38 protein-coding genes are annotated in these 42,744 nt (G+C 59.9%); 33 read left to right on the top strand and 5 right to left on the bottom strand.

Features of this window, described 5'->3' with window-relative positions; translation table 11 throughout:
- Positions 1-121: 121 nt before the first annotated feature.
- On the top strand, positions 122-1,123 hold the full coding sequence (gene glsB, locus ADIMK_RS09580; protein ID WP_368085828.1) for a glutaminase B: 1,002 nt from the start codon (positions 122-124) through the stop codon (positions 1,121-1,123).
- A 21-nt stretch (positions 1,124-1,144) separates the two neighbouring features.
- Here the strand turns inward: glsB and hpaR are convergent, their stop codons facing one another.
- Positions 1,145-1,567 carry a homoprotocatechuate degradation operon regulator HpaR gene (hpaR, locus tag ADIMK_RS09575; RefSeq protein ID WP_036186920.1) on the bottom strand — a complete coding sequence of 141 codons (423 nt, stop codon included), beginning with the start codon at positions 1,565-1,567 and terminating at the stop codon, positions 1,145-1,147.
- Positions 1,568-1,737: 170 nt separating this feature from the next.
- On the bottom strand, positions 1,738-2,661 hold the full coding sequence (locus ADIMK_RS09570; protein WP_036186918.1) for a LysR family transcriptional regulator: 924 nt from the start codon (positions 2,659-2,661) through the stop codon (positions 1,738-1,740).
- 106 nt (positions 2,662-2,767) lie between these two features.
- On the opposite strand from ADIMK_RS09570, the gene ADIMK_RS09565 reads away from it, so the two are divergent.
- From ADIMK_RS09565 to rarD, 3 genes are all read left to right on the top strand, one after another.
- Entirely contained in the window at positions 2,768-3,652 is an 885-nt protein-coding gene (locus ADIMK_RS09565) for an MBL fold metallo-hydrolase (protein ID WP_036186916.1), read from the top strand.
- 9 nt (positions 3,653-3,661) lie between these two features.
- Positions 3,662-4,294, top strand: a complete 633-nt coding sequence (locus tag ADIMK_RS09560) for a DsbA family protein (protein ID WP_036186914.1) — start codon at positions 3,662-3,664, stop codon at positions 4,292-4,294.
- Between the two features lie 114 nt (positions 4,295-4,408).
- Entirely contained in the window at positions 4,409-5,341 is a 933-nt protein-coding gene (gene rarD / locus ADIMK_RS09555; RefSeq protein WP_036186912.1) for an EamA family transporter RarD, read from the top strand.
- On the opposite strand, the gene ADIMK_RS09550 is transcribed toward rarD, so the two are convergent.
- Entirely contained in the window at positions 5,327-5,806 is a 480-nt protein-coding gene (locus tag ADIMK_RS09550; protein WP_036186910.1) for a MarR family winged helix-turn-helix transcriptional regulator, read from the bottom strand. The genes rarD and ADIMK_RS09550 overlap by 15 nt on opposite strands.
- A gap of 663 nt (positions 5,807-6,469) precedes the next feature.
- On the opposite strand from ADIMK_RS09550, the gene ADIMK_RS09540 reads away from it, so the two are divergent.
- The 13 genes from ADIMK_RS09540 to ADIMK_RS09480 all read left to right on the top strand — a co-directional run bounded on the left by ADIMK_RS09540 (position 6,470) and on the right by ADIMK_RS09480 (position 18,440).
- A complete protein-coding gene (locus tag ADIMK_RS09540; protein WP_051692814.1) occupies positions 6,470-7,621 on the top strand; it encodes an acyl-CoA dehydrogenase family protein in 1,152 nt (383 codons plus the stop codon).
- A gap of 23 nt (positions 7,622-7,644) precedes the next feature.
- Entirely contained in the window at positions 7,645-8,007 is a 363-nt protein-coding gene (locus ADIMK_RS09535; protein ID WP_036186906.1) for a hypothetical protein, read from the top strand.
- 10 nt (positions 8,008-8,017) lie between these two features.
- Positions 8,018-8,569, top strand: coding sequence for a nuclear transport factor 2 family protein (locus ADIMK_RS09530; protein WP_051692812.1), 552 nt, complete (start codon positions 8,018-8,020; stop codon positions 8,567-8,569).
- A gap of 12 nt (positions 8,570-8,581) precedes the next feature.
- Positions 8,582-9,877, top strand: a complete 1,296-nt coding sequence (locus ADIMK_RS09525) for an aromatic ring-hydroxylating oxygenase subunit alpha (RefSeq protein ID WP_036186904.1) — start codon at positions 8,582-8,584, stop codon at positions 9,875-9,877.
- Positions 9,878-9,880: 3 nt separating this feature from the next.
- The gene (locus tag ADIMK_RS09520; RefSeq protein ID WP_036186902.1) at positions 9,881-10,363 is read left to right on the top strand and encodes an aromatic-ring-hydroxylating dioxygenase subunit beta; all 483 of its coding nucleotides are present in this window, start codon (positions 9,881-9,883) and stop codon (positions 10,361-10,363) included.
- A gap of 12 nt (positions 10,364-10,375) precedes the next feature.
- Positions 10,376-11,131, top strand: coding sequence for an SDR family NAD(P)-dependent oxidoreductase (locus ADIMK_RS09515; RefSeq protein ID WP_036186901.1), 756 nt, complete (start codon positions 10,376-10,378; stop codon positions 11,129-11,131).
- Positions 11,132-11,141: 10 nt separating this feature from the next.
- On the top strand, positions 11,142-12,107 hold the full coding sequence (locus ADIMK_RS09510) for a PDR/VanB family oxidoreductase (protein WP_051692810.1): 966 nt from the start codon (positions 11,142-11,144) through the stop codon (positions 12,105-12,107).
- Between the two features lie 65 nt (positions 12,108-12,172).
- Positions 12,173-13,201 carry a TRAP transporter substrate-binding protein gene (locus ADIMK_RS09505; RefSeq protein WP_036186899.1) on the top strand — a complete coding sequence of 343 codons (1,029 nt, stop codon included), beginning with the start codon at positions 12,173-12,175 and terminating at the stop codon, positions 13,199-13,201.
- Between the two features lie 10 nt (positions 13,202-13,211).
- The gene (locus ADIMK_RS09500) at positions 13,212-13,733 is read left to right on the top strand and encodes a TRAP transporter small permease (protein ID WP_051692808.1); all 522 of its coding nucleotides are present in this window, start codon (positions 13,212-13,214) and stop codon (positions 13,731-13,733) included.
- Entirely contained in the window at positions 13,733-15,049 is a 1,317-nt protein-coding gene (locus ADIMK_RS09495; RefSeq protein WP_036186898.1) for a TRAP transporter large permease, read from the top strand. Before ADIMK_RS09500 ends, ADIMK_RS09495 begins: the two co-directional genes overlap by 1 nt.
- A gap of 70 nt (positions 15,050-15,119) precedes the next feature.
- On the top strand, positions 15,120-16,043 hold the full coding sequence (locus tag ADIMK_RS09490; protein ID WP_036186897.1) for a catechol 2,3-dioxygenase: 924 nt from the start codon (positions 15,120-15,122) through the stop codon (positions 16,041-16,043).
- 87 nt (positions 16,044-16,130) lie between these two features.
- Positions 16,131-17,042, top strand: a complete 912-nt coding sequence (locus ADIMK_RS09485; RefSeq protein WP_036186896.1) for a flavin reductase — start codon at positions 16,131-16,133, stop codon at positions 17,040-17,042.
- Between the two features lie 102 nt (positions 17,043-17,144).
- Positions 17,145-18,440: an amidase gene (locus ADIMK_RS09480; protein ID WP_036186895.1), complete on the top strand. Its 1,296-nt coding sequence runs from the start codon at positions 17,145-17,147 to the stop codon at positions 18,438-18,440.
- Between the two features lie 5 nt (positions 18,441-18,445).
- Here ADIMK_RS09480 and ADIMK_RS09475 read toward each other — a convergent pair whose 3' ends face one another.
- Positions 18,446-24,790 carry an AAA family ATPase gene (locus ADIMK_RS09475; RefSeq protein WP_036186893.1) on the bottom strand — a complete coding sequence of 2,115 codons (6,345 nt, stop codon included), beginning with the start codon at positions 24,788-24,790 and terminating at the stop codon, positions 18,446-18,448.
- Positions 24,787-25,521 carry a two-component system response regulator TorR gene (torR, locus tag ADIMK_RS09470; RefSeq protein ID WP_036186891.1) on the bottom strand — a complete coding sequence of 245 codons (735 nt, stop codon included), beginning with the start codon at positions 25,519-25,521 and terminating at the stop codon, positions 24,787-24,789. Before torR ends, ADIMK_RS09475 begins: the two co-directional genes overlap by 4 nt.
- Positions 25,522-25,766: 245 nt before the next feature.
- Between torR and peaA the strand changes: the two genes are divergently transcribed.
- From peaA to ADIMK_RS21960, 16 genes are all read left to right on the top strand, one after another.
- Positions 25,767-27,368 carry a quinohemoprotein amine dehydrogenase subunit alpha gene (gene peaA / locus ADIMK_RS09465; protein ID WP_051692806.1) on the top strand — a complete coding sequence of 534 codons (1,602 nt, stop codon included), beginning with the start codon at positions 25,767-25,769 and terminating at the stop codon, positions 27,366-27,368.
- Between the two features lie 77 nt (positions 27,369-27,445).
- Complete coding sequence (gene peaB, locus ADIMK_RS09460) at positions 27,446-28,867, top strand: quinohemoprotein amine dehydrogenase maturation protein (protein ID WP_036186889.1); 1,422 nt, start codon at positions 27,446-27,448, stop codon at positions 28,865-28,867.
- 2 nt (positions 28,868-28,869) lie between these two features.
- A complete protein-coding gene (gene qhpC, locus ADIMK_RS09455; protein ID WP_036186887.1) occupies positions 28,870-29,193 on the top strand; it encodes a quinohemoprotein amine dehydrogenase subunit gamma in 324 nt (107 codons plus the stop codon).
- Positions 29,194-29,207: 14 nt separating this feature from the next.
- Positions 29,208-30,314: a quinohemoprotein amine dehydrogenase subunit beta gene (gene peaD, locus ADIMK_RS09450; RefSeq protein ID WP_036186885.1), complete on the top strand. Its 1,107-nt coding sequence runs from the start codon at positions 29,208-29,210 to the stop codon at positions 30,312-30,314.
- Between the two features lie 82 nt (positions 30,315-30,396).
- On the top strand, positions 30,397-32,121 hold the full coding sequence (locus tag ADIMK_RS09445; protein WP_036186883.1) for an ABC transporter ATP-binding protein: 1,725 nt from the start codon (positions 30,397-30,399) through the stop codon (positions 32,119-32,121).
- Complete coding sequence (gene qhpE, locus ADIMK_RS09440; protein WP_036186880.1) at positions 32,114-32,803, top strand: subtilisin-like serine protease QhpE; 690 nt, start codon at positions 32,114-32,116, stop codon at positions 32,801-32,803. The genes ADIMK_RS09445 and qhpE overlap by 8 nt, the downstream gene beginning before the upstream one ends.
- Complete coding sequence (qhpG, locus tag ADIMK_RS09435; RefSeq protein WP_036186877.1) at positions 32,796-34,133, top strand: flavin-dependent monooxygenase QhpG; 1,338 nt, start codon at positions 32,796-32,798, stop codon at positions 34,131-34,133. The genes qhpE and qhpG overlap by 8 nt, the downstream gene beginning before the upstream one ends.
- A gap of 493 nt (positions 34,134-34,626) precedes the next feature.
- The gene (locus tag ADIMK_RS09430; RefSeq protein WP_036186874.1) at positions 34,627-35,484 is read left to right on the top strand and encodes a fumarylacetoacetate hydrolase family protein; all 858 of its coding nucleotides are present in this window, start codon (positions 34,627-34,629) and stop codon (positions 35,482-35,484) included.
- 5 nt (positions 35,485-35,489) lie between these two features.
- Positions 35,490-36,296, top strand: a complete 807-nt coding sequence (locus ADIMK_RS09425) for an IclR family transcriptional regulator (protein ID WP_036186871.1) — start codon at positions 35,490-35,492, stop codon at positions 36,294-36,296.
- A 68-nt stretch (positions 36,297-36,364) separates the two neighbouring features.
- Positions 36,365-37,183, top strand: a complete 819-nt coding sequence (locus ADIMK_RS09420) for a VOC family protein (protein ID WP_036186868.1) — start codon at positions 36,365-36,367, stop codon at positions 37,181-37,183.
- Between the two features lie 131 nt (positions 37,184-37,314).
- Entirely contained in the window at positions 37,315-38,982 is a 1,668-nt protein-coding gene (locus ADIMK_RS09415) for a bifunctional 3-(3-hydroxy-phenyl)propionate/3-hydroxycinnamic acid hydroxylase (protein ID WP_051692804.1), read from the top strand.
- 48 nt (positions 38,983-39,030) lie between these two features.
- Positions 39,031-40,023: a TRAP transporter substrate-binding protein gene (locus tag ADIMK_RS09410; protein ID WP_036186866.1), complete on the top strand. Its 993-nt coding sequence runs from the start codon at positions 39,031-39,033 to the stop codon at positions 40,021-40,023.
- 57 nt (positions 40,024-40,080) lie between these two features.
- The gene (locus ADIMK_RS09405) at positions 40,081-40,581 is read left to right on the top strand and encodes a TRAP transporter small permease (RefSeq protein ID WP_036186862.1); all 501 of its coding nucleotides are present in this window, start codon (positions 40,081-40,083) and stop codon (positions 40,579-40,581) included.
- Complete coding sequence (locus ADIMK_RS09400) at positions 40,578-41,858, top strand: TRAP transporter large permease (protein ID WP_036186859.1); 1,281 nt, start codon at positions 40,578-40,580, stop codon at positions 41,856-41,858. The genes ADIMK_RS09405 and ADIMK_RS09400 overlap by 4 nt, the downstream gene beginning before the upstream one ends.
- 31 nt (positions 41,859-41,889) lie before the next feature.
- Positions 41,890-42,279 carry a nuclear transport factor 2 family protein gene (locus ADIMK_RS09395; RefSeq protein ID WP_036186856.1) on the top strand — a complete coding sequence of 130 codons (390 nt, stop codon included), beginning with the start codon at positions 41,890-41,892 and terminating at the stop codon, positions 42,277-42,279.
- Between the two features lie 3 nt (positions 42,280-42,282).
- Positions 42,283-42,456 carry a hypothetical protein gene (locus ADIMK_RS21960; protein WP_156042868.1) on the top strand — a complete coding sequence of 58 codons (174 nt, stop codon included), beginning with the start codon at positions 42,283-42,285 and terminating at the stop codon, positions 42,454-42,456.
- The last annotated feature ends 288 nt before the right edge of the window (positions 42,457-42,744 follow it).

Below are 42,744 nucleotides of genomic sequence, written 5' to 3'. Positions count from 1 at the left end.
CAGCCAGATCCTCAATCACTGATCCCACCGGCAAGCGCCTGCCTTGTGCAGGCGCTTGCTCCATCTATCAGCTGTCAACCTCCAACCGTGCTTCCTGAGCGAATGAAGTACAGAGTGTCCCATGCCTTTCATGATGTACGAGAACCTGAGTGGCGCACAGCGTGTTGCTGCGCGGCCGATAGCCGATGCCCGTGCCCTGCAGGACTGGGTCGAATCCATTGATACGCGCGCCCGTGAGCGCTTGGGGCAAGGGCGGGTGGCGGACTATATTCCGGCACTGGCCGAACAGGACCCAAGCCGTTTCGGTATCGCCATCTGCACCACGGATGGCGAGGTTTATGCCGCTGGGGATGCCCAGGACAGTTTTTCCATCCAGAGTATCTCCAAGGTGTTTCTGCTGACCCTGTCGCTGCGCATCTTCGGTAACGATCTGTGGGAGCGTGTAGGTCTCAACCCCTCGGGGATGCCGTTCAACTCGCTAAGCCAGCTTGAGGTGGAGCGGGGCAAGCCGCGTAACCCCTTTATCAATGCCGGTGCCATCGTGGTGACCGATCATCTCGTGAGCGCCTACGCGGCTCCCTCTCAGTACCTGCAGGATGTGGTCAGGCGCCTTAGCGGCAACAACAGCGTGCTGATCGACCGGCGGGTACTCGATTCTGAGTGGCAGCACCGCTCGCGCAATGCCGCCATGGCCTATCTGATGAAGTCGTTCGGCAACATCGGCAACGAGGTGGATGATGTGTTGTACGCTTACTTTGCTTGCTGTGCGTTAGGCATGAGCTGCGTGGACCTGGCGGTTGCGTTCAACTATCTGGCGGCGTCGGGCTATTCACGCATGGCCGATGAGCGGATTATCGAGCCTGAGCTTTCGCGCAAGATCAACTCGATCATGTTTACATCGGGCATGTATGACGCGGCGGGAGAGTTTGCTTACCGTGTGGGGCTGCCAGCCAAAAGCGGCGTCGGAGGCGGCATTCTGGCCGTGGTGCCGGGGCGGCTGTCGGTATGCGTCTGGTCGCCGGCACTGGACGGTAACGGCAACTCTGTAGCGGGACAATATGCGCTGGAACTGCTCTCGGATGAGCTCGACCGGATGCTGCCTGCCCGGGTCAGTACTGACTGAGCAGGCCCAGTGGATGGGGCGTCAGGGCTTGATCTTGCACAGTTTGCTGAGTAGATCGTGCAGCTGCTCCATGTTCTCTTCCGAGAACTGCTCGGCCATCGCCTTGTAGCGCGCCTCCAGCGTGGGGCTGACCCGCTCGAACATATCCTTGGCCTGATCGGTCAGGCTGATCAGCACCCGGCGCTGGTCTTCAGTGGATTTGCGGCGCTGGATATAACCCTGCTGCTCCAATCGACTGATAATACCGGTCAGGCTCGGGCTCAGGATGCAGCACAGGTCTGCCAGCTGTTTCGATTCCAGTTCCTTGTACTCGTTCAACGCACGTATAACGCGCCATTGCTGCTCGGTCAGCGGAATCTCCTGCAGCGTCGGGCGGAAAAAGCTCATGGTCACTTCGCGTGCTTTCAGGAGTTTGAGGGGGATGGAGTCGTCAAATTTACGCATAGTGTCGGTACCGTGCCGATGGACGCATCTGCGGGCAGGTGGGTCAAATAGCTGAGTATGATATGGGTTTTAATTGTCGTTAATATATTAAATAAGGTCCAGTTAATCTTACGGATAATAAGCGGCACACGGGGCGTTGGCTAGGGGCAGCTGTCTGCCTCTAGCCCTGGTCATATTCGGTTCTTGTGTATTGAGTCTTCCCAGCACTGGGCATCGCGAAAACGCTCGGCCAGAAAGTCGAGCATGGTGCGCACCGTGGCGGGTAGGTGGCGGCGCGATAGATAGACACCCCAGATCACCAACTCGGGCGGGCTCCATTGCGGCAACAGTTCGACCAGTTCGCCGCGCTCGATCAGCGGGTTGGCAAGATAGGTGGGCAACTGCGCCACACCGGCGCCGGCAAGCGCGGCCTCCATCAGAATGGAGGCTTCGTTGGCGGTCAGGTTGCCCCTGATCTCCACCTGGATCTCCTCTCCCTGCCTGTTGCTGAAGCGCCACTCGCTGCGACCGAAATTGGTGTAGGTAAGGCAGTTGTGTTCCCTTAGTGCCTGCGGGTGGTCGGGAGTGCCCCGGGCCTTGAGGTAGTCCGGCGAGGCACAGATCACCGAGCGACAGGGGGCGATACGTCGGGCCACCAGGTTCGGGTCCAGTTCGCCGGTGGTGCGGATCGCCAGGTCCACTCGATCCTCGATCAGGTTGACGGCACGGTCGATCACCATCAGATCCACCGTCACATCGGGGTACTGCTGCAGATACTCGGCCACGGCGCCGGCCAGATGGGCCTGACCGAACGAGATGCTGGTGGTCATGCGCAACTGTCCGCGCGGCGAACTGTCGCGTCTTCCCACCGTTGACTGCAGATCCTGAGTCAGGGCCAGCATCTGCTCGCACTGGCGCAGACAGGCCTCGCCCGCTTCGGTCAACGACACCCGGCGTGTGGAGCGTTGCAGCAGGCGCGTTCCGAGCCAGCTTTCCAGCTCGCTGACATAGCGTGTGGCCTTGACGCGGCTGATATCGAGATGCTCGGCGGCGGCGGTGAAACCGCCCCGTTTGGCGACTTCGGCGAACACCTGCATGGCGGTCAAACGATCCATATCTGCTCACTTATTGAAATAATAAGTAACATTTTTAGGCGTATTTCATATCCAATCAAGAGGGTAGAGTGGCGTCATCTATTCGATATCAGAAAAGGAGCGTGAGATGACCGCATTCAAAACCCAAATCGTAGGAGCAGCAGCGACCCTGGCGCTGTCGATCTCGGCCATCACCGCCGTTCAGGCTGCGGAGCCGTTGTCTCTGCAGGTATTCAACGCTGACGCTAACAGTTTCCATGCCAATTCGGTGCTGATCAGCGGCGAGACGGAAGCGGTGCTGGTCGACACCCAGTTCACCCGCGCAGATGCGCACAGGCTGGTGGCCAATATCCTCAGCAGCGGCAAGACGCTGAAAGCGATCTATATCAGCCACGGCGATCCCGATTACTACTTCGGCGCCGAGGTGATTCGCGAAGAGTTCCCGGACGTGCCGGTGTACGCGAGCGCTCCCACCATTGAGTGGATTCGCAACACGGTCGAGAAAAAGGTCGGCTTCTGGGGGCCAAAATTGGGGGCCAACGCACCGCACTCGCCTGTGATCCCAGAGCCGTTGCCGGCCGAGGGGTTGAGCATCGAAGGCCATAAGCTGGTCGTCAGCGGTCCGAACGGTGACCAGTCACCCCGAGGCTACCTGTGGATTCCCGATATCAAAGCGGTGGTCGGTGGCGTCAATGTGTTCAGTGGATTGCACCTGTGGACGGCGGATACCCAGAGCAAGGAGGCGCGCCAGGACTGGGGGCGGACGCTCGAAGGTATCGAGGCACTGCAGCCGACGACCGTGATCCCCGGCCATATGGCAGAGGGCGCGCCGACCGGACTGGAGGCGGTGGAGTATACCAAGACCTACCTGAACACCTTCGAACAGGAGCTGGCGAAAGCCCAGGGGTCCGCCGACCTGATCGAGGCGATGAAGCAGCACTACCCGAACGCGGGCCTGGGGATCGCGCTCGATATCGGCGCCAAGGTCAGCACCGGCGAGATGAAGTGGTAAGGAGGTGGTGTGAGTAAACCGATACTGCACTACATCTATGACCCGCTGTGTGGCTGGTGCTACGCAGCGGAGCCCCTTATCCAGGCCGTTCAGGCACTGGAGAGGTTCGCACTGGTACTGCATGGCGGTGGATTGATGCGGGGGCAGCGGTTCGCACCGGCGATGCGTCAGCATATCGTCGCCAGCGACCGTCGCATTGGGCAACTCACCGGGCAGCTGTTTGGCGAGGCGTATCTGAAGGGACTGATACAGGATCCGGAGACGGTGATGGATTCACTGCCGCCGATCACGGCGATTCGGGCCGTCGAGGCGCTGGCCGGAGACGGTCTGGCGATGCAGGTGGCGATCCAGCATGCGCACTATGTCGACGGGCGCAGCGTGTCCGAACTCGATACCCTGGTCGAACTGGCCGTTGGCCTGGACGTGGAAGCCGAGGCGTTCCGCCGTGTTTTTGCGCAGCAGAGCGAATCGGTCATGGGTCATATCGATGACACCCGGCGGATGCTGGATGCCAACGGTGGCGGTGGTTTCCCCACCCTGTTACTGGAGACGGAAGGCGGCCTGCGTCGGCTCGAGGTCTCCAACTACTACGGTCAGCCGCAGCGCTGGACCGAGTTCCTGCATACGTTGCTTCCCCGCTGAGTTGACAGGGCTGGCGCTGTCCAGCCCTTATCTCGTCTATCTTTTCTTGGCTTGTCGGACAGGAAAGCAGGTATCCTTGCTCCACTTTCCCACTGACACAGCTCAAGATCAGCTATGGACCAAAACACCAAAAGCGGCGTTTTCTACGCCCTGACCGCCTATATTCTGTGGGCGATCGCGCCGGTTTACTTCAAGGTGATGAAGGATATCCCTGCCCTCGAGATACTGGCTCACCGTATCATCTGGTCCTGCATCATTACGCTTGGTCTGATCCTGCTGCTCAAGAAGCGCCACATGTTGATCGCCGCGCTACGCTCGAACCGTGCGCGTTGGGCGCTGCTCGCCTCCACGGTGTTGATCGGATTGAACTGGGGTGTCTTTATCTGGGCGGTTAATGCCAACCTGATGCTGAGCGCCAGTCTGGGCTATTACATCAATCCTTTGATCAATATCCTGCTGGGCATGCTGTTCTTTCGTGAACGCTTGGATCGAGTGCGTGCGCTCGCTGTCGGACTATGCGTTGTCGCCGTGCTGTTCGAGTTGATCCAGTTCGGGCGTCTGCCCTGGGTTGCCCTTGTTTTGGCGTCCACCTTCGGATTGTACGGCCTGGTGCGCAAGAAGCTCGGTGTCGACAGCTTTACCGGCATGGCGCTGGAAACCGGCCTGTTGTTACCGGTTGCAGCGGGCTATCTGTTGTTCAGTAGCGGTACGGGCAGCGAGCCGGTTCAGCATACGGCCGTGACCTATCTGCTGCTGTTTGCTGCCGGTCCGATCACCATGGTGCCGCTGATGTGTTTCGCGGCGGCGGCGAACCGCATCAGTCTGACCGCGCTGGGGTTCTTTCAGTACATCTCACCGAGCGGCATCTTCTTGCTGGCGGTGTTTGTCTACGACGAACCGATGAGCCCGAGTAAGCTGATCACCTTTGGGCTGATCTGGAGCGCGCTTGCGATCATGACGCTCGACTCTCTGCACAAATGGCGCAAGGCAAAGCGGCTGCTGCGATCTGGCGGTAGTACCTTGTCTGGCCGTTCAGTCCCGAAGTGAGCGCAGGTTATTAAACAGCTTTTCCAGCAGTGCATTGGTGCGGTGGATCTGTGAGTTGCTAAAGCCTTTGAAACTGCGTTTGAAGATGCTGCTGACCGAATCCCTGACCTCGTTCAGGTTGCCATAGCCTTTTTCGGTCAGGGTGACCAGTGTGACGCGACCATCGCTGGCAGAGGTTGTCAGCTCTACCAGCCCCTGATCCTGCATGCGATAGAGAATCTTGGTGATGGTCGGCAGCTTGGCGACGGCGTGTTGGGCGATCTCTGAGACGCTCAGCGGCTGATGTTCGTTCAGGATCAGCAGAATACGCCATCGCGGCAGATCCATGTCGATCTTCTTCAGTACCCTTTCCATCTCTTGGGTGTATAACGCATTCACCTGTGCCACCCAGTAGAACGGAAACTCCCGCCGTCTGAAATTATCGCCCAGCGGATCGTACATATCGGATTTGCTGCTCTTGCTCATGCCTGCCTTCTCGTCGTTTTCCGCACGGGGCTCAGTTCAAAAATAGTTGATTGGTCAAGTATACAGTGTCTTGTCTCTACCGTGCAGAGGCTGCATGGATTTTTGCTCAAGCTGGGGGCGCCATGTCCCGTAACAGTGCATGGGACTGCACGTTTTTGATGCCAATAAGCATAGTTTTGTGCACTTTTTTATAGCCTGTTTTGAGTCGTTATTTATGGGAATCGAACATCTCATAAATGGAAATTTATTTTTTTTCAGCAGCGAAATGACGAGGTTTTTGCGATGGCGGATAAGGGGGTTGTTTGTTTTTAAGTATATGAAAAATAATCAAATATTTGTGGAGATCAAGGCCTTTTTACTGGTTTCTAGATGTTTGTAAAAATAGTCTGCGTCAATTTGTATTGACCTCTGTCATAGGAAATTTGTCTCGCATATTAGTTGACGATTCAAGTGAATGGTGAAATTCTCAAGGCGTCTTCGGACGAACTGTTCAAGCGGTTGCATCCCTTGGCGAACACCTGAGATAGGCGAGTCTGATCATGTGTGTTTCTACAGAACCGAGCTGCCGAAAAATGTTGAAAAAACGAGCGTCCAAGACACAAAACTTCCTCGCCGGAAACAGCTCCGGCATGACAATAAATACGATTAAGGGAGCGGTGTACGATGCCAGCCCATCAGATCGATAAATCCCTTTGGGGCGGAGAGAAAGTCTTCGATGCCCTCTTGGCCGAGGTGCGCGAGCGCCGCGACGAATTCGAGAAACAGAAGCATATCTCGCAGGACATTATCGAGTCCTTCAAGGAGATAGGTGTCTATCGCTCCATGGTGCCCAAGACACTTGGCGGTGATGAACGCTCCCCGAAAGAGTTCCTGCAGATGGTCGAGGCGATCTCGGCAGCCGACGGTTCTGCCGGCTGGATCGCAAGCTTCGGCATGAACCCCGCCTACCTGGCATCGCTGCCGCCGCAGACCATCGACAAGGTTTGGGCACAGGGCCCCAACGTCGTGTTTGCCGCCGGTATCTTCCCGATCCAGCCGGCCAAACGTGTCGAGGGTGGTTACATCCTCAACGGACGCTGGAGATTCAGCAGCGGTTGCATGGGGGCGGATCTTCTCGCGGTTGGCATCCAGCCGGATGGCGGCGAACAGAAGCTGCCACTGCTGGCGGTGATGCCTGCCAAACAGGTCAAGATAGAGCCGAACTGGGATGTGATCGGCATGGTCGGGACAGGCTCTCACGATCTGGTTGTCGAGGATGTGTTTGTGCCCGACGAGTGGACATTCGTCCGTGGCAGCGCACCGAACATGGATGCACCGTTCTTCCGCTATCCCTCGCTCTCTTTTGCCTCCCAGGTGCTCTCTGTTACCACGGCGGGTCTGGCACGCGAAGCGCTGGATGTGATTCAGGGCATGGCCGCCGGTCGCAAGTCGGTGACCGGTGCCCCCAACCTCGGTGAGCGTGAGTACGTGCAGATCGAGGTGGGCAAGGCGGAAGCGCGCTACCGCTCCGCGCGTGCGTTCTTCTACGACGCCACCGACGAGGCCTGGAATGCCGTATTGGCCGGTGGCGAGCCAAGCCGCGAGCAGACCAATCTGCTGCGCCTCTCCACCAGCCACCTGACCCATGAGTGTGCCGCCGTGGTGCGCACCGCATATGAGTTGGCGGGTATGACCAGTGCTTACACCGACCACCCGCTATGCCGTGTAGCGCGGGATGCCATGCTGGCGACCCAGCATGCCTTCATGGGCGCGATCACCTTCAAGAATGCCGGCGCCATGTTCTTCGGTCATGAGCCGCTGCCCGGCTATCTGTAACTGAATCCACGGAGATAAACAGCATGAGCAATAACAAACCACTGCGCGTCCTGTTCTGCATGGGCATCAACCAGAACTTCATGGATGCACCGCGTGACGAACAGCTCGATGTATGGGCCGCATTTGGCCAGATGTGGAACGGCATCCACGACATGGAAGGGGTCGAGGTGATCGGCAATATGGACGACGACCAGAGCATGGTCGGCCCCTCCAGCGGCTACCCCTGGACCACCTATCTGCTCGCCGACGTGGCGGACTACGACCGGGTCACCGCCTGCTGCAACCTGTTCCGCACCACCGAAGTGGGCGCGGGACCCTACAAGCTGTGGCGCTACGCCAAGGTGGAAGCGCGCATCGGCCGCGAACTGATCGTGCAGCGTGCCTGAGGCCGTTTCCATGAGCGAACTGGAACAGTTGAAGCTGCGGGTATTCAGGCTTGAGGCGGCGCGCGAGGTCAGTGCCTGTCTGCATCAGTACATGCAGCTGTGCGACTACCTCGACGAGGGTTTCGACCTGGGGCCGCTCATGGCGCTGTTTACTGAAGACGCGATCTGGGAGGGCAAGGGCAAGCGCTATGCCGCGACGTTCGGTCGGCGCGAGGGGCGCGAGGCGGTGCGGGCGATGTTCGAGAAGTACACCCTGCCACCTGCGCATTTCGCCCTCAATGTGCACTTCCTGACCTCCGAACGGGTGCAGGTGCAGAGCGATACCGAGGCTGAGGGCAGCTGGGTGCTGTTGCAAACCGCCACCTTCGCCGACGGCCGCTCACAGCTGAGCAGTGCACTGCTGGATGTGCGGTTCAGGTGTGAGCAGGGGCGCTGGAAGATCGCCCACTTCTGCACCACCAGCCGCTTCAATCGCCCTGTGCAGAGCCCCTGGGACAACCCGCAGCCGCTGCCGGTGCCCGAAGAACAGATGACCGGCCTCGGCGCCGGAGAGAACGAATAAGAGAGAACGACAATGAGCCAGTTGATCGATATGAAAAACATCGGCCTGCAGGCCGCCGATATGGTGGATGTGGAGAAGGGCCGGGTGAAGAAAGAGCTGTACTCCAACCCCGAGATCTTCGAGGAGGAGCTGGATCTGGTGTTCAACAACACCTGGGTGTTTGTCGGCCACGAGAGTGAAGTACCGGAAGCGGGCAGCTTCAAGACCGCCTACATCGGTCGCCAGCCGGTGATCCTCAGCCGTGATCGCAAGATGAATCTGCACGTGCTGCAGAACCGCTGTCGCCACCGTGGCGCCACCGTCTGCGAGGCGCGCAAGGGCAAGACCAAGGCGTTCACCTGCCCCTACCACGGTTGGGGGTATGGTCTGGACGGCAGTCTGCGTGCACTGCCCAAGCCTGAAGAGTACGACGGCGTTTTCGACAAGAGCGAGATGCCGCTGGAAAGCCTGAGGGCCGAGAGTTATCAGGGCATGGTGTTCGCCACCTTCAATAACGATATCGAACCGCTGGAAGATTTCCTGGGCGGGGCGAAAAAGTGGATCGACCTGTTCATGAAACAGGGTGGCGGTTACCCGGTAAAAGTACTGGGCGAGCACCGCTTCAATTTCCCCGGTAACTGGAAGATCCAGCTCGAGAACACTACCGACGCCTACCACTTCCCGATTGTGCACAAGTCGTTCGTCTCCTCGCTGGACGAGGCCACCGCCGACATCTTCGACTTCCTCGACGGCGAGGGCTTCGTAGAAGACCTGGGCAACGGTCACAGCGTGATGGTGATGATTCCGCAACTGGTGGATCTGGAAGCCGATCTCGACCAGCCGATCCCGGAGCGTTTCTCGGCGCTGGCGCAGGCACTGCGCGACGAAGGCAAATCAGAAAACGAGGTGAAAAAACTGGTGCGTGCCGCGCACGGTACCGGCTTCAACCTCAACCTGTTCCCCAACGTTTCCTGCTCCATGGCGTTCTTCCGTGTGCTGCGCCCGGTCTCCGTCGGTGAAACCGAAATTCAGCACGTGGCCCTTGGCGGTGACGGCGCACCGGATGCGTTCAACCACAAGCGGATGCGTCTGCACGAACATTTTCAGGGCCCGATGGGCTTCGGTACCCCGGATGACGGCGAGGCCTGGGAGCGCGTGCAGAAGGGTTCCATGGCCGGCACCGATGGCTGGATTCTGGTCAATCGCGGCATGAGCAAGCTGCGCACCTCAGAAGATGGCAACCCGCAGGGCGCTGTGTGCTCGGAAACCGGCATGCGCGGTGCCTACCAGCAGTACAAAAAGATGATGGCCGCGGCAGAGGAGAAATAAGCGATGAAATCCAATACCCAACTGCTGGCGCAGGTCACCGAGTTCATCGGCTATGAAGCGGACCTGCTCGATCACAAGGCGTACCAGGAGTGGCTTTCGCTGTGGACCGACAGCGGTCTCTACATCGTGCCGACGGACCTCAACGAGACCGACTACCTGAATACCCTGAACCTGGCGCTGGACGACGCCGACATGCGCCGCATGCGTGTCGCCCGGCTGGAAAACGGTGAGTCGGTATCGGCCATCTCCGTCGGATCCACGGTGCGCATGGTATCCCGAGTGCGCATCCTCGAAGCCGGTGACGACCTGGTGATCGCACGCTGTGCGATGACCCTGAACGAGCTGCGCCACGGCAAGCTGGTGACCTATCCGGCCAATGTGGAGTACACCCTGAAGCCGACCGCCGAGGGCCTCAAGCTGGAACAGAAGGTGGTCAAACTGCTCCACGCCGACGGCTTCCTGCGCACCGTCAGCTTCATCTTCTAAGGAGCGACGGCCATGGGTAACCCAACACACACACAGATTGCGCTGGTCACCGGCGCGGCCCAGGGACTGGGCCAACATATCGCCCAGCGTCTGCATGCGGCGGGTTTCAAGGTTGCGATCAGCGATATCGACGGCGAGGCGGCGCAACGCGCTGCCCGTGCGCTGGACGCCAGCGGCGGCACTGCCATGGCGGTGTCGCTTGATGTGGCCCACCGGACGGACTTTGAGGCGGCACTGGCTGCCGTGGTCGATCGCTGGGGTGAGCTTCAAGTGCTGGTGAACAACGCTGCCGTGACCCGTGCAACACCGGTGATGGAGATCGACCTGCAGGAGTTCAACGAGGTGGTCGGCATCAATCTGGGCGGCACCTTCGCCGGCTGTCAGGTGATCGGCGGGTACATGGCCGGACAGGGCTACGGCCGCATTATCAACATGGCCTCGCTGGCCGGGCAGAACGGGGGCACCTCCACCGGTGCCCACTATGCCGCGTCCAAGGGCGGGATCCTGACCCTGACCAAGGTATTTGCCAAGGAGCTGGCGTCACGGGGCGTAACCGTTAACGCCATCGCCCCCGGCCCGATCGATTCCCCGATGGTCAAGGCGCTGGTTCCCGAGGAGCGTCTGCCGACGCTGCTGTCTGCAATTCCGGCGGGGCAGCTCGGCGATGCCGACTTTATCGGCGACATGGTGGTTCAGCTGGCTCGGCCCGAAGCCTACTTCGCGACCGGTACCACCTGGGACATCAACGGCGGCCTATTCATGCGCTGAGGTAATGCCAATGACTAGCAGTATCAATGAAACCCTGATCCGCGCGACGGTGACCCGCCGTGAGAATCAGACCGACGACATCGCGTTGTTTGAGCTGTCCGCTGCGGATGGTTCTGCGCTGCCCCCCTTCCAGGCGGGTGCGCACATCGACGTGATTCTGGATGACGACACCATTCGTCAGTACTCCCTGAGCAATGCGCCGGGGGAGGGCGTGTATCGGTTGGGAATTCTCAACGACCCCAATTCCCGCGGCGGCTCGAAACGGATCCACGCAGAACTTGAAACCGGTGCCGAACTGACCATCAGCGCACCGCGCAACCATTTCCCACTGGAATTGGCGGCCTCGCACAGCCTGCTGATCGGCGGCGGTATCGGCATCACGCCGATGATCGCCATGGCCTATGCGCTGAAGGCAGCCGGGCGCTCGTTCGAGCTGCACTACTGTAGCCGCAGCGAGAGCAAGGCGGCGTTTCTCGCTGAGCTCAAGCGTGAGTTCGGCGAGCAACTGGTGCTGCACTTTGACGATGCCGGCGATGCCGCACGCATCGACCCGAAAGCCCTGTGCCAAGACGCAGTGCAGGGTAGCCACGTGTACGTGTGTGGCCCCGGCGGCTTCATGGACTGGGTGATCGAGCAGAGCAAGGCTGCGGGCCTGCCGGATGCGCAGATCCACTTCGAATACTTCAGCGCCGAGGTCGATATCAGCGGCGAGGCGTTTGAGGTGTTTGCTGAAACCAGTGGCGTGACCGTGCAGGTCGGCCCGAATGAAAGCATCGCGACGGCGCTGAAAGCGGCGGGGGTGAAGGTGCAGATGTCGTGCGAGGAAGGCGTGTGCGGCACCTGTATCTGCGATGTGCTCGAGGGTACGCCGGATCACCGTGACCACTTCCTGACCGAGGAGGAGAAAGAGGACAACGACCAGATCGCACTGTGTTGCTCACGGGCAAAAAGTGCGCGTCTGGTTATCGATATCTGAAGCCAGCCGTCGCCGACGTGGGCGCTTCATAGCACTGCATAACGACAATAAACGGGAGAGTGAAAATGAACAAGCTGATCTCACTGACATGTTCTGCTGTACTGGCGCTGCTGGCGATGGGCGCTCAGGCTGAAACGCGTTTGACAATGTCGTCCTGGCTGCCGGCGGGGCATCCGCTGGTCAAGGATGTAATGCAGCCCTGGGCTGCCAATGTGGAGCGCGCCACCGAAGGCCGGGTCAAGATCGTGATTCTGCCCTCTGCACTGGGCCATCCCAAGATGCACTACGATATCGCCCGCGACGGTCAGGCCGATATCACCTATGGAGCACAGGGCTACACGCCGGGCCGCTTCGCGCTGTACAAGATGGTCGAGTTTCCCTTCGCCGGTGACAGCGCCGAGCGTACCTCGGTCGCGTACTGGAAGGTCTACAACGACTATCTGGCCAAGGCCGGTGAGCACAAGGATGTCAAACTGCTCGGCCTGTTTACCCATGGTCCGGGCCAGATTCACAACAGCAAGCACAGCGTGAACTCGGCGGCCGATCTCAAGGGGCTCAAGATGCGTGTCGGTGGCGGCATCATGAATGACCTGGCCTCGGCACTGGGTGCCGTTACGCTGCAAAAACCCTCTTCGAGCATCTATGAACTAGTCTCCAGCGGCGTGGCCGACGGCACGCTGTTCCCGTTGGAATCGGTCGCTGCCTTCCATATCGAGGACAAGACCCGCTACACCACGCTGGTGCCCGGTGGTTTGTATAACTTCAGCTTCTTCGTGGTGATGAACCGTGACCGCTTTGCCAGCCTCTCGAAACAGGATCAGGAGGCGATCGACAGCGTGTCTGGCGAAGCGCTGGCACGGCTGGCCGGTCGTGTATGGGATCAGGTGGATGCCGATGGCCTGAACCAGCTCAAGGCCAATGGCAACGAGATCATTACGGCTGACGATGCCTTCATTGCTGAGATCCGCGAGAAGAGCGCACCGATGGAGGCCGAGTGGCTCAAGGAGGCTCAGGCCAAGGGTATCGACGGTAAGGTCGCTCTGGATGCGTTCCGCACGCTGAGCCACGCGCCGGTGCAGACCGCCGCGAACTGAGGAGGTCGAGATGAAACTCACGCTCAGTGGTGGTCCGGATGACACAAGCCGGGTTGAGCGGGTTCTGCGTCTGACGCTGGATTCCGTTGCGGTGATCATGATGTTCCTGCTGATGGCGGTGACGCTGGTCGATGTACTGGGACGTTATCTGTTTTCCGCGCCACTGGTCGGTGCCTTTGAATTGACCGAGTTGATGCTGGCAGCGGTGATTTTTCTGGGATTGCCGCTGGTCACCGCCGATCAGGGACACATCGAGGTGGACCTGATCGACTCGGCTGTGCGTGGCTGGCTCAGACCGGTTCAGCGGGTGCTGATCGATCTGGTCACTCTGCTCGCCTTCGGCGTGTTTGCCTGGATGCTCTGGCGTCATGCGATGAAGGTGCAGGCCTACGAAGACACCACCGCGGTGTTGGAAATTCCCTATGCGTGGCTTGCGTATCTGATGGCGGTGACCGCATCGCTGTCGGTACTGGCTCAACTGACGATCATGCTGCGTCGCCTGCGCGCGATGCTCGCCGGAGGTGAGGCGTAATGGAAGCGAGTCTGATTGGTTTTGTGCTGCTGATGGTGCTGATCCTGATCCGACTGCCACTGGCCATCGCCATGGGCATGGTCGGGGTCGGCGGGTTCGCCTGGATGCAGATGGTGGGATACGGCAACCCGCGCGGGCTGGATGCGGCGCTCAACATGATCGCCTCGGTGGCGTTCGATACAGGTCTTGCCTATGGCCTGTCGGTGGTGCCGCTGTTCCTGTTGATGGGCAACCTGATTACCGAGTCGGGTATGTCGAAGGAGTTGTACCGAGCCGCCAACGCGTTTCTGGGACACTTCAAGGGCGGCCTGGCATTGGCGACCGTGGTCTCCTGCGGTGCGTTCTCGGCTGTCTGCGGCAGCTCCATGGCGACGGCGGCGACCATGTCCAAGGTGGCGCTGCCCTCCATGCGTGAATACCGCTACTCCGATGGCCTGGCCACGGGGGCGATCGCGGCCGGTGGCACTCTGGGCATTTTGATTCCGCCGAGCGTGATTCTGGTGATCTACGGCCTGATGACCGAGAGCGATATCGGCAAGCTGTTCATCGCCGGGCTGATTCCGGGGCTGATCGGTGTGCTGATGTATATGGCGGCGGTGGCCTTTGCGGTGCGTATCAATCCGCAGAGCGGCCCGGCAGGTCCCCGCTCGAGCTGGCGTGAGCGCCTGCAGGCGATGAAGGGTGTCTGGGGTATCAACCTGATATTCATCATCGTCATGGGCGGTATCTATGCCGGCATATTCACGCCCACCGAGGCGGCCGGGATCGGTGCATCCGGTGCCTTCCTGATCGCACTGTTCTCCGGTCGCTTGAATTTCATGATGGCGCGACGGGCGCTGAGCAATGCGGCGCGTACCACCGCCATGCTGTTCTTCCTGGTGATTGGTGCGGTGATCTTCTCCAACTTCATCAACCTGACAGGGCTGCCGGTGATCATGCGTGACTGGGTACTGGCGCAGGGCGTAAGCCCGATGCTGGTGATCCTGATGCTGATCGGGGTGTATCTGCTGCTGGGCTGTGTGCTGGAGAGCATGTCGATGATCCTGCTCACGGTGCCGGTGTTCTACCCCATGGTTGAGGCGCTGGGCTTTGATCTGATCTGGTTCGGCATCCTCGTGGTGGTGGTCACCGAGATCAGCCTTATCACCCCGCCGGTGGGCATGAACGTCTTCGTGCTCAGAGGTGTGGTGCCCGACGTGAAGCTGTCCACGATCTTCAAGGGCGTTACACCGTTCTGGTGTGCCGACATCCTGCGCCTGTTGCTGATCGCTACCGTACCCTCGCTCTCCCTGATGCTGCCCCGCGCCATTGGCTAAGGCAGGACGAGGTGCGCCCGAACAGGCGCTAAACGAATGCAAACCGATAAAAACAAGAGAGGACACTCCAATGAAAAAAGGCATTATGCGTCCCGGCCATGTGCAGATCCGGGTGCTGGACCTTGATGAAGCGATCAAGCATTACGTCGATCTGCTCGGCCTGATCGAAACCGACCGTGACGCCCAGGGGCGTGTCTACCTCAAGGGCTGGACCGAGGTGGACAAGTTCTCCGTGGTGCTGCGCGAAGCCGACACCGCAGGCATGGACTTCATGGGCTTTAAGTGCATCAGCGAGGATGTGGTGAATGCCCGCCGCGAAGAGCTGCAGGCGTTTGGCTGCGAAGTGGAGAATATCCCCGAGGGTGAACTCAGCGGCTGTGGCCGTCGTGTCCGTTTCACCGCGCCGAGCGGTCATGCCTTTGAGCTGTTCGCGACCAAGGAACAGCCAGGCAAGTGGGGCGTGGGCGAGAAGAATCCGGAAGCCTGGCCGCGTGGTATCAAGGGGATGCAGGCGCAGCGTTTTGACCACTGCCTGCTCTACGGTACGAACCTGGACAAGACGCTCGATCTGTTCCGCGACGTGCTGGGCTTCGATCTTGCCGAGCAGGTGGTGACGCCGGACGGTTCACGCGTGGCGCAGTTCCTCACTGCGAGCATGAAGGCGCATGATGTGGCGTTCATCGATCATCCGGAACCCGGCAAGTTCCACCACGCTTCATTCTTTCTGGAAACCTGGGAGAGCGTGCTGCGCGCGGCGGACCTGATCTCGATGACCGATACCTCCATCGACATCGGCCCCACACGTCACGGCCTTACCCACGGCTCGACCATCTACTTCTTCGACCCCTCAGGTAACCGCAACGAGGTGTTCTGCGGCGGCGACTATCACTATCCCGACCATCCGCCGGTGACCTGGGATGTGGATCAGCTGGGCAAGGCGATCTTCTACCACGATCGGGTATTGAACGAGCGCTTCCTGTCCGTACTGACCTGAGGCCTGAGGCGGGACGACCGGGCCGTGGGCTGTCCCGCCGTTTTCTCCAGCGGCCATCACCATCAAGCAGTTCAAGCGGGGTTCCCCATGTCTATCGATGCTAAAGATTTCCGCCGTGCGTTGGGCAAGTTTCCCACCGGCGTGACCGTTATCACTACTACCGACGACCGGGGTGAGCGTATCGGCGTGACTGCCAGCAGTTTCAACTCCGTCTCCATCGAACCGGCACTCGTGCTCTGGAGTATCGACAAGGGCGCCTACAGCCTGCAGGCCTTTACTGAGGGCCGTTACTTCACCATCAACGTGTTGCGTGACGATCAGGTCGAGATCTCCAACCGTTTTGCCCGACGCGGCGACGACAAGTTTGCCGGACTCGAGATGCTCGAAGATGCCAACGGTTGCCCTCGCGTACCGGGCGCGGCGGCCTGGTTTGCCTGCCGCACCTGGAGCGTTTACGACGGCGGCGATCACTTCATCATCGTCGGTGAAGTCACCGACTACGGCTATGAAGACAACGTCGGCTCGCTGGTTTTCCACAACGGCCGTTACGCCGTGCCCGAGGTTCACCCCGGTGTTCGCGACATGCCAACCCCGCCGGTAACCGGCGGCTTTCTCAATGATTACCTGCTCTACCAGATGCATCAGGCGCTCTCGGCCTGTCGGGAGAGCTTTTATCCGACCCTGACCCGTCTGGGGATAACCGCCGAGGAGTGGCGCGTGCTGTCGGTGCTGGCCGATGCGCCGGACACGCCGGTCGAAGCGATCGCTCAGCAGGTGTCGCAGCCGGTGGCGAGCCTTCGCGAGACGCTGGAGTGGCTGCGGGACAAGGGGCTGATCGACAGCGAATCCACGCTCAGCGACAACGGGCGTGCACTGATCGACCGCGTACGCAGCCTTGCAATCGAGCATGAGCAGCAGGTGCTCGGACGGTTGAGCGAATCGCAACGTGACGTACTGAAAGAGTGTTTGCGCATACTGGCAGCGCCGGTGGCGCACTGATCTGAGTCGTTACAGTCGGTATGTTGTTGGTGCCATTCGCCGCTGGCGACCTGGATGATCCAGTGAGCGTTTTCAATAACGATTTGAGATGGAAAAGTGACAATGGCTGAGGCTGAAGCGTTGAACATACTGGGGCTGCGTCAGGCGCTGCTGGCGATCGAGCGCGGCGAGTGTACGGCGCTCGATATTATCGAGGCCTGTTTCGACCGTATCGAGGCGCGTGAGCCCGAGGTGGGTGCCTGGCAGCTCAGGCTGAGCCGTGAGGCCTATCTACAGCAGTACCGCCAGCAGCAGGCCGCCTACGAGGCCAGTCCGCTCAAGGGGCTGCCGGTGGGTATCAAGGACATCATCGACACTGCCGCTATGCCCACTGAGATGGGCTCGTCCATCCACACCGGGCGGCAACCGGTGGACGACGCCAGCTGTGTCGCGATGCTGCATGACGCCGGTGCCATCACGCTGGGCAAGACGGTGACCACCGAGTTTGCCTACTTCAAGCCGGGGAAAACGGCTAATCCGCGCGATCTGACACGCACGCCGGGCGGCTCCTCCAGCGGCTCTGCCGCTGCGGTGGCCGACGGTATGGTGCCGATAGCGTTGGGCTCCCAGACCGCGGCTTCGGTGATTCGACCGGCCGCCTATTGCGGTGCCGTGGGCTTTGTCGCAAGCCGTGGCGAGCTCTCGCTGCGTGGCGTCCAGCCTCTGGCCCAATCGCTTGATTCTCTCGGCCTGTTCGCGCGTCGGGTCGAAGATATCCAGTTGCTGCACGCACTGCTGTTACGACAGGCGCAACCGCTCTCGTTTGAGGCCGAGATCAAGCCCCGACGCATCGCGCTGTGTCCCGGGCAGCGGATAGGGGAGAGCAGTGCCGAGATGAACGATGCACTTAATCAGCTGGCCGAGCGCCTTCAAGCGGCCGGTGTCGACTGTGTTCAGGTTGCCGAAGATGGTCTGCTTGAGCAGATGGTGGAGCATCATCAGCGGATCATGGCCTATGAGGTTGCACGCAATTTGGCTTATGAATCACGCTTCCCCGATCAGCTGAGTGAACCGCTCTCTCAGCTGATCGATTCCGGCCTTGGGCTTGAGCATCGACACTATCTGGACTCGTTGCTTGCCGCCCAAAGCGGTTGCGAGCAGCTCTGGTCGCAACTCGGTGAGGTGGATGCCATTCTGGCGCCTGCCGCGCCGAGCGTGGCACCGCTTGGGCAGGGCAAAACTGGTGCGCCGCACATGAGCCGACCCTGGCAGGCGATGGGCCTGCCGGTGATTACCGTGCCGGGGATGCAGGATGATGCCGGGCTGCCGCTGGGTGTGCAGCTGATAGGGCGCGCCCGCAATGATGCCCTGCTGTTGCAACAGGCGCTCTGGCTTGAGTCACTGATCGCGGCGCGCTAGCCGCGTTATTCGGCCTGTGTGCAGGGTGTTGTGTTGAGCGCCGAGAGTGCTTGAAGGCTGTCGGCCCACAGCGCCTTGAGCGCGGCCTGCTGTTCGTCCGTCACCCCGCCTTCGACTTCCAGCTGTCGGCACATCTCGGCCATCTGTTGCAGCCCGAAGTTGGCGCTGGCGCCTGCCAGCTTGTGCAGCAGCGCCGGCTGCTGCGCACGATTCGCCTGCTCCAGTTCATCCAACAGTGCTTCGCACTGTGTCCGCATGGTATCGAGCAGCTCCAGCATCCGCTTGTCGCCGAGCATGCGCCGGTGCTGGTTGAGCAGGGCGAGATTGAGGGTGCCGTCGGCGTCGGCGGTACTGCTCGATGGGCGTGGCGGAGACTCAATCTGACCCACGGTGCGCACCACCTGTTCAAGCTCTTCGAACTGCAGGGGTTTGCTCAGTAAGGTTTCAATACCGGCCTCCTTGCAGCGGCGGATCTCCGGGCGGGTAACCGCAGCCGTCAGCGCAACGACCGGCACGTTCGCCTTGGCAGCATCTCGGTGGGCGCGCATGCGGCGGGTGGTTTCCAGACCGTCCATATCGGGCAGGTGGATATCCATCAGCACCAGGTCGTAATCGTTGTCGTTGTGCATCGACAGCGCCGTGTAGCCATCGTCCGCGATGCTGACATGGTGACCTTCGGCGCGCAGCAGACTGGCGGTGACCTCCTGATTGATGGGCGTGTCTTCCACCAGCAGTATATCCAGCGCCTGCTTGGGCACGCTCGGTGTGGCTGACGTCGCTGCCTGTTCAGGCGCAGTGGACTGATCAGCGATCCGGTAGGGCAGTTCAACCCAGAACAGTGAGCCGTGTCCAGCCTGGCTGTCGAATCCGATCCGGCCATGCTGCTGTTCCACCAGCTTGCGGCAGATCGACAGGCCAAGGCCTGTGCCGCCGTAGCGTCGGGTGATCGAGCTGTCGGCCTGACTGAAGTGCTGGAATATGCGATCGTGCGCCTCGGGCGGGATGCCGATGCCGCTGTCTTCAACCTCGAAACGGATCAGATGGCCGTCGGGGTGACTGGCCACAGGGCGGGCCTTGAGCACCACATACCCCTGGTCTGTGAACTTCAGCGCGTTGCTGCACAGGTTCATCAGCACCTGGTTCAGCGCCCGGGCATCGCCCTGTACCCGAGAGGGTAACGCCGGGTCGAGTCGCAGAATCAGGTCGATCTTCTTCTCCTGTGCCATCGGGGTGAGCAGGGTCTTGAGCTGCTCAAGCAGTTGGCGCAGCTCGAAATCCTCCGCCTCGAAGGTCATCTGGCCCGCTTCAATCTTGGTGAAATCCAGCACGTCGTTGAGGATGGCCAGCAGGGATTGCCCCGACTGGTAGATTGACTCGACCTGTTCGCGCTGGGCCGGATTCATCGCCGAGCGCTTGAGCAGCTGCGCCATTCCGAGAATGCCGTTCATCGGCGTGCGTATCTCGTGACTCATGGTGGCCAGGAACTGGCTCTTGGCCTCGCTGGCCGCTTCCGCCTTCTGGCGCGCGAGATCAGCGAGCTCTTTCGCCTTGCGCTCGCCGATATCGGTGAGCGAGCCCTCGTAATAACGAATCGCGTTATGCTCATCGGCAATGCGGTGTGCCGATATGGACACATGCAGATCGCTGCCATCCTGCCGCTGCCAGCGTGTTTCAAGATCGTTGACGCGGTTGCCATCTGTCAGTGTGGCGAGGAACAGCTGCCCCTCGTCGGGGTCGCTAAAGCAATCCATCACCAGATCGGTCACCTCATGCAGGAACTGCTCGGAGCTGTCATAGCCAAGCAGCGAGATCAGCGCCGGGTTGGCGGAGATCAGGCGGCCGTCGGGCGCGATGCGGAAGATCCCTTCACTGGCGTTCTCAAACAGGGAGCGGTATTCACGCTCGGATTGTTCAAGGCTTTTATACAGCTTGGCGTTTTCGATGGAGATCGCCGCCTGTGACGCCAATATTTGTAAGGTTTTTAGGCGTTCGCGGCTGAACACATCCCGGCTTTCACGGTGCTCAAGATAGAGAATGCCGGTCAGTTCGCTGTGGTAGAGAATGGGTATGGTGAGCAGCGAACGGGGCTGCTGCTGACGGATATAACTGTCGGACTGGAACATCTGGTGCTCAACGGCGTTGCCCAGCACCACCGGATCTTTGGTACGTGCAACAAAGTTGATGATGCTCAGCGGCAGCATATCCGCGCCTTCGGTCAACGGTATGGCGGTAAACAGGGCCGGTGTCTCGTCGATGCGGGTTTCCGCTTCGATGAACAACTGCTGCTGGCGGTACATCACCAGTATCGCCCGTTGTGCACCGGCGTTCTGAATCGCCAGGCGCATCAGGCGACTGAGCAGTTTCTCCAATACGATCTCGTCGGAAATCGCCTGTGAGGCGTTAATGACCGAGCTGATATCCAGTGTCTGGTTGTTGAGCTCGCGGCGGCCATCCGCGCTTGCGGTACGCGACTCCACTGCGACCGGGCGCGGGGGTTCCAGATCAATCTCGTACTGAGACTTCATCTGTTGCAACTTGGCCCGGGCCCCGAGTTCGGCATAGAGCCGGTAGGCGTCCTGCAGGTAGGTGCGTGCAATTCCCGGCTTTTGCCACTCCTGATAGAAGCGTCCAGCCAGCTCGCAGGCCATCGCTTGATCGAGCTTAAGCCCGTGTTGTTGAGCATGTTCGATCGCTTTTTCGTACAGGTTCATGGCGCTGGTGTAATGCCGCCTGCTGCGCAGCAACTCGGCGCTGAGCAGTTCGTAGTGGTGCAGCCGGTTATCCGGTGCAAAACGGGCGAGCCTGCGTATGTAACGTTGGGCGTGGCGTACGGTCTTAAGCCGGGCCGGTTGCGTCAGAATACTGGTGGTGGGCAGTAACTGGATAATGCTCAGGGCGTTGATCATCATCAGCCAGAGTACGGTAAAGGTGCCGGATACGGAATCGCGCAGCTCAAGACCGATCTCGCTGTGATGATAGGCTGCTTCCATGTCGCCGAAGATAAAACTGAGCAGCGCCTTGTAGAAATGGTGCAGACAGATGGCGGTGCGGTGATTCTCGCGGGTGAGTTCGGCGAGATCGCGATCCTCGCGATAAAAGCGGCCATCGAGGCGGGTCGGATTGCTGTTCTGCCCGCGCATGTTTTCCATGGTTTGCAGGATGAACAGCGAATATTGCAACGACTGCTTCTGACCGGACTGGCGCAGAAGCTCGGTATCTTTTTCAAGCCGCGGTTGCAGTTGATCGAGATTCTGACACAGGGGGAAGGCGTACTGTATGTACGCGGCCAGCGCGTAGGCGCCCCACTCCATGTCGCCGCAATCCAGCGCCTGCTGATGGGCATCGAGCAGCGAGTCGCGGCAGACCGCTAGCGGCTCACGATAGTGGCGGATATAGCTGTTGAACAGCGACAGGGTGCGGTGATGCTTGGCCGTGGCGGGCATCCGCTTGTCGAGTTCCAGTGCCAGCAGGCCGAGCCGGTAGCCCTGATCGATATCTGCCATCTTGCCGCACAGCACACCGCCGTATCCGGCGAAGGCCAGCGCAGAAGAGTCGGATAACCCGCGGGTCAGCGTCAGCTCGACCTGCTTGGCCATCAGCATCGGGCGCAGCCCCGAACTTGAGAACTTGACGATGCCGAACATGCCGGTAAGCAGGGGCATTGCTGCCAGCAGCGTAGGCTCGTGCATCGATTTCAGGTAGGGCACGCGCTCGGGCGGCGTGCGTTTAAGCAACCATTTGACGCGGTTGGCGATCCAGGCGTTTTGAAACGGTGTCGGGTGCTCAGGCAGCTCGACGCCGAGTTGGTGGAGCAGCGTCAGCGCGGTACTCAGTGCTTCACTGAACTGGTTGTTGGCCACCTGAGACTGGATCCTGACCTCGTGTACACGCACGCGATCGAGCAGGTTCTGGGCATGCTGCTCCACGGTGAGAATCAGATTGTCCATCAGCGTCTGTTCGCCGCGAATGTTGGCCACTTCGGCAGCCAGCGTGTGAAGACCCAGGGTCAAGGAGTACTGGTTCTGCCAGCTATCCTGCGGCAGCAGTGACAGGCCGCGCTTGAGGTAATCCATCGCCACGTCGAAGGCGGCGGATTCTCGTGCCCGGGTGCCGGCGCGCAGGTTGAGTCTGGCAAGCTCCACGCACTCATGTGTCTCGTCGATCAGCGCCGAGGCCAGATTCAGGTGGTTGGTGATCTCGAAGATGCGGTTGTCGATCTCATCCAAACTTAGGCTGCGCCAGAGTTGGCGCCCTACCTCCAGATGCAGGGATTCACGTGCCTGTTCCGGAATCAGCGAATAGGCGGCCTGCTGAACGCGGTCGTGGATAAAGCGGTAGCGGGTGTTGATCTGGTCAGTCTTTTCAAACACACGGTACTGATCGTCCAGCGGTACGATCAGGCCTTCGGTTATCGCCGGCCAGAGCGCGTCCACCGCCTCTGATGGCAGCAGCTTGCTGACCACCGACAGCGTGCGCAGGTTGAAACTGCCGCCGATACTGGCGGCCAGCGGCAGCGTGCGCTGGGTGGCGGAGGGCAGCCGCTGGATCTTACTGACCATCAACGACACCACGTTGTCCGTCATCTCGCGCGCCTGAATAGCGTTCTCATCCCACTGCCAGCGCTGCTCGCGGAAGCTGATCAGCCCCTCCTCATGCAACGCGTAGAGGAACTGGCTGAGAAAAAACGGGTTGCCCTGGGTTTTGCGTATGCAGATGCGGGCCAGATTCTGGCAGGACTGTGCGTCACGGCGCAGGGTGTCGGCCAGCAGCTGGGACACCTGTTGCAGGTCCAGCGGCCCCAGCTGCAGCTCGATCACCGGTTTTTGCAGCCGGCGCAGCCGCTCCAGCGTTTTTTGTGGTGCAGGTTCTAGCTCCTGATCGCGAAAGCTGCCCATCAATAGCAGATGAGCGCTCTCGCCGCTCTCCACCAGCGTTTCGATCAGTTGCAGCGAGGCGTGGTCGGCCCAGTGCAGATCGTCTAGAAACAGCAGCATCGGGCGCTCAGGTGTGGCCAGCACATCGAGCACGCGGATAAACAGACGCGAAAAGCGGCGCTGCTCTTCGGCGGGAGTGGCAGTGGGCAGGCTCGGCTGGGGGCCGATGATCAGCTCAAGCTCCGGTATCAGTTTCAGCAGCATCTGGCCCTGACCGCGCATGCTGGTATTGAGCTCGGTACGCAGCTGCTGGATCGCCTCTTCCGGCTCGGTCAGCAGTTGTCTGACCAGCGATTGCAGCGCCTGAACGATGGCGAAGTAGGGGCGGTTGCGACGGTATTGATCGAACTTGCCGCTGCTGAAGTGACCGCCGAGTTCGTTTACATATTGCCGCAGCTCATGCACCAGACTCGATTTGCCGACACCGGCATAGCCGCTGATCAGTACCAGCGTCTGTTTACCCTCCACGGCCCGGTCCATCAGCCCGCGTAGCTGTTGCAACACTGCTTCGCGCCCATAGAGGCGCTGCGGGATCTGGAACTGGGCGGCAATATCCTGTTCGGCCAGCTCGAAGGTGGAGATGCGGCCATGCTGGTTATGCTCTTTCTGACAGCGGCGCAGATCGTGGATAAGCCCCACGGTGGATTGATAGCGCTGGGCGGCATCCTTGGCGAGCAGTTTCAGAATGATGCGCGAGACCATCTCCGGCAGGCGCGGGTTGATGCGGCTGGGCGAATCCGGCGCACGGGCGATCTGGTTATGGACCAGCTCTATATCCTGACCGCCGAAGAAGGGCGGCCGACCGGTCATCAGCTCGTACAGGGTGGCGCCCAGGCTGTAGTAGTCGGTGCGATAGTCGATGGTGCGGTTGATTCGCCCGGTCTGCTCCGGCGCTATGTAGGCAAGTGTAGAGCTGCGCAGCGCCTGGGCATGCCAGTTGGGCTGCTCCCGGCTTAAGCGCGTGCAGTAGTCGAAACCGATCAATACCGGCTGCAGGGTGGTTGGATGCAGTAGCAGGTGGTCCGGGCTGATCTGTTTGTGGATAACCCGCGCCTCGTGCAGGCGGCCCACCAGTTCGCTAAGACGGATAGCGACCGGAATCCACTGGTGCCACGCCATCTGACGCTCGGAGATAAACTGGCGCAGCGGGATCGCCCCTGAATCTTCGAACACACCCACAAGTGAGGTATCGGTGGAGATCAGCTCCAAAGGGCGCAGAATGCCGGTGATCTTGAGTGAGGTGAGCAGCTCGTATTCATGTTGCAGCCGCCCCAGATCCTCGCGGCTGCACTGGGCAGGGTCCAGTTGTTTGAGGATGACCCGATGGTTGTCTTGCACGCGCACGGCGCGGCTGATCAGCACACCCTTGCGTCGGTGCAGGTGGCGGACCACCTGATACCCCTGTGGCGTGTTCATCTCTTCACATCGCCAGCGAACATGTAGCCGGCGCCGTGGGCGGTGAGTATCAGCTGGGGATCGGAGGGGTTGTCACCGAGTTTGCGTCGCAGCCGACCGATCAGTACATCCACCGAACGGTCATTCGGCGTCCACTCCCGGTCGTGGATCGCATCCATCAGCTGGTCGCGGGACATCACCTGGCCGGGATGGGTGACCAGTGTCTTGAGCAGCTTGAACTCGCCCTCGGGCAGGCGTTCGTTCTGGCCGTCGGCATGTCTGAGCTGGCGTTTGTAGGCGTCCAGCTCCCAGCCTTCGAAATACCAGCAGGCCCGTGAGGGCGACCCCGGTGCGCTCTGTACGGTATCCGCCGGTAGCATACGCCAGAGCAGATTTTTCGCCCGGACCAGCAACTCTCTCGGGTTGAACGGTTTGGTCACGTAATCGTCCGCGCCCATCTCGAGTCCGACGATGCGGTCGATATCATCCCCCTTGCTGGTGACCAGAATGATACCAACGCGCGAGGCGGCTCTCAGTTCCCGTGTCAGTGTGAGGCCGTCGCGCCCGGGAAGATTGATATCGAGCAGTACCAGATCGATCTGTTCGGTTTTCACCCGTGAACACAGGTCGTCGGCCTGATCGGTTTCGCTGACGCGATACCCCTCCTTCTCCAGATAGCTGACCAGCAGGGAGCGGGAGGCGAAATCGTCTTCGACGACCAGAATATGTGCGGCGTTCTGTGTCTGGGTCATGGTCTCTCTTCAGCGGCGCTTAATCGGAGCCAGCAGGCGTAACGGCAATATATCGGACGTCACTCGGGTTCACCAACTGCCCAGATACAATCTGTTACATATCCGAACAAAATGCCAAGAATCACCGGAAATTCATTTACATCCCGGCAGTAGCTTAGGAAACCTGCTCGGTAGTTTTGTAGAGGTCTAAACTGATCGGACAGGGCAATAATAAGTTCAAACTTATCCAGAGTAGTGAGGGAGTGATGGCACCCACTAACAAATCAACCAGACGGACACTGATCGGCAGCGGTGTGCTGTTACTCGCTGGACTGGCGAGTGCTTCGGTACAGGCGGATGATGCAAAGCAGATTATTCGCGATCGCTGTCTGGCTTGTCACACCGAGTCCGGGGACGCGTCTGCCCCGAACTTTTCCCGTATCAGTGAACAGCGCAAGACCCCCGAGGGCTGGCTGTTCACGATCAACCGTATGATCAATCTGCGCGGTCTTCAGATCTCTGACGACGAAAAGCGCGAGGTGGTGCGCTATCTGGCCGATACTCAGGGGCTGGCGCCGTCAGAGGCGGCACCGTTCCGGTATCTGCTTGAGCAGGACACCAACCTTGTCGAGGAAGGTGTCGATCCGGCGCTGGCGGAAACCTGCGCCCGCTGTCACTCGGCGGCACGGTTCGGTCTGCAGCGCCGTACCACTGAGGAGTGGCAGCTGCTGGTCAACTTTCACATGGGCCAGTTCCCGACCACCGAATTCCACTCGTTGGCGCGTGACCGTAAATGGTACGAGATCGCCCATGACGAGGTGGCCGTTCAGCTCGGCGAGCAGTATCCGCTGCTTACATCGGCCTGGGACAACTGGAAGCAGGCGGTTAAATCCGATCTGGATGGTCGCTGGCGCGTCACCGGCTTTGTGCCGGGCAAGGGCGAATACGATGCCTGGATGACCGCAAGCAAGGCCGAAGGCGGACGCTATAACCTGAGTCTGGAAGGTCAGTACGCCGATGGATCACCGCTGTCCGGCAGTGGCAAGGCGACGGTATACACCGGCTATGAATGGCGCGCCTCGATTACCATCGACGGTGTGAAGATGCGTCAGGTCTTGGCGGCGGATGCCAAGGGCACGAGCATGAACGGTCGCATGTTCCTGGCCGCCGAGCGTGAAATAGGCGGTGTGATGAGTGCGCTCAAGGATGCCCAGGCGCCGGCCGTGGTTGCGGTCATGCCCTCGTATCTTCGCAAGGGTGAATCCACCGAGCTGACCATCGTCGGTCAGAATCTCAATGGCGCTATCGATCTGGGCCCGGGCGTCAAGGTCGAGAAGGTGCTCGATCGCAGCGATGACCGCATCCACCTGATGGCCAGGGCTACAGGCGAAGAAGGCGTCCAGAGCGTTCAGGTTGGCGCGGCCGAGCTTGCATCGGGTCTGGCGGTGTACGGCGAGTTGGCGCGTGTTGAAGTGACACCGCAAAACGCAGTGGCGCGTATCGGCGGATTGAGCAAGATGCCGAAAGTGCGTGTTGCCTACCGTGCGGTTGGCTACAGCGCCGGTGCCGATGGCAAGCCGGGTACCGAGGATGACCTGCGTCTGGGTTATATGCCCGCCAAGTGGTCGATTAAACCCGCAGACGAGATGGCCGCCGAAGAGAAAGATGCCGAGTTTGCAGGCACGATCGATGCGGCCGGTATCTTCACACCGGGCGATGACGGCCCCAATCCCAAGCGCAAGATGACGGCCAATAACGTCGGTCGTCTGGCTGTTGTAGCCAGCGTCAAGGACGCCGGTGAGGCGGTCGAGGGGGATGGCAGTCTGCTCGTATCCGTGCCGGACTTCGTGCGCCGCGTGCTCGACTGATAAACCGGATAGCAAGTCACTGAAACAGAGCGCAATACGCGCAACGTGAGGTAACTCAAGTGGAAAACACGGGTACCATGACGCTGGTGAAACCGAATCTGCACAGGGTGGATGTCGATGCCCGCCAGATGCTGTTTCACATTCCCAGTAGCGGAATCTTCGAGCTGGATGGACTCAGCCGTGAACTGCTGGCGCTGTTCGATGCAAAGGCGCAGGTGACGGAGTCGGACCTTGAGCCGCTGAACCGTCGCTTCGGTCATGCCGAGGTCGATGAGGTGCTTTCGGAGTTGCGTACGCTGGAGATCATCTCCGGCGATGGCAGGGTGGCGCGGATCAATCCCGATCCGCAGAAAGTGGAGAAGTTTCCGCTCACCACGGTGGTGCTGAACGTCAACACCGGCTGCAACCTGAGCTGTACCTACTGCTATAAGGAGGATCTGACCACCCCGTCCAAGGGTGAGAAGATGGCCTACGACACCGCGATCAAGTCGGTAGAGATGTTGCTGCGCGAGTCACCGGATCAGCCCCACTACAACGTGGTGTTCTTCGGCGGCGAACCGCTCTCCAACATGCCGTTGATCCGCGAGGTGGTGGCCTACTGTGAAGAGCGCTTTGCCAAGCTCGAAGCCAGCGTCGACTTCACCCTGACCACCAACGCGACACTGCTCACCGAGGAACTGGTGGATTGGTTCAACGCCCACCGCTTCGGCCTGACCATCTCTATGGATGGTCCCAAGGCGATGCACGACAAGAACCGCATTACCGTGGGCGGGCAGGGCACCTACGACGTGGTCAAGCGCAAGGTGGATATGCTGCTCAAGCGCTACACCGCGCGTCCGGTGGGCTGCCGGGTCACGCTGACCCGAGGCGTCACGGATGTGGAGACGATCTTCGATCATCTCTACAGCGAGCTGGGCTTTTTCGAGGTCGGCTTCGGCCCTGTCACCTCCGGCGATATTGCCGAGTTCAACCTGACCGGCGAGGAGCTGGTCGAGGTGTTCGCGGGCATGAAACGCTTAGGTGCCCGTTACCTGGAATCCGCGCTGCGCAACGAAAACTTCGGCTACGGCAACATGCACCAGCTGATCACCGACATGTACGAGGGCAACAAGAAACTGGTGCCCTGCGGTGCCGGTGTCGGTTTGCTGGCGGTGGACAAGGATGGCGGACTTAACCTCTGCCATCGCTTTACCGGCTCCGACCTGCCCACCTTCGGCACGGTGGAGTCCGGTATCGACAAGGCCAGTCTTGGCGCCTTTGTCGAGAAGCGTCTCGATCGCAGCAATACCGGCTGTGAGACCTGCCGCATCCGCAACCTCTGTTCCGGTGGCTGCTATCACGAAAGTTACGCCAAATATGGAGATCCGACACACCCCTCCTACCACTACTGCGACCTGATGCGCGATTGGGTCGATTTCGGCGTGGAGGTGTATTCACGGATCATGCTTGAGAACCCCGGGTTCTTCGAAGCACATGTCTCTCCCAGGAGGAGTGCCTAACAATGAAACATCTGAAGTCTCTGAATAAGAAAGCACAGCTGATCAACCAGGCGGTGAGCCCGGAAGAGGTTGAAGACGTTGTCGCCATGCAAACCGTCGTCGGTTGCACCGCCACCACCGATCCGGGCTGGGAGCTCGATCCCTTCGGCGGTCTGGGTTCTTTGTGCCAGCCGATGGAATCCGACCTGTACGGCTGCGCCGATGCCTGCTGGTGGCCGGCGCAGGTGCCCGACACCATGCATACCTACCCGGACTGGGGTAAGGATGTGGCCAAGGCCAACGAGGACTGGCGCAAGCTGGACGGTATTTTCGAGGACGGCGAGTAACGGGAGCTGTGCAGATGAAACTGAAAAACGTATTGAAATCCGCCGGCGTGCTGGGGGCGGTTGGCCTCGGTTCGCTGGCCTCTCAGGCGGTGGCCGATCAGGAGTTCCTGTTGACGATTACCCGTCCGAACCAACTGCACGTGATCGACATGAGCAGCAACACGATTGCGCGCACCTGCGATATTCCGGGCCCCTTCGGCACCGGCTCCATCGCGCTGTCGCCGGACAACACCCATGCCTATGTGCTCAGTAACGGCACCAAGGATGTGTACGGCTTCGATATCCGTAACTGCGATATCACCTTCAAGGCCGAGCAGTCCTCGCCTACCGAGCAGGTGATCTCCATGCAGTCGATTGCGGTCAGTGCCGATGGCAAGGAGCTGTACACGGTGCAGAACCCGATCAAGAAGCTGAGCGATCGCTTCGAGGTTGAGCAGCCGCGTCTGGCCGTGTTCAACATCAAGGATGGTATGGATGCGAAGGTGGTGCGCACCTTCCCGGTGGACCGTCGTATCACCAAGATCGCGGTCACCGACCAGAATGAAGTGATCCTCGGCGGTGCCGATCTTAAGGGTATCAACCCGAAGACCGGGGAAGTCCGCATGGTCAGCAAGTTGGCCAGCTGGGAGAAGGGGCCGCTCTGGTTGCCGCCGGATGCATTTGCGATGCACTCCCAGGGTGAACAGATGCACGAATACATCATGCCCTACGTGACGGCCAAGTTCGATTCAGAGGAGTGGAACTTCGAAACCGCCGAATGGTGGTGGGGTATCAGCCGCGTGGATCTGAAAACCGGTAAAGCGACACGGGATGAGGTGCTGCCGTTCCAGTTCATCATCTTCAACTTTGTTGCCGACCCGCGTAACCCCGACATTCTCTACGGTTCGTTCAATACGCTGTCCAAGCACGATATCAGCAAAAAAGAGACGCTGATCGTGCATGAGATGCCGCACACCTACTACGACCTGAACATCTCGGGTGATGGCAAAACCCTCTACGTAGGCGGTACCAGCAGCGATATTTCGATCCACGACAGCGATACGCTGGAGAAGATCGGTTCCATCCAGCTGACCGGCGACATGTCCACCTCCGATCTGAGGGTGGCGACTATCCGCAATTGATGGGATAGGTTGTGTGAGCGATTGGACAACGGGGACTGTCACATGGCGGTTCCCGTTTTGCCGTTTTTAACGAGGAGAGATGATGCTGAACTGGCTGGTACGTGCAATCCATGCCCCTGACCGAACCCGGCTGGAGCAGGGCTTTCACTGGTTGTACAGCTTTGTCAGACCGCAGAAACGGGCGATTGGCGGTTTGCTGGCGCTCTCCTTGTTGGGCTCTTCTCTGGTGCTACTTCAGCCCTGGCTGACCAAGCTGCTGATCGACAACGGCCTGTTGGCGAAAGATTACGGTACGCTGGTGCAGATCGCCGTGGCGATGATCCTTGTCGGCCTGTTCGGCACCGTGCTTTCCGGGCTTAATCGCTATCTGCACACCCGTTTGTCAGGGCGCATCCTGTTTGCCCTGCGCACCGACCTCTACGGCCACCTGCAAAAACTCTCGCCGACCTTTTTTGGTCAGCGCCGCATCGGAGATCTGCTCTCGCGTATCGACGGTGATGTGGCCGAGATCCAGCGCTTTGCCGTCGACAGTCTGTTCTCGGCGGTGAGCAGTATCATCGGTCTGGTCGGCGCCTTGGTACTGCTGGTGGCACTCTCCTGGCAACTCTCGCTGCTGGTGCTGGTGCTGATTCCGCTGGAGGTGCTCTGGCTGCGCTGGATGCGGCGCAAGGTGGAGCTGCGCACACGCGAGATGCGCGAACGCTCGGCGGACCTCTCTAGTTTTCTGGTGGAGACACTGCCGGCGATCAAGTTTATTCAGTCCACCGGACAGGAGCGCCGTGAACGTGAGCGTCTCCAGGGCCTCAACGACAACTACCTGGGCCAGCTGCTGCGCCTGCAGGTCACCGAATTCTTCACCCATGCGATCCCCGGTACGCTGACCTCGCTGACCCGCGCCAGCGCCTTTCTGATCGGCGGCTGGTGGGTGATTCAGGGGCAGTGGCAGCTGGGCTCGCTGATTGCGTTTTCCACCTATCTGGGTATGGCGACAGGCCCCGTCAACAGCCTGCTTGGGCTCTATGTGGCGATCCAGCGCATGAGCGTCAGCCTCAACCGGGTCAGCGAGCTGCGCCTGAGCGCAGTGGAAATCGAAACACCCGACGCACCTCAGCCGCTGCCCAGCCCCCTGTTCGGTGAGCTGAAACTGGAGAATGTGCACTTTGCCTACGGCGAGCGCGAATCGATTCTCAACGGTGTCGATGCGTGCCTGCCGGCAGGGCGCAAGATCGCACTGGCCGGTGCCTCCGGTGTCGGCAAATCGACGCTGATAGACCTGTTGCAGCGTCACTACGACCCGCAGCAGGGGCGCATTCTGCTGGACGGTGTGGATATCAGGCAGCTTAGCCTGTCGGATCTGCGCCGCACGCTGGCGGTGGTGTCGCAGGATATCACCCTGTTCCGAGGCTCTTTGGCCGACAACCTGCGCTATGCCAAGCCTGAGGCCAGCGACGAGCAGGTGCTGCGCGCAGCCATTGATTCCCAGCTGGAGGAGCTGATTCAGCAACTGCCGCAGGGGATGGATACACCGCTGGGCGAGCGTGGTCAGCAGCTCTCCGGTGGCCAGAAGCAGCGCATCGCCATCGCCCGCGCCCTGTTGCAGCAGCCGGCGGTGCTGGTGCTGGACGAGGCGACCTCGGCGGTGGACGAGGCCACCGAGCAGCAGGTGATCGCCGCCGTGGACCGGCTGTTTGCCGGGCGTACCCGGATACTGATCAGCCACCGGCCGTCCACGCTGGCCGGGGCGGATCTGCGCCTGCTGCTGCAGAACGGACATCTGAGCGAGATCACTGAGGTTCCACATGAGTGAGAGCAGGCCGGTCCGCATCGGCGTGGTCGATTCCGGCAGCGCTGTGGCTCAGCAGGTGCTAGACAGTGCCGCCTTTGTCCTGCGTGATAACCAGCTGTGGCTGGAGCCGGCAGAGCCGGATAGTCTCGGTCACGGCAGCCGGGTGATTGAGGTGATTCAGGCGCTGGCGCCCGAGGCGCAGATTCTCAGTGCTCAGGTGTTTCAGCAGCGGCTGAATACCAGCGCCGCGCAGGTGGCCGCGGCGATCGACTGGCTGGTGGAGCAGGGCGCGCAAGTCATCAACCTGAGCCTGGGCCTGCGTCAGGATCGGGACTCTTTGCGTGACGCCTGCACTCGGGCGCTGAAGAAGGGTTTGATTCTCTGTGCCTCGAGCCCAGCCCGGGGTGAGCCGGTCTACCCGGCCTATTATCCCGGAGTGTTTCGCATGACCGGCGATGCGCGCTGTGCCCGGCACGACATCTCCTATCTGGAGACGCCCTATGCCGACTTCGGCGGCTGCGTGCGACCGCTCGATGACAGCCTGGGTCATTCTGGTGCCAGCTTGGGGTGCGCCCATCTCAGCGCGCATTTGGCAGGTTACCTTGAGCAACATCCACAACCATGCTTGAGCGAAGCCCGGCAGTGGCTGATCGACCGGTCGACCTATCAGGGGCCGGAGCAGCGCAGGGGGGCTTATGTCTGAGTGTCGGATCGTTGTGCTCGGCGGTGGGCCTTCGGGGGCCGCGGTTGCCATCGGACTGCGCCGGATGGATTACGAGGTCACGCTGATCGGCGAGCCGCGCCCCTTTGACGCTGTCGAGGGGGTATCCGATCGCGTGGTGGAGGGTATGCGCCACGCCGGGTTCGAGCAGGCGCTGGCGACACTGGCCGCGCCTTCGGCGCGCTCTGTTACCTGGAATGGCAGCACCAGCGCGGCTAATACCGAGCGTCTGGTGGTACGTGAGCGTTTCGATCGCGGTTTGCTGGCGGATATGCGTGGCTCTGGGGTACAGGTGATTGAGGGGCGTGTGACCTCAGTCGTTGACGAGGCGCAGGCTTCAGAAGGAAAGGGCTTCAGAATCAGTGTCAGCGACACCGATGGCAGTGAACACTGGATCCATGCCGGATTTCTGGTGGAGGCACGTGGGCGTGCAGCACCCGCGGCGGGTGTGCCAAGGGTGCGCGGCGCGCAGAGTGTGTCCCTGCTGCAGCACTGGCAGGGCGAAGCCGATATCCCCTGTTCCGCCGTCCAGAGCTTTGCCGATGGCTGGGCCTGGATGGCCAAACGCGAGGATGGCCGCCGCTACTTGCAGCTCACGCTGGATGTGGCCAGCAGCCGGTTGCCGCCGAAACAGCATTTGGCGCACTGGTGTCATGAACGCCTCAGCGGGCTTGAGCAGGCGCAACCTTTCATGGAGGGTGCTGAGCCTGTCGGTGAGGTCTATGCCCGCACCAGCACGCCGGTGCTGTGCGAGCACAGCGCCGGGGATAACTGGCTTCGGGTCGGTGATGCCGCGATGGCGGTGGATCCACTCTCCGGTAACGGCATCTTTCAGGCGCTGTCGTCGGCGCTGCAGGCTCCGGCAGTGATTAACACGCTGATCCGCCATCCCGAGCGTGCGGCGCTGGCCAAGGCGTTCCATGAAACCCGTATCGAACAACTGTTCTACCGCTTCGCCCGCATCGGCCGCGATTTCTACGATCAGGAGTCCCAGTGGTCGGAGCATCCATTCTGGAGCGCGCGTCGGGCCTGGCCGGACAGCCAGCCCTTGCATCTGGAGGTGACGCCGGACCGGGTCAGCACCGGCGTGCGGCCTGTGGTGGACAACGGACTGATCACCGAGGCGCGGGTGGTGATCACTCCGGATCAGCCGCTCGGCATCTGGCACCTGAACAGCTTGGCTTTGGCACCGCTGCTGGACGAGGTGCGGGCGAAATCCGATATCAATCCAACCCGGGTGTTGATCGAGCGCCTGGGTGAGCCCAAGGGCGTCGCGTTGTCACGTTGGATGGTGCAGCAGGGTTGGATCTAGCCCACTGTGCTACTGCATTACAGCAACCGATTAGGCTTCGAACGCCGATAAAGGCGCTGAAGCTGTCCAGCAACTCCTGTGGAGTAGCCCCCGTTTAGACCGAACACCTTGGCAGCAGCAACGGCCTAGTCATAGAGCTGGTGCACAGGAGTGTCCAAGGTGGAGAGAATCGAAGTCATAACCGGGGTGCAGCACAGTTTTCACCACATACTACAACAGCGCCTCTACGCGATTGCCGCAGGTTAAGAGGGTCTCAACGATCACGAGCAGTTGCGCGCCGACCAAGAGCGCTACCTCCCCCGAAATCCATTGATCTAGGCATGCGATACGCTGACTAAAGTGGGTCTTTTGAGCAAAATCCCAAAATGCAGGATTAATTGACAATTCCGTAATGTGGGATAATAATCATTAAAAGTCTGAGACGCTGTGCACGAGAGCTGTAGTTGTAGGCTTGTTGCGCAGGTGAGAACCCAACGCCAATGGAGCAATAAAAATGAAGTTAGCCACGTTTCGGCGAAAAAATGGTGAGGTATCGGTCGGGATTCTAAGCGGCGAGATGGTCGCGGATCTCTCACCCCATCTGGATGAGCTGGGTGGGTCGCTCCGTTCGATTATCGCCGCGGGTGCGCTCGATAAAGTAGCGTCCGTCGACGTTGAGTCTCTCCAATCCTATCCCCTGGATCAGGTTGAGCTGCTGCCGGTTATCCCCGATCCGGGCAAGATCCTCTGTATCGGAATCAATTACGCCACCCACGTAAAAGAGACCGGACGCGATATGCCGGTGCATCCCATGGTGTTTACCCGTTTTGCCGACAGCCAGGTGGGCCACAATCAGCCTATCGTTCGGCCTTTCGTGTCTCACAAGCTGGATTTCGAGGGAGAGCTTGCCGTCGTGATCGGCAAGACGGCGCGTCATGTGAAGCGTGAAAACGCGCTCGACTACGTTGCGGGCTACTCCTGCTACAACGATGGCTCGGTGCGCGACTATCAGAAGCACACTATTCAGTTTGTACCGGGCAAGAACTTCCCCCAAACCGGTGGGTTCGGTCCCTCTCTGGTAACCAAGGATGAGATTCCCGATCCCCAGGTGTTGCATCTGGTAACGCGCCTGAACGGTGAGGTGATGCAGGAGACCGATACCTCCGACATGATCTTCGATGTAGGTGCCTTGATCGAGTACTGCAGCACCTTCACCGAGCTGGCGCCGGGGGATGTGATCGTGAGCGGTACCACCGGTGGTGTGGGCGCGTTTCGCGAGCCACCGGTGTGGATGAAACCGGGTGATGTGGTGGAGATCGAGATCTCGGGTATTGGTATTCTACGCAATACCATTATCGACGAAGAACGCTGAGTACCATGAATTCACCCAACACCCAGGATGTAATCGGCTCCAGTACGACTCAAACCAACAGTAAGCCCAGTAGCCTGGAGCGGATGTTGTCGGTCCTTGATCTATTTACCGAGGAGGCGACGGTCTGGTCGGTGGAGGGGATATGCGATGCCATGGGGTATACGCGTTCTACCGCCTATCGCTACACCAAGGAGTTGGCCGATGCAGGGCTGCTGTTTCAGGTGGAGCAGGGACGTTACACCCTGGGTGCAAGGATTATCCAGTGGGATCGGCAGCTGCGCCTGTCCGACCCGCTGGTGCGGGCGGCCAAGCTGCTCGAGCCGGAGCTCAGCGCCTCGGTCAACGTGGCTTGGCTGATCTGCGGTCTGTTCAAGGATCAGGTGATCTGCGTTGAGCAGTTTGGCGGGGTGGGGCGTCAGGTCAGTTACTCCCGAGGTACTCCACGGCCTTTGCTGAAGGGCGCGACCTCGAAAGCGATCCTGGCGTTTTTACCCAATCGCCAGTTGATGCAGATCTTCGTGAACTACAGCGAAGAGATAAAGAGCGCGAACCTTGGTTCCAACTGGGACGAGTTCAAGAAATCTCTGCGGGTGATCCGGCAGAAAGGGTATGCGGTTACCAAGGCTGAGGTCGATGAGGGTGTATTCGGTCTTGCCGCACCGATCTTCAATCCCGACGGGAAGGTGATCGGCAGTTTAAGCAGCGTGCAACCGATCGAGGATTACGACGACACCGGGATTGCAGCCGAGGCTGAACGCATTATTGGGCTGGCCTACAGGATAAGTCGGGAGTACGAACGGCTCGTCAGGTAGGCCGATAAGTTGAACGCGAGGGGTGTTGGGCTCAAGAGGCCACCAGCCCTGAACGAAGGATAATAAAAATGACAATCGACGCACATCTTGATCATCTGGCACTGGGGTCGCCGAACCCTGAGGCGCTGGCGACATTTTACGCAACGGCGCTACGTAACGAAGCCAAGCGCACCGATGCCGGTTGGATGGTGACAGGGCCCGGACGCAAGCTGCTGATCAGCGAAGGCGATGCGAAAGAGCTCAAGCATTTTGCCTATGGCATGTCGGCGGAGGCGCTGGCCTCCCTGCGTGCGCGGCTGGAAAGCAAGGGTGTGACACTGGAGCCCTGCGCTAACCCCTATCTCGATGGTGAAGTGTTTGCGGTGACCGATCCGGACGGTAACCGCAGTATCTACGGTGTGTCGGAAAAATCCGACCTGGGGGATATGCCCTATCGTGCACGTCTGCAACATATGGCGCTGGCCACCACCGAAGTCGATTCACTGATTGAGTTTTACCGTGATGTGATCGGTCTCAGTGTCAGCGATAACGTGTTGGATGAGGAAGGCGAGCTGCGCGCCTGTTTCCTGCGCAGCGATGAGGAGCACCATGTACTCGCAGTGTTCAAGGCGCCGAGCCGCTGGTTCGATCACCACTGCTACGAAGCGGGTGACTGGAACCTGATCCGCGATTGGGCCGACCACCTCTCCACGCTGGATATCGAACTGAAATGGGGACCTGGTCGTCACGGTCCCGGTAACAACCTGTTCTTCATGATCCACGACCCGGACGGAAACTGGGTTGAAATCTCCGCTGAGCTGGAGGTGATGGAGGGTCGGCCCGCCGCCGATTGGCTCCACACGCCGAAGACCCTTAACTACTGGGGGCAGGCCTTCCTGCGCAGTTAAACGGCCTCATACCTGACGCCGCACCCCGAATAAAGCAACCGGAAAACGAAAAATGCCGACCTGTCGGTAGGGGATTCTGCACGCTTTTTTCTGGGTGTCTGGCTCAGTCGATGGATTAATCCGGGGGATTTATGTCCGCAAATAATGAAAAAAAATCTGTGAGCGGTCGGCAGCATGTGCCGGTCGTGGTGGTTGGTGCCGGCCCCAATGGACTGACACTGGCCAATCTACTGGGTACCTACGGTGTCCAAACGGTCGTACTGGAAAAAAACCTGACCACGGTCCAACTGCCGCGCGCGGTGTCCATCGATGACGAATCGATGCGTACCATGCAGATGATCGGGCTTGATCAGGAAGTTATCGGTCAGTGTGCGCTGGACTATGGATCGGTGTATCTGGATGTGAAGCGCAGGCCTTTCGCCCGCATCGAGCCCACCGCCAGTGAATACGGCTTCGCGCGTCGCAATGCGTTTATCCAGCCCGATCTGGAAGCCACCCTCAAACAGGGACTGCAGCGTTTTGAGTGTGTTGATGCCCGCTTCGGACACGAGGTGGTCAACTTCAGTCAGGATGAGCAGGGTGTGTTGCTGGAGGTTGAGGATAACGAAGGCAACCGCTACGAACTGATGGCGGACTACGTCGCCGCATCCGATGGTGGCAAAAGCTACTTCCGAACCACGCTCGACATCCCGCTGGAGGGTCTCACCTACGAACAGAAGTGGCTGATCATCGACCTGAAGGGCACCCGTGACAACTTCCGCCAGACGCGGGTTTACTGCGACCCGCGACGTCCCGGTATCAATCTGCCGGGGCCGGATGGGACACGCCGCTTTGAATTTATGATGCTGCCCGGCGAGACCGAGGAAGAGGTGGTCGAGGAGGCGTTCGTGCGCCGCTTGATGGCCGATCACGGACCCGACCGCGATGCCGAAATCGTGCGCAAGCAGGTGTATCACTTTCATGCCAGGGAAGCGGTGCGCTGGCGCGAGGGACGCATCTTCCTGGTGGGGGACGCCGCCCATTTGACCCCGCCATTTGCCGGACAGGGGATGAACAGCGGTATCCGTGATGCGTCCAACCTGGGGTGGAAACTGGCGCATGTGGTGCACGGCCAACTGCCGGCCACCATCCTCGACTCCTACGAGGATGAGCGCAAGCCTCACGCCTGGCAACTGATCGAGATGGCGGCGATTCTGGGCCGCTTCATGATGCCGCCGACCATGTTCCAGGCCCGGCTGATGCAGGCGGGGATGCGCCTGCTGAGTCTCTATCCGCCAGCCCGCGATTATGTCACCCAGATGCGCTACAAGCCCAAGCCCCGCTTCACCTCCGGCTGGTTCCTGTCCGACGGTCTGAGTGCCAAGAAAACACGTTCGGGCCGCATGATCGCTCAGCCCGCACTGGAGGATCCGCAGCGTCATGTGGCCAAGCTGGACGGTTGCTGCGCGCCGGGATTCCTGCTTCTGGGTTACGGCACCTCGGTCAAGGAGGCTTTTTCACCGTTGAAGGGGTGGGAGCAGCAGCTGCCCTCCCATATCCAGCGGGTCTGCATCACGCCCCAGCAATACAACCCGGTGCCGGACGGTGACGTACGGGTGTTCCGAGATGCCTTCGGCAAGGCTAGGGAGTGGATTTTCGACGGTGTCGAAAATGCGCTGTTCCTGGTGCGTCCCGACCGTTACGTGATGGCGGTGATAACGGAAGAAAACGCCGCGACGGTGATACCCGAGCTGAAACAGATGCTCCGTGAAGTGGAGCGTGGAGAGAGGAGGGGCGGCGCGACCCAGTCGGCTGCCTGAGGATCGAAAACCAACCCGAACCAATAATAAATATTAGAGGTGATAGTCATGAAATGGGTAACCAACAGAAGGCTGAAAACGATCATCACAGCGGCGCTTGCCGCAATGGCGTTGACCCTTAATTCCGCATCGGCTGCAAGCCTGCGGTTGAGTACCCCGGTACCGCCGGGGCATATCTTCAGCAAGGTATCGGAGAAGTTTGCCGAGGAGCTGAAAGCGAAAAGCGACGGTCGGCTGGAGATCAAGGTGTTCCCGTTCGGCAAGCTGGGTCGCGATCCGGAGAACGCCCAGATGCTGCAGGCTGGCGCCCTGAACTTTGCCGTGATTCCCGCAGGATTCATGACCAACCGGGAATCCTCCCTGAACGGCTGGTTCCTGCCGGGGCTGTTCAACGGCGTCGAGGGTGCAGGCAAGGCAACTCAGCTGCCGGCGGCCAAGGCGATGCTCGACAAGATGGACGCGCAGGGGATGGTCGGCCTGGGTTACGTCATTGCCGGCATGCGCCACCTGATCTCGGTGGAGCCGGTCAACAGCCTTATGGATATCACGAACAAGAAGGTGCGCGCTTTCCCGGCACCGATCTTCAACGAATGGTGGCTGAGCAACAACTCTGCACCCACTGCACTGCCGTTGCCGGAGATAGCGCCTGCGTTGACCACCAATCTGCTTGATATCGTCGATGTGGACCTGGATCTGGTGGTGGCGCTGAAGCTTTACCAGCAGGCGCCCAACCTGACCCTGACCAACCATATGACCTTCCCCGGCATCATGCTGGTGTCGAAAAAGTGGTGGGATAAGCAGAGTGCAGAGGATCAGGCCCTGATTCGCGAGGTGTTCGCCGATGCCGAGCAGTGGGGTATCGAAGAGCAGGCGAAGGTGGAGCAGGCCAATCTACAGACGCTGAAGGATGCGAAGGTCAACATCATCCGCATTGATGCGGCTGATTATGCGCAGGAGGCGAAGAGTATCCGCGACCGTTACATCGAGAACGATAAGCTGATTGCCGATTTCTACAATCAGGTACGGGCGCAACAACAATAAGCTCAAGCGCTACCCGTCGGATGCAGCCTGTCTGCCCGGCGGGTTCGGAGACTCTCTATGCTGACCATAATAAGCTGGGTGAACCGCGGGCTCGCCCAAATAGAAAAGTGGACCCTTGTCGCCCTCTCCGCATCGTTGGGGCTACTGCTGATCGTCCAGGTGGTACTGCGCTATCTCTTCGACTCGCCGCTGTTCTGGGCTGAGGAGGTTGCGGTGCAGATCCTGGTGGCTATGAGCTTTCTGGGCGTCAGTTACCTGATCTACCGGCAGCAACTGGTCGCGATCGATTTCATCTATCTGATGCTGGCAAAGCCGCTGCGCCGACTGGCGAGCTGCCTGTTCCAGCTGGTGGCGCTGGCAAGCCTGGTCCTTTTCGCTTGGCTTACCTATCAATGGGTGTCTGATCCGCTGGTGCAGAGTGAGTTGTCACCGACCACCCAGTTACCCCGTTGGTACAACTACAGCGTACTGCTGATCGCGCTGATGGCGATGAGTTTTCATCAGCTCGTCAACTGGTTCGAATCGCTGCGCAACCTGGTGTTGGGGGAGGGCGTATGATTACCTTGGCGGTATTCTTCATCTCCCTGTTCATGGGATTGCCGATCCTGATCACCCTGCTCGTCGGTACTCTGGTATTTCTGCAGCAAAGCGATCTCAGTATGCTGATGGGCAGCCTGCCGCTGCAACTCTATGGCTCGCTTGAGAAGAGCGGGTTACTGGCGATCCCCCTGTTCATGATGGTGGGGGAGCTGATGAATCGGGGCGGCTTGACCGACCGGTTGATCGCACTCGCGTCGATGCTGGTCGGTAGACTGCACGGTGGTCTCGCCTATGTGAACCTGCTGACCAATGCGATCACCAGCTCGATCCTCGGCTCCGCGCTGGCCCAGATCGCGGTCATGAGTCGGGTGATGATCCCGGCGATGGAAAAGAAGGGTTTCAAGCGCGACTTCGCCTCGGCGGTGACGGTCTCCGGCGGACTGCTCGGGCCGATCATCCCACCGTCGATGGTGATGATCATCTACGGTGTCATCGCTTTTCAGCCGGTGGGCGCGCTGTTCATGGCCGGAGTGGTACCGGGGATTCTGATCACCATCGGATTCGCGATTATCATCTTTCTGATCGGTCTGTTCTGCGGGTTCCCGCGTGAGGGACAGGCGGATGCACCTAAAGTCACGCTGGCGGAGTTCCTCAAGGATATCGTGCCGTTGAGTATTCCGCTGATCATTATCACCGGCATCGCGGCGGGGGTAATGACACCCACCGAGGCGGGTGCGATCGGCTCTCTGCTGGCGCTGCTGATCGGCACGTTGGTCTACCGATCGCTGCGCTGGTCCGAACTGCCGGACGTGCTGTTTCGGGTTGCACTCAATGCCGCGATGATCACCGGCTTGATCGCTTCGGCCACCATGTTCGGTTGGGCGCTCTCGTTTGAAGAGGTGCCCGATCGGGTGGTAGCACTGATCAACGGAGTGACCGACTCACCGATCGTGTTCCTGCTGCTGATCAACCTGCTGATCATCGTACTGGGGATGTTCCTGGAGAGCATGAGCATCCTGATCGTGATGGTGCCGATCGTATTGCCGGCGGCGCTGGCGATGGGGATCGATCCTATCCACTTTGGTGTCGTCATCAGCCTGGCAACGCTGGTCGGGCTGGTCACACCACCATTGGGGCCGGGACTCTTCGTGGTGATGGCGACCACACCGATCTCCATGTCGGCGCTGTTCAAGTCGATGATGCCCTTCCTGCTGATGATGTTCCTGTGTATGGCGCTGATCAACGTGGTTCCGGCGCTGTCGCTTTGGCTACCTGCAATGTTTGGGTTGATGTGATCTGTGCTGAGCACTACCGAAGGAGGTTTTGATGAGTGAAAAAGCGCTGCACAGTGCCGAAGCGGCTGTGTATGGAGCCCATCTGGCGCGTGCGAGCGCGCTGGTCGCGGGCGATCGGGCGGCGATGGAGCCGTTGCTGTCACCGAATCTGCACTATATCCATGCGCCGGGCCGGATCGATAACCGGGACAGCTATCTCGATTTCTTGCAGTCTGTGCGTTTCCTCAAGGTTGAGGTCTCGGACCGCCAGATCAGCGTGATGGGCGAGGTGGCGATCCTGACCGGCATCCTGAGGATGAAGTTACAGCGTGAGGGGCAGGAGGAACCGACATCGCCGGTGTCCGCGATCACCGAAGTGTGGCACCGCCAGGAGCGCGGTAACTGGGCGCTGCTGAATTTTCAGTCCACCAGCGTCAAGTAATGGGTGCTTCTGAAAAGGGCGAAAGGCTGCGTCAACAATCGCGCGCAGCTGTGCGCCGACTTCGCGCTGGAAGCAGCCCTCGGGCGGGATGAGCCTCTGGCCAGCACCTCGATGCCGCATCGTTTCGAAGCCGGTATGGATCGGCAGGTCATCATCGAGAGTTACCCTGTGCTTTGACCCTGTACCGCCGGCTCAAAGCACAGGGGCTGTCGTGACATTTACAACTGGTTACAAAACTCCACAACTTCGAGCAACAACCGCATAACTGGTTTACAGCCGGGCTTTAGTCTTCAAGCGTCACAGAACTTTTTCCGCGTAGATAAGGATGCCGGGGCGGCATCTGGACATACTCCCGAGGAATGACGCTAATGAAGAATCAGATTTTCCGTCGCACATCTGGATACCTGCTGGTGGCAGCTGCCACTGCAGCCCTGTCTGCACCAGCCTCCGCCTACAACCTGTACA

The organism is Marinobacterium lacunae, from assembly GCF_000705555.1.
GTDB lineage: Bacteria > Pseudomonadota > Gammaproteobacteria > Pseudomonadales > Balneatricaceae > Marinobacterium_D > Marinobacterium_D lacunae.
Note: the sequence above shows the minus strand (reverse complement) of the source record. Positions and strands in the feature narration are given on the sequence as shown.

What these genes read in the sequence shown, in the direction of transcription:
- glsB (WP_368085828.1), top strand. Translation starts at nt 122, where the DNA reads ATGCCTTTCATGATGTACGAGAACCTGAGTGGCGCACAGCGTGTTGCT.
- hpaR (WP_036186920.1), bottom strand. Translation starts at nt 1,567, where the DNA reads ATGCGTAAATTTGACGACTCCATCCCCCTCAAACTCCTGAAAGCACGC.
- ADIMK_RS09570 (WP_036186918.1), bottom strand. Translation starts at nt 2,661, where the DNA reads ATGGATCGTTTGACCGCCATGCAGGTGTTCGCCGAAGTCGCCAAACGG.
- ADIMK_RS09565 (WP_036186916.1), top strand. Translation starts at nt 2,768, where the DNA reads ATGACCGCATTCAAAACCCAAATCGTAGGAGCAGCAGCGACCCTGGCG.
- rarD (WP_036186912.1), top strand. Translation starts at nt 4,409, where the DNA reads ATGGACCAAAACACCAAAAGCGGCGTTTTCTACGCCCTGACCGCCTAT.
- ADIMK_RS09550 (WP_036186910.1), bottom strand. Translation starts at nt 5,806, where the DNA reads ATGAGCAAGAGCAGCAAATCCGATATGTACGATCCGCTGGGCGATAAT.
- ADIMK_RS09540 (WP_051692814.1), top strand. Translation starts at nt 6,470, where the DNA reads ATGCCAGCCCATCAGATCGATAAATCCCTTTGGGGCGGAGAGAAAGTC.
- ADIMK_RS09535 (WP_036186906.1), top strand. Translation starts at nt 7,645, where the DNA reads ATGAGCAATAACAAACCACTGCGCGTCCTGTTCTGCATGGGCATCAAC.
- ADIMK_RS09530 (WP_051692812.1), top strand. Translation starts at nt 8,018, where the DNA reads ATGAGCGAACTGGAACAGTTGAAGCTGCGGGTATTCAGGCTTGAGGCG.
- ADIMK_RS09525 (WP_036186904.1), top strand. Translation starts at nt 8,582, where the DNA reads ATGAGCCAGTTGATCGATATGAAAAACATCGGCCTGCAGGCCGCCGAT.
- ADIMK_RS09520 (WP_036186902.1), top strand. Translation starts at nt 9,881, where the DNA reads ATGAAATCCAATACCCAACTGCTGGCGCAGGTCACCGAGTTCATCGGC.
- ADIMK_RS09515 (WP_036186901.1), top strand. Translation starts at nt 10,376, where the DNA reads ATGGGTAACCCAACACACACACAGATTGCGCTGGTCACCGGCGCGGCC.
- ADIMK_RS09510 (WP_051692810.1), top strand. Translation starts at nt 11,142, where the DNA reads ATGACTAGCAGTATCAATGAAACCCTGATCCGCGCGACGGTGACCCGC.
- ADIMK_RS09505 (WP_036186899.1), top strand. Translation starts at nt 12,173, where the DNA reads ATGAACAAGCTGATCTCACTGACATGTTCTGCTGTACTGGCGCTGCTG.
- ADIMK_RS09500 (WP_051692808.1), top strand. Translation starts at nt 13,212, where the DNA reads ATGAAACTCACGCTCAGTGGTGGTCCGGATGACACAAGCCGGGTTGAG.
- ADIMK_RS09495 (WP_036186898.1), top strand. Translation starts at nt 13,733, where the DNA reads ATGGAAGCGAGTCTGATTGGTTTTGTGCTGCTGATGGTGCTGATCCTG.
- ADIMK_RS09490 (WP_036186897.1), top strand. Translation starts at nt 15,120, where the DNA reads ATGAAAAAAGGCATTATGCGTCCCGGCCATGTGCAGATCCGGGTGCTG.
- ADIMK_RS09485 (WP_036186896.1), top strand. Translation starts at nt 16,131, where the DNA reads ATGTCTATCGATGCTAAAGATTTCCGCCGTGCGTTGGGCAAGTTTCCC.
- ADIMK_RS09480 (WP_036186895.1), top strand. Translation starts at nt 17,145, where the DNA reads ATGGCTGAGGCTGAAGCGTTGAACATACTGGGGCTGCGTCAGGCGCTG.
- ADIMK_RS09475 (WP_036186893.1), bottom strand. Translation starts at nt 24,790, where the DNA reads ATGAACACGCCACAGGGGTATCAGGTGGTCCGCCACCTGCACCGACGC.
- torR (WP_036186891.1), bottom strand. Translation starts at nt 25,521, where the DNA reads ATGACCCAGACACAGAACGCCGCACATATTCTGGTCGTCGAAGACGAT.
- peaA (WP_051692806.1), top strand. Translation starts at nt 25,767, where the DNA reads ATGGCACCCACTAACAAATCAACCAGACGGACACTGATCGGCAGCGGT.
- peaB (WP_036186889.1), top strand. Translation starts at nt 27,446, where the DNA reads ATGACGCTGGTGAAACCGAATCTGCACAGGGTGGATGTCGATGCCCGC.
- qhpC (WP_036186887.1), top strand. Translation starts at nt 28,870, where the DNA reads ATGAAACATCTGAAGTCTCTGAATAAGAAAGCACAGCTGATCAACCAG.
- peaD (WP_036186885.1), top strand. Translation starts at nt 29,208, where the DNA reads ATGAAACTGAAAAACGTATTGAAATCCGCCGGCGTGCTGGGGGCGGTT.
- ADIMK_RS09445 (WP_036186883.1), top strand. Translation starts at nt 30,397, where the DNA reads ATGCTGAACTGGCTGGTACGTGCAATCCATGCCCCTGACCGAACCCGG.
- qhpE (WP_036186880.1), top strand. Translation starts at nt 32,114, where the DNA reads ATGAGTGAGAGCAGGCCGGTCCGCATCGGCGTGGTCGATTCCGGCAGC.
- qhpG (WP_036186877.1), top strand. Translation starts at nt 32,796, where the DNA reads ATGTCTGAGTGTCGGATCGTTGTGCTCGGCGGTGGGCCTTCGGGGGCC.
- ADIMK_RS09430 (WP_036186874.1), top strand. Translation starts at nt 34,627, where the DNA reads ATGAAGTTAGCCACGTTTCGGCGAAAAAATGGTGAGGTATCGGTCGGG.
- ADIMK_RS09425 (WP_036186871.1), top strand. Translation starts at nt 35,490, where the DNA reads ATGAATTCACCCAACACCCAGGATGTAATCGGCTCCAGTACGACTCAA.
- ADIMK_RS09420 (WP_036186868.1), top strand. Translation starts at nt 36,365, where the DNA reads ATGACAATCGACGCACATCTTGATCATCTGGCACTGGGGTCGCCGAAC.
- ADIMK_RS09415 (WP_051692804.1), top strand. Translation starts at nt 37,315, where the DNA reads ATGTCCGCAAATAATGAAAAAAAATCTGTGAGCGGTCGGCAGCATGTG.
- ADIMK_RS09410 (WP_036186866.1), top strand. Translation starts at nt 39,031, where the DNA reads ATGAAATGGGTAACCAACAGAAGGCTGAAAACGATCATCACAGCGGCG.
- ADIMK_RS09405 (WP_036186862.1), top strand. Translation starts at nt 40,081, where the DNA reads ATGCTGACCATAATAAGCTGGGTGAACCGCGGGCTCGCCCAAATAGAA.
- ADIMK_RS09400 (WP_036186859.1), top strand. Translation starts at nt 40,578, where the DNA reads ATGATTACCTTGGCGGTATTCTTCATCTCCCTGTTCATGGGATTGCCG.
- ADIMK_RS09395 (WP_036186856.1), top strand. Translation starts at nt 41,890, where the DNA reads ATGAGTGAAAAAGCGCTGCACAGTGCCGAAGCGGCTGTGTATGGAGCC.